The organism is Nonomuraea sp. NPDC005983 (assembly GCF_040614375.1).
Classification (GTDB): domain Bacteria; phylum Actinomycetota; class Actinomycetes; order Streptosporangiales; family Streptosporangiaceae; genus Nonomuraea.
In genome coordinates this window covers 1-55,860 of the sequence record NZ_JBEXUP010000035.1, presented here as the reverse complement: position 1 = coordinate 55,860, position 55,860 = coordinate 1, and the positions used below count along the sequence as shown (strand labels likewise).

The following is a 55,860-nucleotide window of genomic DNA, read 5'->3' as shown; positions in this document are numbered from 1 at the left end:
TCGAGATCGGGCAGCACGTTAGCCCGATCCCCCTGGTCAGGACCAGTTCCACCAGCCGCTGGTCCTCCAGCACGTTCACGCCGTGGTCGATCCGGTCGACGCCGATGTCCTCCAGAGCCTGGCGGATGTGCTCGGCGGAGTCGTCCTGGTCCACGTCGCAGTGCATGGTCAGCAGGTAGCCCTCCTGCCTGGCCCGCGCGTAGACGGCGGCGAACTTGGCGGGCGGGTTGCCCTTCTCGTCGGAGTCGAGGCCGACGCCGACGATCCACTCCCGGTACGGCAGCGACTCCAGCAGCGTCGCCATCGCGTACTCGGCCTGGAAGTCGCGCAGGAAGCACATGATCAGCTGCGCCCGTACTCCGAGCTGGCCGTAGCCGTCCATGAGCGCCCGGCGCAGGCCGCGGAGCACCAGGTCGAACGGGACGCCGCGCGACGTGTGCGCCTGCGGGTCGACGAAGATCTCCGCATACCGGACGTTCTGCGCCGCGGCCCGGCGCAGGTAGGCCATGCCCAGGTCGTAGAAGTCGGGCTCGGTGCGCAGCACCACCATGCCCTCGTAGTACACCTTCAGGAAGGACGGCAGGTCGTCGAACGCGTACGCGTCCCGCATCTGCGCCACGGACGCGTACGGCAGGGACAGCCCGTTGCGCAGGGCCAGCGCGAACTTCAGCTCCGGCTCCAGAGTGCCCTCGATGTGCACGTGCAACTCGCACTTGGGCAGCCCGGCGATGAACTCTTTCATGATCGTCCCTTCGCTGCGGCGGCGCGGGTCTACCCCACCAGGATCGCACGCCCGCCCGCGCGGGGACCGGCTACAGGGTGATCGCCAAGCCGATGGAGACGAGCAGCCCGTACGCCATCTGAAGCTTGCCCGTCTGCTGCAGCACGCCGATCAGCGCGGGCCCCACGGCGCCGCTCCGCACGGTCCGGACCGGCGCGATCGCCAGCGGCAGCGCCAGCACCGCGAGCACCGTCAGCCAGGCCAGCGGGATCATGGCCAGCGCCACCACGAACGGCACGACCAGGCAGACCGCGTACAGCGTGCGGGTGCGCTCGGCGCCCAGGACCACGGCCAGCGTGCGCTTGCCCGACTGCCCGTCGGTGCCCACGTCGCGCAGGTTGTTCACGACCAGCATCGAGCACGACAGCAGCCCGACGGGCACCGAAGCCACCAGCGCCGCCCACGAGAGCTGCTCAGTCTGCACGAACGCGGTGCCGACCACCGGCACCACGCCGAAGAACAGGAAAACGGCGGCCTCGCCGAGCCCGCGGTAGCCGTACGGGCGCTTGCCGCCGGTGTAGAACCAGGCGGCGGCGATCGCCGCCGCGCCCACCAGCAGAATCCACCACGCCTGGGTGGCCAGCACGAGCGTCAGCCCCAGCACCGCGGCCACCGCGAAGCAGCCCAGCGCGGCGGCCAGCACCTGCGGCGGCGTGGCCACCCGCGAGCCGACCAGACGCATCGGACCGACCCGCTGGTCGTCGGTGCCGCGAATGCCGTCGCTGTAGTCGTTGGCGTAGTTGACGCCGATCTGCAGCGACAGCGCCACGAGCAGCGCGACGATCGCGCGCCACCAGACGAACCCGCCCTCTCCGATCGCGACGCCGGTGCCGACCATGACGGGCACGACGGCGTTGGGCAGAGTACGGGGACGCGCGCCGGCAATCCACTGACCGGTGGTAGCCATGTGACTGATTCCTCTAGCTGATGTCCGTGGTGAGCCTGACCATCCGGATCGGACGCCCCATGTCGAGCACGCGCTCGGCCATGTCCTCGCCCCACCCGGCCGACTCCAGGAAGCCGAGCACCGCGTAGTTCTCGGCGAACACCCAGGTGACGATCTGGCGGAAGCCGTCCTCGCGCAGGTAGTCGACGGTCGCGTTGAGCAGGCGGCTGCCGTGGCCGCGCCGGACGAAGTCGGGGTCGACCAGCAGCGTCAGCATCTCCGCCACGACGGTCGGGTCGAGGTCGGGATCTTCGGCGGGGGCGTGCGACGCCAGCCCGACCACGCGTTCACCACCGCGCGGTGTGGCCAGGGCGGCGCTGCCGCCCGCGCCGAGGGCGGGAAAGCCCTCGGTGTCGAGGATGGTCTCCACCGCGACCAGCACCCGGTGACTGGGGGTGGGCGGGGAGGCGATCGCCTCGTCCCACTGGCGCAGCCACATCTTCTCGGCCGCCGGCCCTGTCATCTGCTCGAGTGGCCCCTCGGGGAGGAAATCCCGATAGCCATAGCGCCAGGCGCGGACCTGAGTGTTCGCAACCTGGAGCACATCCTCGCGCCGGGCCGCCCGGACGCCTACGTCTGCCATCTCGGCCCGCTCCTTCGCCTGCCGTCATGCCACAAGGCACGAGTTACACCGTATCGGTCTTTGAGCCTTGGGGATGACGCGAACCCTGCTTCCTCGCCCGGTAGGCACGCGTTTTGGGGCGCTTGGCGTACCCGCGCACGAACATCACGAGCGTGAATGGTTCCTGGACGACTCCGTGAACTCTCGCTGACAATTTTCCCATCCGCTGTCCCCGTCCGCCTTCCCGCCCGCCTTCCTCGTCCGCGTCACCGCGTGACCGCCGCCAGGGCCTGCGCCAGCCGTCGCACCCCCTCCATCAGCTCCGCCAGATGCGTGGCCGCCATGTGCGTGACCCGGATGCGGGGCCCCGGCGGCTCCGACGGGTAGTAGATCCGGCCGGGGCTGACCAGCACACCGCTTCGCTTGGCCTCCTCGACCAGGGCGTGCTCGTCCGTACCTGCCGGGAGCCGCAGCCACAGGTGCATGCCGCCCCTCGGCAGCAGGTGTGGCTCGACCTCGGGGATCCGCGCGGCCAGCGCGGCCGCCAGCGCGTCGCGGCGGGTGGCGATCTCGGCGTGGACGGCCTTCAGATGCCGTGCCCAGGCGGGCGACCCGACGAACTCGAGCGCCGTCTCCTGCAGCGGCCTGGCCACGAAGAACGACTCGACCAGCTGGCTGGCGCGTAGCCGGTGCGCCGCCGGCCCCCTCGCGATGACCGCCGCCACCCGCATGCTCGGCGAGAGGATCTTGGTGAGCGAGCCGATGTGGACGACCGTGCCGTGCGCGTCCATCGAGACCAGCGGCGCAGGCGCCTGCTCGGTCAGGTACCGGGCGAAGTCGTCCTCGACGACGAACGCGCCCGCCGCCGCGGCCACCTGGAGCACCTGCTCGCGGCGCTCCTTGGTGAGCGTCGCGCCGGTCGGGTTCTGCGAGGTCGGCTGGCAGAAGAAGACCCGAGCGCCGGTGACGGCGAACGCCTCGGCCAGCATGTCCGGGCGCACGCCGTCCCTGTCCATGGGGACGGCGTGCGGACGCAGCCCCGCCGCCCTGGCCGCCGCGAGCGCGCCCGGATAGGTGGGCGTCTCGACCAGCACGGGCGCGTTCGGGGCGGCCAGCGCCCTGAACGCGTGCGTCAGCGCCGCCTGCCCGCCGCTCACGATCAGCGTGTCGGATGCGGTCACGTCGCCGCCCGCCTGCCTGGCGAACCAGCGGCGCAGCTCGTCCACTCCGTTCAGCGGCGGCATCGCCCACGCGTCGGGCCGGCGCACCGCCCTGGCGCCCGCGGCGGCGAGCTGCTTGTCGGGCCTGAGCCCGGGAGGCAGGTACCCGCCGGTGAGCGGCACGACCCCCTCGGGCGGGCCGCTGAGCAGCGAGGTCACGACCGACTCGTCCACCACCCTGTCGCCCAGCGCGAGCGTCTGCCAGGACAGGTCGGCGGTGTCGTTGACCCTCGCCGGCTGCCGCGCCACGAACGCCCCGATCCCCGGCTTCGTGACCACCCTGCCCTCGGCGGCGAGCTGCCCGATGGCCCGCGAGACGGTCACCGGGCTGACGCCGTGCCGCCGCATGATCTCCCGGCTGGCCGGTAGGCGGTCCCCGGGCCGCAGCCCGGAGGCCTCCTCGCGCAGTATCGCGGCGATATGGGCGATACTGCTATCGTTTTCCATGAAGGACAACAATAGCGCTACTTATCGCGATTCAGTAGCGGTCCCCGCCGCCGCCACCGGGCCACTGGGTGCGGTGAACCCCCCGATACCCGCGCAGGACGCGAACCGCCCAAGTGCCGCGCAGGCCACGAATCCCCCCACAGCCGCGCAGGACGTGAACCGCCCGACACCCGCTCAGGCCGCGCACCTCCCGAGAGTTGCGCCGGCCGTGACCCCTCCTTCAGCAGGCGCCCGTGGGGGAACGGCCCGGGCGTTCATGGGTGTTCTGGCGTTCTCCGGATCCTTTCCCGCCACCGTCTACGCGATGCAGGGCTTCGACCCCTGGTTGGTGGCGATCGGCCGGGCGGTCATCGCCGGGGCGATAGCCCTGGCCTGTCTCAAGGCCGCCGAACTCCCCCTGCTGCCGCCACGACGCCACTGGCCCGCGTACGCCGCCATCTCCATGGGCGTGGTCTTCGGATTCCCCGTCTTCAGTGGCCTGGCCCTGGATCTCGGTGCGTCCACCGCCCACTCGGCTGTGGTGATCGGCCTGCTCCCGGCTGCCACGGCCGCGTGCGCCGTCCTGCGCGCGGGGGAGCGTCCGCGTCCCCTCTTCTGGGCCGGCTGTACGGCGGGTGCCGTCGCCATCACCGCCTTCACCTTCGCCCAGTCCGCCCAGGGCACCCCCACCTGGCCGGACCTGCTCCTGGTCGGCGCGCTGCTGTCGGCGGCGATCGGCTACACGGAGGGCGGCAGGCTCTCCAGGGAGACCCCGGGCTGGCAGGTCATCTCGTACGTTCTCGTCCTCTCCCTCCCGCTCACCCTCCCCGCGTCGACCGTCCTGGCGCTGACGACCCCGATCAATCCGACCCCCGCGTCCTTGGCAGGTTTCGGCTACGTGGGTGTGATCTCGATGTTCCTGGGCTTCGTCCCCTGGTACGCGGGCCTGGCCCGGGGCGGCATCGCCAGAGCGGGGCAGACTCAGCTCACCCAGCCCCTGCTCACCCTGCTCTGGGCCTGGTTCCTGATGGGGGAGCGATTCGGCCCGGCAACCGTGGCAGGCGCGTTGGCTGTCCTGGTATGTGTGGCTATCACCCAGCGCGCCCGTACTTGAAAGCCGTGACGCCACCACGCAGGATGAGGGGTGGAGGTGTCACATGGCGGACCTCACGATCCCCGAGGGCGGCTTCTGGCCTGCCCCCGAGATCCCGCAGCCGAACATTTACCCGATGGAATGGCGCGTCGAGACCGAGAAACTCGCGGCGATCTACGAAAAGTCCAAGCGCATGGTCTGGAACCCGGCAGACCTTCCCTGGGACGGCCTGAACCCCGAGGACTTCACCCGCGAACAGCGCCTGGGCATCATGTACTGGTTCGCCGTCCTGGCCAACTTCGACGCCTCCGGCCCCGCCGTCTTCGCCCGCGCCACCATTCAGGCCTTCGAGAAACACGAAGAGGACCCCGTCAGGAAGTGCTTCTTCTCGATCACCAGAGACGAGATGAACCACGAGGAATGCTGCCAGCGCACCATCGCCAGACTCTGGCCCGGCGGCCCCCTCGACTGGAAACCCGCCGACGACCTGGAGAAAGCCGCCCACAACAACATCGGCTGGCTCTACCACAACGGCGGACGCTACTGGACCGGCTACACCGCGGCCGTCGGCAAATACAGCCTGCCGGTGCTGTTCACCAGTTTCATGATGGGTGAGATGGCCGCGTCCACGCTGTTCAGGGGCATGGCCTCGGGCACGCAGCACCCTGTCTTCGCCGAGATGTTCCAACGGATAGGCCGCGACGAATCCCGCCACCTCCAGATCTGCATGACCATCCTGGAAAACGAATGGCCCGGCCTGACCGACGAAACCCGCACCCTGATCACCCGTCAGCTCAGAGCGGGTTTCGTCTTCCTGTCCATGATTCTCTGGGAGCCTCCGGAAGGGTTTTGGGAACTGCCGCCGTATTTCCTGCCCAACCATCGCGTCCTCATGGACCACGCCCGGCAGGCGGGCCTGGGGGTTCTTTCGTACGAGGAGCAGGCGGAGAACTGGCGGGTGGCGATGGCCCGCATCCGGGCGATCGTGGAACGCTGGGGAATCGCCTTTCCCGCCATTCCCGAACTGGACCTGGAAGGCGTCCCCGTCGATTTCATCGACCCCGAGGAGATCATCCCGGTGTTCTGACAGCGCGGGGCCCTCAAACCGCCACGCCCGGGGAACTACGTGCCCGGCGTCCGCCACCGCCGGCCTGCTCGACTTCTTCGGCCGCCGCGCGGAGTGCGGAGACTTCTGCCCAGCCGGCTGCTTGGTCGGCCCCTCTGACTGACCCTCCACCTTGTTGCCGGGTAGCCCTTCGGCCGTCGGCTCGGCGCGTGTCATGGAGGCGACGCTGCGAGAGTGGCGGCCCCACGAGTAACCGGAAGGCCGCGGTCGCGGGTGGTCACTGTTCCGGCCTCGCCGGGTCCACTGTTCTCGTACCGCTACGGGGCCTGGCTCGGCCAGAGTTCCCGTGCGGCTACATACGTGCCTCGGTAGGGCACGGTGAACACCCAGCCCTGCTCACGCAGGCGCGCGACCGCGCTCCGTGCGGTCACCTTGGCGACGCCGTGCTCTCGAATCAGCGTCTGCTCCGGCGGAATGCGCCGGTTGGGGCGTAGCTCTCCGCTGACGATCCGCGCGGCGATGTTCTCGGCGATCTCCTCGTACAGCGGTTTGGTGGTTCTCTGCCTGGGCACGCCCAACGCCCCGACGTAGGTACCCTCACCCCGGACCGTGTGGATCAATCCTCGTTCGCGCAGCTCCCTGGCCACCCTGCGCGCGGTAGTCCGTGCGATGCCGAACTCGGCCTCCAACGCCGCTTCGCTCGGCACGGCTGCACCGACCCGCAACCGCCCTTCATCGATGCGATCGTGAATGATCTGGGCTACCTGTACGTAGATCGGGACGGGCCCTTCGCGATCGATCACACGCCTAGTCTAGTCGTCTTCATACGACCAATACAGCGAGATCAATCCTGGGGCCACGACTCCTTCGGTGATACGTAGCTGCCGCGCTGCGGCACCGTGTAGATCCACCCCTGCTCGCGTAGCAGCGCCATGGCCCGACGTACGGTCTCCCGGGCCACCTCGTACTGCTGGAGCAAGGCTGTTTCGCCAGGTATCGGGCGTCGGGGGAGATACTGGCCCACTCTGATTTGCTCGGCGATGTCTACCGCAATCTGCTGATACATCGGCATCTTGCGGGGTTTCCGTGGCGCCGCGTCCGGCGCGCCGACGAAAGTGCCCTCACCCTGGACGGTGTAGATGAGCCCTTCCTCGCGCAACACGTGGATGGCGCGCCTGGCCGTGGTCCTGGCGACCCCGAACTCGCTCTGGATGTCGGCCTCGCTGGGCACGGGGTGCCCCGACGTGAGCCCCGAGACCCGTTGGCGGAGGATCTCGGCAATCTGCAGGTAGAGGTGTCTGTCTCCGTCGTAGTCGAGCACATACGCAAGATAGGCGAAGGGGTACGAGGGGCCTCATAACGGATCGTCTATAGAGGCGAGGCGTTCTCTCTAGACGATGTGATACAACTAGACGTATGATCCATGTCATGGCCGACGTACTTGTGGGACGTGGCTTCGACGACTGTTCGGGGTGCCATGTCATGGCGGCGCGGGACGACTGCGTTCGCATCGAGTGGGAACGGGCACGCCCTCGAGCTGATCGTGTGCGAGTGCTTGACCACACCTGCGACTGCCAGCCGGTCTTCTATGAGCTCTGTCTGGCGGGTGGATTGCGGTTCATTCGTAGAACCTCAAGATTGAAAGGCGAAATGTCCGTCCATGACTCGCCTTGGGATCGGGCGGGGGTGGTCAATGAAACGTGGCGGAGCTTGTTGAAAGGGGAGGCGCGGTGACTTGATGCTGATTGACTTTGTGTCCAAATCCTTTCCTCCGTCGCGTTCGATCGCCTCGCCATCAACATTCATTCATGAATGCTGCTTTGGGGATTTCGTTCTTTATGTCGGCCCAGTCTCGCATTTCAACCAGCTTGTCGAATCCGGCTGCTCAGGTTCCCGCCTTGTCGGAGGAGCCCCAGCAGACGATCCGGGAGCCGGGCCTCTGCATCCACCGTGATCTCAGCACGACGTACCTACGACCCCCCAGCGCGCTTTGCTGCCACGAACAGCCATGGGCGCGCTGGGGCACTGGCTCCAATCTGGAGCCGTGATCACGGATCGCGCGTAAGCCCACCGCGATCCGTTGCCTGGACAGGCACTGGTCCACGCCTGTCCCTCTCCCGGTAGGCGTCATCCCGCATCAGCTCGCCTACCGGGATCTCCCCCTCGCAGGCCCCAGGATGGGGACGCCGGAGAGGGCCTGCGAGGGGCCGGGCTCAGACTGTTTGAACGTATGCGAGGCCGGCTGTGACGTCGCTGACGTGACCGCTGCTTTCGCGGTGAGTCCGCTCGAGCGGAAGCCCGTCAGGCGGGCATCGTTGGAGCCCCGATCTCCGCCGCCCAGACCGGATTCGCGCGTAGGACGCTGCAGGCTCCGGAGGGCCGTCCGCCCAAGCGGACTCACCGGCATTGCCCCGGTATCGCCCGGCGTCGCAGTCGGCTGGGGGAGTGGGGCTGACGTGGTCCCGCACCTTCCGGGAAGCGCGGGACCACGTCGCTGCGAGCCGTTGGCCGCTGGAGAACCCACCGGCCTGCCCGCGGGAATAGAGTCTCACGGTCTTCCGCCTCACGACTCCCGTTCTGCGCTTTCAGCGGGATCACGTGGATTGGCGACAGTTGAGCCTTAGGCCCTGATGGTCGCGGCTAAATGGCCCGATTGTCTTGTTCGCGAAGGACGAATCATGGCTGGACGCGTCTCCACTCCGTGTCGGTGATGATCAGGTGGTCGAGGAAGCGCAGGCCGACGGTTTCGGCCGCCTGCGCGAGGCGGCCGGTCGCAGCCAGGTCGTCGTTGCTGGGAACGAGGGAACCGCTCGGGTGGTTGTGGGCGACGCCGAACGCCGTGCCATGCGAGGCGAGCACCGCCGTGATGACGTCCCGGATCGGGACCGTGGTGTGGTCGGAGCCGCCCTCGGTGAGGACCATGCGCCTGAGCACCGCGCCCCGGGTGTTGCACACCACGACGACCAGTCGCTCGCGGGAGTGGCCCCGAAGCAGGGGCGCCACAACCGCGGCCAGGTCGGCGGTGCTGGTGACCCTGGCCCGCTCGGGCTCCGCCTGCGCTCGGCGGACGAGATGGAACGCCGCGGCGACCCGCGCCGCCTTGGCAGGACCCACGCCTGGTACGGCGAGGAGCCGGTGCGGCTCGGAATGGGCGAGCCCATCGAGATCGCCGCAGTGCTCGATGACCTGGGCGGCCAGGTCCATCGCACTCGATCCGCGGAAACCCGAGCCGAGCAGCACGGCCAGCAGTTCCCGATCGGCCAGCGCTGCCGGGCCGCTGGACATCAGCCGCTCCCGTGGACGCTCGCGCCGGGGCAGGTCTTTGACTCGCATCCGCAACCTCCGCACCCGTTGTATCAGCGGGCACCGACAACCTGTGCTTGATCGTTTGGGCGACGATCCCTGGCTGGGGGGCGGCTGCTGGGGCGCGTCGGCCATGAGTTCGCGCAGGCGGGCGGCCAGGTTGCGGTCCACGTCGAAACGCAGGCCGTCACCGCCTGATCGCCGCCAGAGCCACAGTGGGACGTCCTGTGCGCTCCCATGAACAGCGGCCTGGCCCTCGGGCTCGACTGCGGACGTGCTTCGCTCTGCCGCCGCAGACGATCAGAGGCGCAGCACTGGTCTGGGACGTGGCAGTCCCGACAGCGGGCGTGGCCGTCTCGGTCGCGGGGGTGCTTGGTGGGGCTCCGGGCGTGACTGTCTCGGTCACAGGGGTGCCCGGTCGAGTACCGGGCGTGACCGTCTCCGTCACGGGGGTGCTTGGTGCGGCTCCGGGTGTCTGGGGCACAGGCGTTGTTGGTTGGGCTCCTGTGAACGGTCAGACGAGGAGGTTCGCCACCTGCGGGAACGACTCTGTCGCCCAACTGGCCGTCTGCCCAGGTCAGGGCTTTGAGAGGCCGGGTGGTGCTGGCGAAGCCCCGGAAGATGGGTGATTTCTGGCGAGGCTCCGGGCAGAGGCGCGGTGTCGCCCGGAGCCTTGGCGACGTCCCGGGATCAGACGGGCATGCTGTACATGATCCTGAAGCGGTCGCCGGGGATCACGATGTCGCTCGTCTCCACCGGACGATCGCCTGCCCAGTGGGTGCGTTCGACGTGCAGGACATGCACACCTGCCGCCATCTGGAGGGCATCGATCTCGGCCGGACGCGGGACCCGAGTGTGCACGCTCTCGACGATCTCTGTGATCTTGATGCCGTGCGCGTACATCCGGGCGACCAGGCTGCGCCGTTCCTCCTCCGTGTGCGCGGCGAACTCCAGGGACTCGTAGGAAGTGACGAGTTGGAGCGGTTTGCCGTCGCCGCGGAAGATGTAATGCGTTCTGGTCAGCGTGACCGTCTCGTCCACGCGCAGGCGCCTGGCGATGTCGGGGCCGGCCTCGGCGGGCTCGCTGTGCCAGTCCCACGTCACGCGCCGCCCCTGGGACTGCAGGTCGGCGGCGAGCGGGGCGGGGTGGTCGAGGAAACGCCAGCGGTGCAGCGGTGCGAGGATCGGCCGTTCCCTGACGTAGTGGCCCGACCCGACGCGGCCGACGATGAGCCCCTCGCCGGCGAGCACGCGGAGGGCGTGGCGGGCGGCGGTCTCGCCGACCTGGTACTTACGGGTCAGCTGCGCCCTTGACGGAATGGGCGCACCTGGGGGAAGGGTGCCGTCGTTGATCTGCCGCCGGATGTCTTCGACGACACGCAGGTAGACCGGATCTGAGGTGGCCACTAGTCCATCCCTGGGGGTTCGTGTGAGGCGTTGCCCCATGTTGCCGTATTCGGCAGGTAACCGACCGTCATCGATGACTGCTGGAGCCCCAACTTTGCAGTGGCGCAAAATTATCGGAGAAACCCTGTAACACCCATGTAAGGAGCACCGATTGTTCGGTAGAGGTCGTCGATGTGTGTACCCCCGAGCACATATCGGCGACCTCTTCCAATGCCCGCCGAACGCACCCACGCCGATGCCGGACACCTGGTCGGCGTGGCGACACGCCTCACGGTCTCGCCGTGAAACAGCCGCACCGACGCGCTGACGGGCCGTGCGACGTCCGCGTCGCAGCGCGCGGGTGAGCGCTGGCAGCTGACGATGCGCCACTGACCCTGGATGCACACGCATGCTGCGAGCGCAGCGTGCGGCGAAGGCGGGCGTGTTACGCGAGTACATGTGCCATGGGGACGTGCGTTGCGGGGGCTGCAATCCGTTGCGATGGTAAGCGCCCAGAAAGGGCAGCCTGTCGCGTGGGAGTCAAGCATCGACGTGGCCGCGCTCGACGTCATGAGGAGCAGGCCAAGAGCACGTCATGAGAAGCAGGTCGAGAGTACGGCCATCTGTTCGAGCGGCCAGGGTGCGGCTCCCGTCATTCGGACGGCTGGGGTCGGCTCCGGTCGTTCGACCGGCCGAGAATGTGGCGTCCGCCCGGACGGATGGGCGAGGGATGTTCGGCTGGGATGAGCGGGGGCGAGTCGCGTTCGCCGCTGCCGATCTGGGGCGCAGTCTTGGTTCGCGGCCCGATCGATCCGCCCGTGGCCCGGTGCCGGTGTTGGGCAGATGTGTCGTGAGATGGTGGGGGACGGTGTGACAAAGGGCGGCCCCAGGCTGGCGAAACGGGGTGGCGCCGTCCATTGGATTTGTGAATCCAGGTAGCGTTCGCACTATGGCATCGCCAACTGGAACCACTGACGCGCCCTTCGGCCGGATGTTGACCGCCATGGTCACGCCGTTCACCGCCGATGGTGCGGTCGATTACGCAGCTGTTCGGCGCCTGGCTGCCTACCTGGTGGACGAGCAGCGCAACGACGGCCTGATCGTCAGCGGGACGACCGGCGAGTCGCCCACCACCTCCGACGTGGAGAAAGAGCGGATCCTCAGCGTGGTCCTGGAGACGGTCGGCGATCGTGCCACCGTCGTGGCCGGTGCCGGTAGCAATGACACCCATCACAGTGTCGAACTCGCCAGGGCGGCGGCACGCGCGGGTGCGCACGGGCTGCTCGTGGTGACGCCTTACTACAGCAAGCCCCCGCAGGAGGGCCTGTACCAGCACTTCACCGCCGTGGCCGACGCGACGGGCCTGCCGGTGATGCTCTACGACATCCCGGGACGCGCCGGCGTGCCGATCGCGACCGAGACTCTGATCAGGCTGGCCCAGCACGAACGTATCGTGGCTGTGAAGGACGCCAAGGGCGACCTGTTCGCCGGTGGTCAGATGATGACGGTCACCGATCTCGCCCTCTACTCGGGTGACGATCTGCTCAATCTGCCGTGGCTGTCGATGGGCGCGGCCGGATTCGTGAGCGTCGTCGGGCATGTCGTGGGCGCCCACCTGGCTCGCATGATCGAGCTGTACCGCAATGGCGACGTCAGCCAAGCGCTGGCCGTGCATCGCCAGCTTGCGCCCGTGATCGAGGGGATCATGATGAGCGCGGGTGGCGCGATCATGGTGAAGGCGGCGCTGGACATGGTCGGGGTGCCGGTCGGCCCGGTGCGCCTGCCGCTCGTCGCCGCAACGGAGAGACAGATCGCCGAGCTGCGCACTTGCCTGGTGGCCGGCGGAGTGAAGTTGACAGATACATAGGAACGGGGAGGAACCGGGAGTTTTGAGAACACGATTTGACCATGGGGGCCGGGCATGAGCCATCCGCATCCCGAGCTTGGCCCCCCACCGCCGCTGCCTGAGGGCGGCCTGCGCATCGTCGCGCTGGGCGGGTTGGGGGAGATCGGCCGGAACATGGCTGTCTTCGAGTACGAGGGCCGCCTGCTGATCGTCGACTGCGGGGTGTTGTTCCCCGAGCCGGATCAGCCGGGTGTCGACCTGATCCTGCCAGACTTCGAATACATCAGGGGGCGGCTCGACGACGTCGAAGCCGTGGTCCTGACGCACGCCCACGAGGACCACATCGGGGCCGTGCCATACCTGCTGCGCGAGCGGCGCGACATCCCGCTTGTCGGGTCCAGGCTGACGCTGGCCCTGATCGAGGCCAAGCTCACCGAGCACAGGATGCAGCCGACCAAGATCGAGGTCGTCGAGGGAGAGAAGCACAGGTTCGGGCCGTTCGACTGCGAGTTCCTCGCCGTCAACCACTCGATCCCCGACGCGCTGGCGGTGGCCATCAGGACGCCCGCCGGCATCGTCCTGCACACCGGCGACTTCCGGATGGACCAGCTGCCGAGCGACGGCCGCCTCACGGACCTCGGCGGTTTCGCCAGGCTCGGGAGCGAGGGCGTCGACCTGCTGATGTCGGACTCGACCAACGCCGAGGTGCCCGGGTTCGTCACCAGCGAGAGGGAGATCGGCCCGGTCATCGACGAGGTGATCCGCACCTCCGAGCAGCGGGTCATCGTGGCCAGCTTCGCCTCGCACGTGCACCGGATCCAGCAGGTCATGGACGCCGCGGCCAAGCACGGCCGCAAGGTCGCCCTGGTCGGCCGGTCCATGGTGCGCAATATGGGCGTGGCCCGTGACCTCGGCTACCTCAAGGTGCCGCCGGAGCTGATCGTCGACTCGCGCGACATCGAGCAGTGGCCGCCGGAGAGCGTGGTGCTGATCTGCACCGGCTCTCAGGGCGAGCCGATGGCGGCGCTGTCGCGTATGGCCAACAGGGACCACCCGATCCGGATCGCCAGTGGTGACACCGTGCTGCTGGCCTCCTCGCTGGTGCCGGGCAACGAGACCGCCGTCAACAAGGTGATCAACGGCCTGACCCGCTGGGGCGCCCGCGTCGTGCACAAGGGCAACGCCAAGGTGCACGTCTCCGGGCACGCGGCCGCCGGCGAGCTGCTCTACGTGCTCAACCTGACACGTCCGTCGAACTTCATGCCGGTGCACGGCGAATGGCGGCACCTGCGGGCGCACGCCAAGCTCGCCGAGCTCACGGGCGTGCCCCACGACCACATCGTGATCGCCGAGGACGGCGTCGTGGTCGACCTGGTCGACGGCCGCGCCAGGATCGTCGGTGCGGTTCACGCCGGGTACGTCTACGTCGACGGCTCGTCGGTCGGTGAGATCACCGACACCTCGCTGAAGGACCGCAGGATCCTCGGCGACGAAGGATTCATCTCGGTGATCGTCGTGGTCGACTCCAACACCGGGAAGCTCACCGGAGGGCCGGAGATCCACGCGCGTGGTTCCGGCATCGACCCGGCCCAGTTCGACGAGTTCATTCCCCAGATCGAGAAGGCGCTCGAGGACAAGGCCGCCGATGGGGTCGTCGACATGCAGGAGATCCGCCGGGTGGTGCGCCGCACGGTCGGCCGCTGGGTGAGCGACACCTACCGCCGCCGCCCGATGATCATCCCAGTGGTGCTCGAGGTCTGAGTTCTCCGAGGGTACGACAGGTGCCGCCGCCTGTCGTACCACTCGAAACCAGGTGGCGGTCGTCACGCGCCGCCACCAGCGGGACACCATCACGAAGGCGGCCGTCATGTCAGGCGTCCCGTCGGCGGAGCAGCCACGTCCCCGCGAGAACGGGGAGCACTGCGTAGGCGGCCATCACGAGGGCCGCTGCGACCGGCGAAAGTAGCGAGCCGTACACGGTGTGGGTCAGATCGTCGCCGGTGATCTCGCGGGGAAGGCCGCCGATCATCACCGAACCGACGCGCTCGCTCCATGGCTCGGGCAGGTTGCCCACGACGATCGGGACCACGTACACCAGCCCGACGAGGACGACGATCGCGCCCGCGGCTGACCGCATGATGGCGCCCAGACCAAGCCCCAGCAGCGCGAAGACCACGACTGAGAGGCTGGTGGTGATCAACGTCGGCAGTCTGTCCATGACAGGTTTCGTGTACATGCCGGAGAAGCGGGCGCCGACCATCCAGCGGGAGACGAAGTACGTTCCGAACACGACCGCCGGACCTGTGATCAAAGCCAGGGCGCCCACGATCGCGGACTTCGCCGCGAGCACGGGCCAGCGCCTCGGCACGACGGTGAGGCTCGTCCGGATGAGGCCCGTCGTGAACTCCGACGTGATCGCCAGCACACCCAGGATGCCCATGCAGAGCTGCGGCACGATCACCACGACGTCCTCCAGCTCGGCGAGGGCGGCGCGCGGGCGCACGCCGGGCGCGGCGCGGTCGTACATGCCGGCGGCTGTCCACGCGAGTGCCATTCCCAGGAGGATCGCGGCGAGGCTGAGGCCCACGACGAGATGGCTGGAGCGGACGGAACGGATCTTCAGCCATTCCGAGGCGAGGATGCTCATGCGTCCCTCTTCCTGAGCAGGTGGAGCCCGACGGCGAGTGCTCCGACCGCGTACGCCACGAGGGCGATGGCCGCGGCCCAGGGGGGCAGGAAACCTTCACCGAGGCGCGTGGAGAGATGCCTGCCCGCGATCTGCGGCACGAGGTTGGGCAGCAGCAGTGCCGAGACCTGGGCGTTCCACGGCGAAGGCAGATAGTTGGCGATGCCGGGCAGCACGAACAGCAGCGCCACCACCGAGACCACGGCGGCGGCCGTTGACCGGGTGGCGAAGCCGAGGCCGAGACCTACCAGCGCCAGCACGGTCACCGACAGAGCCGAGGCGGCCAGCATCGGCAGGTCGTCGGCGAACGAGGCGTCGTTGAAGCCGAGCCGCCGGTCGCCGGCGATCAGCCGGCTGGAGGCGTAGGTCACGAGCAGGATGGCGGAGCCCGCCGCGAACGTCGTCATGGTGACGACCGCGGTCTTGGCCAGCAGCAGGGTGCTCCGCTTGGGAACGGCGACGAGACTGGCCCGGATCGTGCCGGTGGCGTGCTCAGACGTGATCGCCAGCACGCCGATCAGCGCCAGGCTGACCTGGGTCAACGGCAGGAAGCCCGCTTCGGGGGCCGCTGCCCGGAGCATGCCGCCGCGGTCCTCCGCGACTCCGCTGACGTAGAACGTCCACAACACGCCGGCGAGCACCATGGCGGCGGCGGCACCGATGGCGGTGCGGGTCGAGTTGACCGAGCGCAGCTTCAGCCACTCGGAGGACAGAACTTCTCTCACCGCGACGCTCCGTACTGCACGCTGCTCGCCGTGAGCGCCAGGTAGGCCTCCTCAAGGGACGTGTGGCGCGCGGTGAGCTCGTCGACGGTGGCCTCGGTGATCAGCTTGCCACGCCCCACGATGACGATGCGGTCGGCGGTCAGGGCCATCTCGCTCATCAGGTGGCTGGAGAGCAGGATCGTGCGCCCGTCGGCGGCCAACGAGCGCATCAGCTCGCGGATCCACCGCACCCCGTCGGGGTCGAGCCCGTTGACCGGTTCGTCGAACATCAGCACGCCGGGGTCGCCGAGCAGCGCGGCCGCAATGCCGAGCCGCTGCTTCATGCCCAGCGAGAACCCGCCCACCCGTTTACGCGCCACCCCGGCCAGCCCCACCTGCTCGAGCACCTCCGCCACGCGATGCGGGCCGATGTCGTTGGTGAGGGCCAGGCTGAGCAGGTGGTTGTAGGCGCTGCGGCCGGGGTGAACCGCGTTCGCGTCGAGCAGCGCGCCCACCTCTCGCATCGGGCGGCGTGACAATGCGTAGCGGCGCCCGTTGACCAGCGCCTCGCCCGAGGTCGGGGCGTCGAGGCCGAGGATCAGCCGCATCGTCGTGGACTTGCCGGCACCGTTGGGGCCGAGGAAGCCGGTCACATGGCCCGGTTCGACCCGGAAGGACAGCCCGTCTACGGCGAGAGTGTCGCCGTAGCGTTTCGTCAGGCGTCTGAGTTCGATCACGTCGTAAACGATGGGGCACGGCGGGGTTCTGGCACATCGGACCAGGGTCCGAACTGCAACATCAGACTCCGGGCTGACGTGCGGAACTCTGCTCATTGGCTACGGTTCAACGCGTGAACGAGACGCACCCCCTCTTCGCCAGGCGCCTGAGCCGCCACCAGCTGATCGCGTTGGACTTGGTGGCCGGGCTGGGCTTCTCGCTCGTTTTCCTCACGGCCACGGCGCAGGCCGACGGCCTGCCGCCCTGGGCGAGGCTGGCCTTTCCCCTCGGGCTGGGGTTGCCGCTGGCCCTGAGAAGACTGTGGCCGTTCCCGGTCTTCTGTTTCCTCCTGGCGCTGTCCATCGCGGCCGTCATGGCCGACCTGGTCAGTTTCGCCTACGTCTCGCCCGCGTACGCGCTCTATGTGGTCGCCCTGGCCGACGGCGCCCGCGGAACGTGGGTGCCGACCTCGGCGATCGCCGTGCTCACCCTGGTCACGGGGGTGGGGTTGGTCGCGGTGGGCGGGTCGCCGCGAGCGGGGGCGCCCGAGTGGATGTTCAGTCTGGACAAGCCGCTCATCGGCATCGCGGCGCTGGGCGGCGCCTGGACGGTGGGCCGCGCCGTGCGAGAACGCAGAATCTACGCCGCGCGTGATGCCGAGCGGCTGGCCGGGCAGGCGGTGACGGAGGAACGTCTGCGTATCGCGCGTGAGCTGCACGACGTGGTCACGCACAGCGTGGGTTTGATCGCGGTCAAAGCCGGCGTGGCCAACCACGTCATGAAGGCGAGGCCTGACGAGGCGCGCGACGCGCTGCGCGTGATCGAGACCGTGAGCAGGGGTGCGCTGGTGGAAATGCGCCACCTGCTCGGCGTGCTGCGTTCCGCCGAGGCGCCGGAGTTCAGCCCCACTCCGGGCATCGCCGACCTGCGTGCGCTGGCCGAACGGGCCAGTTTGGCGGGGGTGGAGGTGGAGCTCGATGTTCGCATTCAGGGCGTAAGGAGCGGGTGTGAGCCGGCCGACACCGGCGCTGGTGAGGAGTCGGCCGATCGAGACGGTGCTCGGCCGGGTGGTGCTCAGTGGGCTGACCGAACAGAGGGGGCATGGCGGGGTGATGCTCAGTGGGCTGACGCAGAGGGGGCACGATGGGGCGACGAAGTAGATGGAATGAGACTGCCGGACGGCGTGGAGTTGTCGGTCTACCGGATCGTCCAGGAGGCGCTCACGAACGTCGTCAAGCATGCGGCCCCTGCCCGTTGCAGGGCGTCGGTGGTCGCTGACGAGAGGGAGGTCCGGATCGAGGTGGTCGACGACGGGCCGGGGCGGCGTACGCTACCGGCCGACGGAGCAGGGCACGGGCTGATCGGGATGCGGGAGCGGGTCATGATGTACGGCGGGGCGTTCGAAGCCGGGCGCGTCCCGGGGCAGGGCTTCCGGGTCTCAGCCCGCCTGCCCTACGGGGACGCGCCGTGATCCGGGTACTGGTCGCCGACGATCAGGCGCTGCTCCGAGGAAGCTTCAAGGTCCTGGTCGACTCCGAGCCAGATCTGACCGTGGTGGGTGAGGCGGCGACGGGCGCGGAGGCCGTGTCCATTGCCTTGGAGGAGCGGCCCGATGTGGTGCTCATGGACGTACGCATGCCGGTCATGGACGGGATCGAGGCGACTCGGCTCATCGGCAACGCGTCCCGCGTTCTGATCGTGACCATGTTCGATCTGGATGCTTATGTCTATGACGCGCTTCGTGCGGGCGCCAGCGGCTTCCTGCTCAAGGACACCCCGCCTGCCGACCTGCTCGCAGCCATTCGGGTGGTCGCTGCGGGTGAGGCGCTGCTGGCGCCCAAGGTGACGCGGAGGCTGATCGAGGAGTTCGCGCGCACGCCTGTGCTGCCGCCGGTGAGAGGGCTCGACGGGGTGACGGAGAGGGAGTGCGAAGTGCTCACCCTGATCGCCCGCGGGCTGTCCAACGCAGAGATCGCCGCCCACCTTCAGCTGAGCCTGGCCACGATCAAGACGCACATCAGTCGCCTCCTGGCCAAGCTCGAGGCACGCGACCGGGCTCAACTCGTCATCGCGGCCTACGAGAGCGGTTTAGTCTCCGCAACTCGGTAGCCGTCACTTGTGCGTAGTTGTGGGGGTGTCGTGGTTCGGGGTGCCGTCTGCGCCGGTGGTCAGCGGGCCTGGTGGTTAACGTGTCGGGCGCGCCGGTGACGTACGCGCCCACATGAGGACCTGTGCAGCGATTTCGGCAGCGGCTCTGCCGCCGCCGGTGTCGAACGCCGCTGGGATCAGCGTGCGGCCCTGTGCGGCGTCCGCCAGCGCGTCCTCGATCCACTCCTGCGCGTAGCCGCGTGCCCGCAGCCGGTGTTCTCGCACGTCATCGGGGCAGTCCAGCAGCGCCCAATGGACCGGGCCGTCCCATCGCCTGCCCGCTGCCAGTTCGTCAGGGTCGGGGACGGGGCACAGGAGCAGCACCGGATGCCCCGCTCGGCGCACCATGGTCACGATGCGTCGCCACATGCGGTCGTAGGCCGGCCACACCGGCGCCGCGTCCGGTTCGGCGATGGGTACCCCGATCAGGGCGCCGTCCTCGAGCAGTTCGTCCATGTCCATCACGATCAGCCCGCCCGCCGCCCGCACCAGGTGCGGCAGCAGGGTGGTCTTGCCCGCGCCAGGTGCGCCCGCCAGGAGGCAGAGGGGCGCGGTTTCGTCGACGAGTCGATCTTGCATCTGATTGACCTTAGTGGCTGGTGGGTTGCGGTTTGTCGGACGGTCTGGCCGCGTCCCAGAGGTGGTCGAACTGTTGCACCCAGTACGCGTACCAGCGGTCGTTCTGTTCGCGGGTCAGGTTCAGATGCATGCGGGCGAAAGTGGACGTGTTATGGAACCCATGGATCTCGACGATTGCGCGGCCGTGTGAGGTCTCCGGGTCGATGAGTACGAGGCTGAATCCCGGGTTGTAGGGGAACAGCCGATAATTCAGCTCTCCCGGCGTTTTCCAGGTGGCTATGTGCGCCAGTCGTTCGAGCGTGATCGCCAGGGCGGCGGGGAGCGACTGAAGTTGGTGTTCCACCGATTCGTCGAGTTGGCGTGAGGCCAGTCTGATGGCTTCCGGCTCCTCGGGGTCCAGGGTGACGATGCGGACGGAGCCGCCTTTGTGGCGTAGCACTTGGGTGCGCAGCGTCTCGCAGGTTTCGGGGGAGAGGAGGTTCACGGCGGATGGGGCGAACACGCGGACGTCGCGGGCGTTGGCGAACACCACTGTGGCCGGAAGGGTGTCGAAGGCGGAGCGGTCGCGGATGAGGTCGCTTGGGGAGGTGCGGCGCTGCTCCGGGAGGGTGAGGCGGTAGACGAGGAGGCCGACGGCCGCGAACAGGGCGGACCATTTGAGCTGGTCGGGCACGATGTCGTTGATTATCGAGACGACGGCGAAACAGATGACCACCAGGGCGACCACGTAGGCTTCGACGTTTCTGCGTGCCAGTAAGTCCGCTTTCACCTGCCGCAGCAATGCCATACTGCCCCCTTGTCTCCGACTGGTCGTACCTTCATTGTCAGTCGTTGGCCCGGTGTGAGCGGGGGTTCGGTAACTTTTCCTCTCGTGAGCGATGTAAAGGTAATCTTCCGAAAGTACGGCGGGGCGCTGCACTGGAACCATCTGGGGAGAATCCTCGGCGAGGACGAGTACGGCGTCTGGGTCGCGGTGCCGATGGGCACGCTCGCCAGGAAGGGTGAGGAGCCGCCCGTCGCCTGGGACTATCCGAGCAGCATGCTGTTCCCGCGTGACGCCTGGTGGACCGCGTCCTTCAACGGGCCGCAGCACCGCACGGAGATCTACATCGACGTCACCACCGTGCCCGAGTGGCGTGATGGCGAGGTGACCATGGTGGATCTCGACCTCGACGTGATCAAGATGCGTGATGGGCGGTTGATCCTGGACGATGAGGACGAGTTCGCCGAGCATCAGGTGTCGCTGGGGTATCCGGCCGAGGTGATCGAGCGGGCCGAGGAGACGGCCCGCTGGCTGCTCCGGGCGGTGGAGCAGCGGCAGGAACCCTTCGGGGGCGCGCACGTCCGCTGGCTGTCCCAGGTCGTGTGACTGAGGCACGCCCCGGAAGGTCAGCGAGAAAGGCGGAGCGCCTCCGTCAGCGCGGACAGCCGCCGGGGGGAGGCCAGGCCCGCGTGGTACAGGTGGAACTCGGCGGCGCCTGCTTTGGCGTAGGTCCTCAGGAGGTCGGCGAGGGCCGCCGGGTCGGCGGGGCGCGGGGGCAGAGCCAGGACGTACGCTCCGACGCGCTGCCCTGGCGTGCAGAGGTCTCTCAGCTGTGTCAGGCGGGCGCTGTCGGAGGACGGGTCGCCCCAGCAGTTGCCCACCAGCACGTCCGCCCCGGGCTCGCCTTCGGGGAGGGCGGCGAACGAGCTGGCCGCCCACGGGTCGGGGTTGGCGTGCAGGGTGATGGGCACGGTCGGTGCGACCTCGCGGGCCGTGGAGATCAGGCGGCGACGGAGGGCGGCGGACAGTTCCACGCGAACGGCCTGCACCTCGTCGGTGACCGGGCCGAGGGCCTGGGCCATGGACGCGGTCGCGGGGTCGTCGACGGCGGCGCGGACCCGGTCCCGGGTTCCGGCCGGGTAGCGGTCGGCGCAGGTCGTACAGAAGCAGAGGGTGAGCAGGTCGCCGTGGACGGACGACCAGTCGGCGCCGGCGGTCTTCTCGTGCATGCTCTGGTGCCCGAAGCCCATCGGCCCGCAGGCTTCCAGGATCAGCCCGTCGGGGTCGCCGACGGTCAGGATCTCGCGGACCATTCGCTCGCAGTACTCGACCACGTCGGCATGGGCGGGGCAGAGGGCGTGCGGGTACGGGTCGCCGAAGGCGTTGCGGACGACGACCTCGGAATGCGCGGCGCCGAGCTGGGAGTTGTGGGTCAGTACGGTCCACGCCTGCACCCGCAGGCCCGCCGCCTTGAGGGCGTCCCGTGCGCGGAGGTAGGCGTCGGGCGCGGTCCAGGTGGGCGACGCGGGCACGAGGCGACCCCATGCCTCGGGACGTACCGGCAGGTAGAAGGCCGAGTGGGGGACGTCCAGGACGCGATGAGAGGGGTGATGCGGCGTGGCAGCGCGGGTGGAGTGGTAGCCGGCCGCCAGGGCGACGGCCTCGACGCCCAGTGCGGCCAGGCGCTCGGGGGCCGAGGGGTCGCCGACGACGTCCCAGGGGTAGACGTAGGCCACGTTCACCAGCGGGGTCTCCTGACCGAGAAGGAAGGGTCGACGCGTCGCATGTAGGTGGTGTCGTCGCGGGAGGTGACTCCGCACTTCAGGTACTGCTCGTGCATCACGGCGAGGGCGTCGCGGTCGAGTTCGACACCCAGTCCGGGCGCCGAGGGCACCACCACGGCGCCGTCGGCGAAGCGCAGCGCGCCGGGCGCGACCACGTCCTGGCCGTTCTGCCAGGGGGTGTGCGTGTCGCAGGCGTAGGTGAGGTTCGGGGTGGCGGCGGCCAGGTGGGTCATCGCGGCGAGGCTGATGCCGAGGTGGGAGTTGGAGTGCATGGACAGTTCGATGCCGAAGGTGGCACAGAGGGCCGCGACGTGCGAGGAACGTACCAGACCGCCCCAGTAGTGGTGGTCGAGCAGCAGCACGCCGATCGCCCGCTGGGCGATGGCAGGGGGGAGGTGTTCGGGGGTCACGACGCACATGTTGGTGGCGAGCGGCATCGAGACCTCGGCGGCGACCTGCGCCATGCCGGAGATGGACGGTGTGGGGTCCTCGAGGTACTGCAGGGCTCCGTCGAGCGTTCGGCCCACCCGGATCGAGGTCTCCACGCTCCAGGCGGCGTTCGGGTCGAGCCGGAGCGGCACGCCGGGGAACGCCTCGCTCAGCGCCAGGATCGCCTCGACCTCCTGCTCAGGAGGGTAGACGCCGCCCTTGAGCTTGATCGAGGTGAAGCCGTACTCCTTGATGAGCAGCGACGCCTGCGCGACCAGCCCGGCCGGGTCGAGGGCCGCGCCGAACCGGTCGGGCTCGGCGCCGGGGTGACCTGCCCATTTGTAGAAAAGATAGGCACTGTACGGTACGGCTTGACGGACCCGGCCGCCGAGAAGGTCCACCACGGGCACTCCGGCTGCCTTGCCGCGAATGTCCAGGCAAGCCACCTCGAAGGGGGAGAACACCCGGTCGATGCTCTTCTCCTGGGTCGCCACGCCGGTCAGCCCGTGCAGGTCGCTGACCACGTCGCCGACGATCGCGGTGATCCTGGCGTACATCTCGTTCGTCGCGTGCACGTCGAGGCCGAGGAGGGCTTGGGCGCACTCGCGGACCTTGTTGAGGTGGTCCAGGTCGCCGTAGGTCTCGCCGAGGCCGGTCAGGCCCTCATCGGTGATCACCTCGATGATCGTGCGCAGTGCCCAGGGCTCGTGCACCCCGGCGGCGTTCAACAGGGGCGGATCTCGGAAGGCGACAGGGGTGACGAGGATCTGGCGGATGACCATATGACTGCCGTTCATATATGTGAACAAGTGCCAGGTTTGTAGACAGATTGTCGCAACTGTAAGAATCGAGCTGAGAAAGTGTCAAGACTCCGAAGGGCCATTCGATGATCTACGGACACGACCCCAGGACGGGCGAGACCATTGGCGCCGCCCTGAACGAAACGGACAGCGCCGGGGTCGACATGATCGTTTCCGCGGCCGCCGCCGCGGGTGTCGGCTGGCGGGCGACCCCGGCGGCCGAGCGGGCGCTCGCACTCGAGGCCGTCGCCGACGCGCTCACCGCGCACACGGACGAGCTGTGGGAGCTCGCCGACCGCGAGACCGCCCTCGGCGAGGTACGCCTGCGCGGCGAGGTGGCCCGGACGGCGGGGCAGTTCCGGCTCTTCGCCCAGGTGATCAGGGACGGCGGCTACCTCGACGCGATCATCGACCACGCCGACCCCTCGGCCACCCCGCCGAGGCCGGACGTGCGCCGGATGAAGCACCCGCTGCCGGGCGTGGTGGCCGTCTTCGCGGCGAGCAACTTCCCCTTCGCGTTCTCGGTGGCGGGGGGCGACACCGCCTCGGCGCTGGCGGCGGGCTGCCCCGTCGTGGTCAAGGCCCACCCGGGGCACCCGAACACCTCCGAGCGGGTCGCGCGCATCGTCCGCGACGCTCTGCCCTACCCCGACCTGCTCGGGCTGGTGCAGGGCCTGCAGGCGGGCGCCGACCTGGTGCAGCATCCCGCGGTGGTGGCGGCGGGCTTCACCGGGTCCGTCGCCGGCGGCAAGGCGATCAAGGGGCTGATCGACCAGCGCGAGGTGCCGATCCCGTTCTTCGGCGAGCTGGGCAGCGTCAACCCGGTGGTCGTGCTGCCGTCCGCGCCCAAGGCGCAGGTGGCGACCGGGTTCGCCGCCTCCCTCACGCTGGGGGTCGGCCAGTTCTGCACCAACCCGGGCCTGATGTTCGTCCCGGAGGACGACGAGCTGCGCAAGGCGCTGGCCGCCGCCGTCGAGCAGACCACGGGCGGTCCGATGCTGGACGAGCGGATCAGGGACGGATACGTCGGCGGCGTCGAGCGGCTCGGCGAGCTGTCGCTGCTGGCCGAGGGCAGGCCGGGTGAGGGCAGCTGGGCGGTCACGCCGAAGGTGTTCACCGCGGATCTCGCGACGTTCTCCGACAAGCTGCCGCGTATCGCCGAGGAGTGCTTCGGTCCGGCGTCCGTTGTCGTGACCTATCAGAAGGTGTCCGACCTGCGGCCCGTCCTGGAGCGGCTGGAAGGGTCGCTGACGGCGACCGTCCACGCCACCGACGCCGACGAGGCGAGCGAGGTCGCCGAGGTGCTCGGCCGGAAGGCCGGCAGGCTCATCTGGAACGGATGGCCCACCGGAGTGGCCGTGTGCTGGGCGATGCACCACGGCGGGCCGTGGCCCGCTTCGACCGCGGCCGCGCACACCTCCGTCGGCGCGACGGCGATCGACCGGTGGCTCGCGCCGACCGCGTACCAGGACTGGCCCGCCGAGCTGCTGCCTGAGGAGCTCGGCGAGGAGAACCCGCTCGGTGTCCCGCGCCGCGTCGACGGCGTGCTGCAAAGCTAGAAGGTTGCCGCCGCGGCCTGCTGAGCGGGCCGCGGCGCCTCCTGCCGACGTGGACGCCGTCAGGCTCCGGCCAGTTCCAGGCCCGTCGCGAGAATGGCCGCCAGCTCCGCCAGGTGCTCGGGTGACGGGTCCACCAGCGGTGCCCTGACCCCGCCCACGTCCAGGCCGCGCAGCCGCACTCCCGCCTTGACCAGCGACACCGCGTAACCGGGGACGCGGTCGCGCAGGTCCACCAGCGGCAGGTAGAAGCCGGTCAGCAGGCGCTGCACCAGCACCTCGTCGCCGCCCGTCACCGCCTTGTGGAAGGCCAGCGCGATCTCCGGCGCGAACGCGAACACGGCGCTGGAGTACAGAGTGACGCCGAGCCCACGGTAGGCGGGGACGGTGAGTTCGGCCGTGGGCAGCCCGTTGAAGAAGGTGAACTCGCGCTCGCTCTCCCGCCGCACCGTGAGAATGATGCGCTGGAGCAGGTCGAGGTCACCGAGGCCGTCCTTGAAGCCGATCACGTTCGGCACCGTGGCCAGCTCGGCGACGGCGGCGGGGGAGAAGCGGGCGGTGCCGCGCTGGTAGATGATCACGGGCAGGCCGCCGGCCGCCGCCACGTCGCGGACGTACCGCACCAGCCCCTCGGGCGGGGCGCTGACGAGGTACGGCGGCATGAGGAGCAGCCCGTCGGCGCCCTGCTCGGCCGCGGCGCGGGCGATCGCCCTGGCCGCGGGGAGCGTGCCGCCCGCGCCCGAGAAGACGGGAACCCTGCCGCCGGTGGCCGCCACCGAGGTGGCCACGACCCGGGTGTACTCGTCGAGGTCGAGTGCGTTGAACTCGCCCGTGCCGCACGCGGTGAACACTCCTCCCGCCCCGGCCGCGACCCCTCGGGCGACGTGCTCGGCCAGTACCTGTTCCGCTAGGTCGCCATCGTCCCCGAAGGGGGTCACCGGAAAGAAGAGAACACCATCTAGCCGCATACGTCGTCCTTTCGAGGGTGTGCTAGCGGATGCCCTCCCGGCGAAGAGTGGCAGCCAGCTTTCGGGTGTGCCTGATGATCGCCTCGGTGATCCTCTCGACCTCGGCGGGTGGCAGGCTCGCCGGCATGGAGCAGCTGATCGCGTCCGTGGCCGGGATGCGGTAGTCGACCGCGACCGCCACGCAGGCCACGCCGGGCGTGCCCTGCTCGCGCTCGTAGGCCCAGCCCCTGGTGCGGACCTGGTCGAGTTCTCCGATGAGTTCGGCCACGTCGGTGATCGTGTGGTCGGTGAGCCCGGGCAGCGGGTCGGGCAGCAGGGCGGCCACCTCGTCGTCGGTGAGCTGGGCGAGCAGCACCTGGCCCAGGGCGGTGACATGGGCCGGCAGCCGCCTGCCCACCCTGGGGATGACGTGGTGCGCCTCCCGCGACTCTCTCGTGGCCAGGTAGAGGACGTGCGCCTCGTCGCGCCGGGCGAAGTGCGCGGTCTGCCCGATCTCCGCGCGCAGGTCCTCCAGCGTCTCCTGGGCGAGCGGCAGGGCGGGGTCCTTGTCCAGGTAGGCGGTGCCGGTGAGCAGGGCGTGCGGGCCGATGCCGAACGCCGACCTCGCCGAGTCGGTCTCCACCCAGTTCAGCTCGACCAGCGTGCGCATGAGGGCGTGCAGGCTGCTGCGCGGGAACCCGGTGCGCTGCTGGAGCTCTGACAGGGTCAGGGTCTCGTGGGAGGCCGCCAGGGCCTCCAGGATACGGACCGTGCGCTCCGCTGACTTGACCAGCTGGGGCTCCATACTCATCCCATCTCGACGGCGGCTCGAAAATGTCAGGATATGGGATACCGTCCAGATACATGGACACTAGCCTTTGATGGCGCCGCTGGTGAGCCCGCGCATGAACTGCCGCTGGAACGCCAGGAACGCGATGATCGAGGGCAGCAGCGCCAGCAGCGACGCCGCGAGGAGCACGCCGATCCCGACCTCCTCGTCCGAGCGGAGCGAGCGCAGCGCGATGGGCAGCGTCCACATGCTCGACTCCGGCGCGACGATCAGGGGCAGCAGGTACTGGTCCCAGATCATGGTGAAGCCGAAGACACCGATCACGCCGAGCGCGGGACGGCAGAGCGGCAGGATGATCGTGAAGAACGTCCGCATCTCGCCCGCGCCGTCGATGCGCGCGGCCTCTTCCAGCTCGACCGGCACCTCCTTCATGAACTCGGTCATGACCAGGATGGAGAAGCCCCAGGCGCCGACGGGCAGGATCATCCCGGCGTACGTGCCGATCAGGTTGAGGTGGAGCAGCGGCATGTCGGCCAGGACGAGCGAGAGCGGGATCGCGATGATCTCCTCGGGCAGCATCATCGTGGCCAGCATGAGCAGCATGACGATCGTCATGCCCCGGAACTTCTTGCGAGCCAGCGAGTACGCGGCGAAGACGCTGACCAGCATCTGCAGGAGCAGCCCGAACCCCACCACCACGAACGAGTTCAGCAGGTAGAGGTAGACGTTCTTCTCCTTGGCCTGGATGAAGTTCTCCAGGGTGAAGTCGTCCGGCCAGAGGGTGAACGACGTCGGGTCGAGCGTCTTGCTGAAGGCGCTGACGAGGAGGCCGACCAGCGGGCCGGTGAAGACCAGCACCATCACGCCGTAGACGACGACCTTGGCGGTGATCGCGATCGGCCCCCTGCGGGACTCCAGGCCCAGGGCGCTGTCGAATCTCATATTCGCTGCCTCCTGCGCATGATCTGCGTGAGCAAGGTGAGCACCAGGGTGACCGCGAACAGCACGATCCCGCCCGCGGAGGCGACGCCCAGCTCGTTCTTCTGGAAGCCGAGCTTGTAGATCAGCGTCATGAGCACCTCGGACGAGCCGTTGGGCCCGCCGTTGGTGAGGACGTACACCTCGACGAAGACCCGCAGGCCGCGGATGGCGGCCAGGGTGAACAGGATCCAGAACACCGGGCGCAGCGCGGGCAGCGTGATGTGGCGCAGCCGGTGCCAGGTCGAGGCCCCGTCGACCGCGGCCGCCTCGTAGAGGGTCCTGTCGACGCCCACCAGCCCGGCCAGGAAGATCATCATGTCGTACGGCGTGCCGCGCCAGATGCTCATCAGCATGATCGACCCCAGCGAGGAGTGCTCGCTGGCCAGGAACGGCTGCGGATCGACGGCGAACCAGCCGAGGACGCTGTTGAGCAAGCCGGTGTCGGCCGGGTGGAACATGATCCGCCACACCTCGGCCACCGCCGCCATGGTGGTGACGACGGGCAGGAACGCCGCGGTCCTGACGAACCAGAGGTACTTGGCCGGGCCCTCGATGAGCAGTGCGAACCCGAGGCCGAGCACGAGCGAGCCCGCCGTGGTGCCGACGGCGAGCACGACGCTGTGCCACATGGCGGAGGCGAAGTCGCTGTCGGTGACGATCGTCCGGTAGTTGCCCAGGCCGACCCATTCGTCCCCGAGGAACGTCTGGACCTTGAAGAAGCTCTTCCACAGGCCCACGAACATGGGGATGAACTTGAAGTACAGGAACAGCAGCAAGGCCGGCGCCAGGAACAGCCAGGCGATCAGCGTCCCCCGCCGCCGCACCTTCTTGGGGCGGCGGCGGGGGGTCACCGAGCTGCTCCGCGCCGGAGTCAGTGTCGGAGTCACGACGCCTTCTGGCTCTGCAGTTCCTGGGTGAGCTTGGTGTTCAGGGTGTCCATGGCGGACTTGACGTCAGCGGAGCAGTCGGCCCACACGGCGTTGATGGAGTCGGCAGAGTCCTGCCTGATCGGGGCCCAGTTCGGTACCGGAGGCGCGTAGACGGCGTTGGCGTAGGACTCCTGGAAGACCTTCCACCGCGGGTCCTGGCGCTCGGCGGCCATGTCCACGGTGGTGTTGACCGGCAGGCGGACGATGGCGCCGTTGGCGTCCTTGTTCATGCCGATCCGCTGGCCGTCGGCGGAGATCGCGAACTCGGCGAACTTCTTCTGCGCGTCCTGCTGGTCGGAGCCGGCCATCAGGTAGACGTTCTCGCCCTCGCCGAGGGTGCCGGGGCCGCCGGACGGCCCCTTGGGCACCGGGTCGACCTCGAGCTTGTCGGTCCCGATGCTCTTGACGAACCGGGCGAGCACGTACGGGCCGACCAGGTAGATGCCGCCCTGGCCCTTCTCGAACACCTCGTGGGTGACGGTCGTGTCGTTGCTGACCGCGCCCGGGTTGACCGTCTTGGCCTTGCAGAACTGGTCCTGCAGGAACGTGACCGCCTCCACGGTCCTGGGGTCGTTCATCGTGGCGCTGAACTTGCCGCCGCCGTTGGCCTTGATGAAGTCGCCGCCGTTGGCGTAGATCAGCGAGGACGCGTACCAGGAGGCGTAGCCGCGCTTGGTGCCGGCCGGGATCACGAAACCGGCGGTGTCCTTCTGGCCGTCGCCGTCGGGGTCCTTCTCGGTGAAGGCCTGCGCCAGTTTGGCCAGGTCGTCCCAGGTCTTGGGCGGTTCCATGCCGACCTTCTCCCGCCAGTCCTTGCGGACGATCAGGGCGAAGGCCTGGGCGGAGAAGGGGGCGGCGTAGTACTTGCCGTCGCCGCCCTGCGCGGCCTTCCACGCCGTTTCGGCGAGTTTGTCGCCGCCCGCGAGCGCCGCCTTGTCAACCTCGCGCAGCCAGCCCTGGCTGTGCATGTTGCTGAGTTGGGCGGTGTCGTTGATGACGATGTCGGGAAGTTTCTTCTGTGCCGCCTGCTGTTGCAGCTTGGTCTCGAAGTCGTCGAAGAGCGCGACGACCTTTGTCTTGACCCCGCTGGCCTTGGTGAATGCGTCGGCCAGTTTCACGGCCGTTTTGGCGGAGTCGGAGTCGGGCGCCTGCCTGATCCAGATCTCCAGCGCGTTGTCAGAACTCGATCCCCCGGAGCCGCAGCCTGTCAGCGTTACGGCCAGGGTCGTGGCGATGGCGACCCCCAGCAGCTGGCGTGACATCAGACCGCCTCCCGTTCACATACGTGGACATATGCCGTGGATGTGGAACTCGTTCAGGTGAACGTAACGACGAGGGCCTATCACGGTCAATATTCAAGGATGTGAATTTCGATCGGACTTGTGTACATGTTGAGCCATGCGCATTCTGATGACCGGCGCGGCCGGAAAGGTCGGCACGCTCCTCCGTCCCCGCCTCGCCCGAGAAGGCCGCATCCTGCGCCTTTCTGACATACAGCCGCTCGAAGCCGGCCCCGGCGAGGAGATGGTGACGGCCGACCTCAACGACGAGGAGGCCATGGCCACGGCCATGAAGGGCGTGGACGCGGTGATCCACCTGGGCGGGCAGAGTCGCGAGCACCCGTGGGCGGACATCGTCCAGGCCAACATCAACGGCCTGCACGTCCTGATGGAGGCGGCCCGCCGGGAGGGGGTCGGGCAGCTCGTGCTGATGGGCAGCCACCACGCGGCGGGCTTCCACACCAGGCCCGCCTCCGGCGAGGACCTGGCCGACTACGCCTTCCCGCGTCCCGACACCTTCTACGGCGTGAGCAAGGTCGTGATGGAGGCCATGGGCAGCCTGTACCACGACCGGTTCGGCATGAACGTGACCGTGGTCAGGCTCGGCACCTGCAACGAGGGCTCGGGCGACACACGCGGGCTGGCGACCTGGATCTCGCCCGACGACCTGACCCGCCTGCTGGAGGCCGCGCTGGCGGCGCCCGGCTACCACGTCGTCTGGGGTGTCTCCGACAACGCCCGCCGCTGGTGGTCGCTGGACGAGGCCAGGGCCATCGGCTACGTCTCGCAGGACGACTCGGAGCCCCAGGCCGCGGCCCTGATCGCCGAGCAGGGCGAGCCCGACCTGAGTGAGCCGCTGCACCACCGGGCGGGCGGCGTCTTCACGCTCAAGGAGCTGGGAGGTGCCTGGTAGCAGTCAGTGCAACCGGTTGTAGTCAGTGCAGAATTTTAGATCAGGGCTGGTTGTGTGGATACGGCGGTGAGCTGGGAAAATGAAGATCGCGATATATCGGTAACGTCTGTATAGCGCATGCAAAGGGTTGACGAAACTTTTGCCGCACCTATAGGAAGGCGCTATCCGATCCCGCCGTGCCGGTTAGGCCGTGGAATGAGGGATGCATGCTTCCCGATTCAATCTCCGTGACTCCGGTCCGCCCATCCGTGACTCGGGAGAGAAGTTGAGCACCAGGTACGCCTTCGTCGGACTCGGCCACCGCGCTCAGATGTACGTCGACGCCCTGCTGGGCGGCTGGCGGGACACCGGGACGATCGTCGGCCTCTGCGACACCAACCAGACCCGTATGGACTACTACGCCGAGCGCATCGGCGGCGAGGTGCCGTGCTTCCACCCCGACGAGTTCGGCAAGCTGCTGGAGTCGGCCGACGCGGTCGTGGTCTGCACGGTGGACGCGACGCACGCCCGCTACGTCTGCGCCGCCCTCGACGCGGGCCTCGACGTCATCGTGGAGAAGCCGCTCACCGTGGACGCCGAAGGCTGCGCGGCCATCGCCGCCGCCGCCGAGCGCAACCCGGGCAAGCTGGTGGTGACCTTCAACTACCGCTACTCGCCGCGCAACTCGGCGGTGAAGCGGCTGATCAGCGCGGGCGAGATCGGCCAGGTCACCTCGGTCCACTTCGAGTGGGCGCTCGACACGATCCACGGCGCCGACTACTTCCGCCGCTGGCACCGCGACCGGGCCCGCTCGGGCGGGCTGCTCGTGCACAAGTCCACCCATCACTTCGACCTGGTCAACTGGTGGCTCGGCGCGGCGCCCGAACTCGTCTTCGCCCAGACCGACCTGCGCTTCTACGGCCAGGCCCTGCCCAGGGGCCCGCGTCCCGTACGGGGCCAGGGCGCGCCCGGCCTGGGCACCGACCCCTTCATCCTGGACATCTCCGCCGATCCGCGGCTCAAGCGCCTCTACCTGGACGCCGAGCACGAGGACGGCTACCTTCGCGACCAGGACGTCTTCGGGCCGGGCGTGACGATCGACGACAACATGTCGGTCCTGGTCCGCTACGCGAACCGGGCCATGCTCACCTACTCGCTCACCGCGCACGCCCCCTCCGAGGGGTACCGCGTCGTCTTCAACGGCACGGCCGGGCGGATCGAGCTGGAGGTCTGCGAGCGGGCCTGGACACCGCCGCACGCCGCGATCGACCCGAGCGCAGCCGCCAGGAAGCACGCGGCGGGAGCCTGGGAGCGGCTCACCCTGCACCGGCACTGGCAGGAGCGCGAGGAGATCCCGATAGAGCAGGGGGAGGGCGGGCACGGCGGCGGCGACCGGCTGCTGCTGAACGACGTCTTCCGAGGGCCGGGCGACGACCCGCTCGGCCGCCCGGCCGGGTACCGCGACGGCATCCGCAGTGTGCTCGTCGGGGTCGCGGCCACCCGCTCGGCCGCCTCGGGCCGCGCCGTCCGCCTGGCCGACGACGGCACCCGCCTCGCCGATGCCTGAGCTGCGCGTCCGCCGACGTCGGTTCCGTCTCCACCGAGGCGACCGCGCCGCGCTCCTCGGCCCCGGCCACGGCCGGCGCGGTGGCGACGGGCGTGCGCGAACGATCTCCGGCGTGCCGAGCCCTTCGAGATCTTCGGGCGCGACCGGCTGGACGTCGCAGACGCCCGCCAGCTCCACCACGTGGCTGAGCCGGCGCAGCCGGTTCAGGTACTGGGAGCCGTAACCGTGCGCTTCGCCAGTACGACACGCATGTTCACCTCCAGCGGAGCCCGAGGCCCCGGTGCTCGCCGACGTGCACTTCCCCGCCGCTGACCCGCACCGGGTACGGCTCGGCCAGCAGCCCGAGCGCGGCGAACGAGGCGTCCTCGACCTCCTCGGCCATGCACGACAGCGGCAGCGCGAGCGCCAGCTGCGACGACAGGTCGGGCAGCAGGTGCGGGTAGACCGGCACGTCGAAGGCGCGGGCCAGCTCGGCGATCCGCAGGAACGGGGTGATCCCGCCCACCCTGACCACGTTGGGCTGGACGATGTCGCAGGCCCCGGCCGTCAGCAGGTCGCGGAAGCCGTAGACGGTGTAGACGTTCTCGCCCACCGCGATGGGCACGTCCACGGAGCGGCGCAGCTCGACGTGGGCGGCGACGTCGTCGGCGGGCAGCGGCTCCTCCAGCCAGTGCAGCCCGTACGGGGCCAGCGCCGCCACGGCGCGGCGGGCGCGGTGCAGGTCCCAGCGCTGGTTGGCGTCGACCATCAGGAGCGTGTCAGGCCCGATCACCTCGCGGACCGCGGCCACCCGCTCGACGTCCTCGCGCAGGTCCGGCCTGCCGACCTTCATCTTGACCGCCGGGTAGCCCGCGGCCTTCCACCGCTCGGCCTGGGCGACCAGCTCCTCCAGCGAGTAGTGCAGGTTCACGCCGCTGCCGTACACCGGGACGGTGTCCCTGCGCCTGCCCAGCACCTCGACCAGGCCGCGCTCGCCGCAGCGCAGGTCCCATAGCGCCAGGTCCAGCCCTGCCAGCGCGACCGTGGTGACGCCGCCGGGGCCGGCCTCGCGCAGGTGCCGCCAGAGCCGGTCCCACACCACCTCGGGGTGCGGGTCCAGGCCGACGGCGGCCTCGCGGATGTCGTGCTCCAGCAGGGCCTGCACGGCCCGCGCCCCGATCTGGGGCGTCCAGGAGAAGCCGGTGCCGGTGCGGCCGTCGTCCAGCGTGACCTCGACGACCAGGACGTGGTTGGCGGGCACGTCGGGCCCCCACGGGCGGGGCAGCGCGGCCGTGTGAGCGCTCACCCGGAGGTCACGAATCATGGGAACCCGCCAGCGAGCGGCCGTGCCTGATGAGCGCGTCCAGCTCGGCCACGTGCTCCGGGATGGCGTCGACCAGCGGTGGCCGCAGTCCGAGCCCGCGGCTGACATGCTCGGCCAGCACGTCCTCGGCCAGGCCCCCGGCCTTGTCGAACGGGGTGATGGGGGAGAAGAGGACTCCGGTGAGATTCATCAGATCTCCAGTTCGGTACGCCAGCTGCGTTTGGGCGTCCAGCCGAGCATCCGCTGGGCCTTGGCCGAGGTGAAGGCGGGGGAGGTGCCGGTGAGGTTCGAGGCGGTCGCGGCGGTTTCCGGGATGACCTGGGGGAGCAGCTCGGCCAGCGGCCGGCGGGCCAGCGCGTCGGCGGCGCCCGCGAAGAACACCTCGCCGCCGGGCAGCTCGGGGAGCCGTTGGAGGAGGACCGCGATCAGGTCGGAGGCGTCTCTGGCGTCGATGTAGTTGAACAGCGAGACACCGGCGATCTCCGGCCGGTCCAGCCGTTCCGCGATGGTGTGCCCCGACTGGGTCGGCGCGCCCGCCCACTCCTCGGGAGCCACCACGAAGCACGGCCGCACCGCCGCGAACCGGGTGGCGGTGGCTCCGCGCGCGAACGCCGCCATCGTCTGCTCGGCCACGAGCTTGGACAGGCTGTAGGCGTTCCACGGCGCGGCCGGGTGCTCCTCGTCGATCGGCAGGTAGCTGGGGGTCCAGCCGTCGGGCGCGCCGTAGCCGATGACGGTGGGGCTGCTGGCCACCACCACTCCGCCGACGCCGGTGTTGCCCGCCGCCTCGCACACGTTGAAGGCGAGCTGCGTGTTGGTGCGGAAGGTCACGCCGTCGGTGCGGCTGAACGGGGTCGCGATCGCCGCCAGGTGGACCACGGCATCGGGACGGAAGCGCGCCATGACGTCGTAGGCCTCGCCCAGGTCCGTCAGATCGGCGGGCAGCGCCACCGCGGCCTCGGCGGGGGTGCCCGGCACGACGTCGATGCCGATCACCTCGTGGCCGGCGTGCGCCAGCGCGGTGACCACGCTGCGCCCGAGCCTGCCGGCGCTTCCCGTCACCAATGTTCGTGTCATCGGATGTTCATCTCCCGGAGGGTCGGATGCAGCAACCGGTTGCAGGAAGTATCCCGACAGTGCTCAGGGAGAGTCAAGCGGGCCGCCGTCTCGTCCCGGACCCCCTCTACGCACAGGGAACGCGGATCCGCGATGATGGAGGGAGGTCCCGCCGACGGCGGGGAAAGGTTTGACAGCAATACAAACGATTGCACTAAAGTACAGTCAGATGGTCGGAGGAGGCCCAGCGTGGCGGTGACGATTCGCGACGTGGCGGCGGCGTCTGGAGTGCATGTCTCCACGGTGTCGCGCGCGTTCTCCGCGCCCCATCTCGTCAACCCGGAGACCCGCACCCGCGTGCTCGCCGTCGCCGAGGACCTCGGCTACCGGCCCAACCGCGCCGCGCGGGCGCTCACCACGGGCCGCACGCAGAACATCGGCCTCATCGTGGCCGACATCGCCAACCCCTTCTTCCCGCCGCTCATCAAGGCGGCCCAGGCCCAGGCCAGGCTCCGCGACTACCACGTGTTCGTGGCCGACACCGACGAGGACCCGCAGGTCGAGGAGGACCTGATCCAGACCCTCAGCAAGCAGGTCGACGGCGTGCTGCTGTGCTCACCCCGCCTGACGAACAGGACGATCGAGCGGCTGAGCAAGGAGGTCCCGTTCGTCGTGGTGAACCGCCGGGTGAAGGGGATGCCGACCGTGCTCATGGACGCCGGCAGGGGGGCCAGGCTCGCGGTGGAGCACCTCATCGGGCTCGGCCACCGCCGGATCGCGCTGGTGACCGGCCCGAGCGGGTCGTGGACCAGCAAGGAGATGCAGGAGGCGGCGGCCGCGATGGCCGAGGTCGACGTCGTCTTCCTCGGCCCCAACCCGCCGACCGAGCGGGGCGGCCTGGCCGCGGCCACCGACGTGATCGCCTCCGGGGTGACGGGCGTGCTCGCCTACAACGACCTGGTGGCCATCGGCGTCATCGAGGGGCTCGTGGAGCGGGGCGTGTCGGTGCCCGGCCACGTCAGCGTGATCGGCGTCGACGACATCGTGTCGGGGCAGCTGAGCCGTCCGAAGCTGACCACCATCGCCATGCCGACCGCGGCCGCCGGGCGCATCGCCGTCGACATGCTGCTCCAGTCGGTCGACTCCGGGGCCACCACCGGCGTCACCATGCTCGAGACCAGCCTGATCGTCCGCGAGTCCACCGGAAGGGCGCATACATGATCTTCGGAACGCTGCCGTCGGGGGAGACCGTCGAGCGGGTGGAGCTGGCGTCGGGGCCTCTGCGCGCGTCCGTCCTCAGCTACGGCGCCGTCCTGCAGTCGCTGGAGGTGTCGGGCGTCGACGTGGTGCTCGGGCTGCCCACCCTCGACGACTACCTGACCCGCAGCCGGTACTTCGGCGCGGTCGTCGGCAGGTACGGCAACCGCATCGCGGGCGGCCGCTTCACCCTCGACGGCGTCGAGTACCGGCTGCCCGTCAACAACGCCCCCAACAGCCTGCACGGCGGTGTCCAGGGCTTCGACAAGAAGGTCTGGACGATCACCGGCCGCACCGCCGACTCCGTGACACTCACCCTGGTCAGCCCCGACGGCGACCAGGGTTACCCGGGCACGCTGACCGCGTCCGTCACCTACACGCTGACCGGCGACGCGATCCGCCTGGACTACGCGGCCGAGACCGACGCGCCGACCGTCGTCAACCTGACCAACCACTCCTACTTCAACCTCGCGGGCGGCGGCGACGTGCTCAGTCACGTGGTCGAGATCGCCGCGGAGCGCTATCTGCCCGTCGACGACGGCAAGATCCCCACCGGGGAGGCGGCCCCGGTCAAGGGCACCCCGTTCGACTTCACCTCGCCGCACGCCGTCGGCGCCAGGGCCGGGGGCGCCTACGACCACTGTTACGTCCTCGACGGCGGCGTCCGCGTCACCGAGCCCGGGTCCGGCCTGGTCATGGAGGTCACCACCACGGAGCCGGGCGTGCAGTTCTACGCGGGCGGCATGCTCGACGGCGAGGCCACCCCGTACGGCCCGCACGCCGGGCTCTGCCTGGAGACCCAGCACTTCCCCGACTCGCCCAACCAGCCCCACTTCCCCAGTACCGTGCTCAGGCCGGGCGAGCGGCGCACCTCCAGCACCACCTATCGCTTCACCGGCCATCGCTTCACCGGCTGATCGCCCGGCGAGCCTCCATGCGTTCGGGGGTGCCTCCGCCGTACCTTTGGCATCATGGCCACCCGTCCGCCGAAAAGCGCATCAAAGGGGCCGGCGAAGCGGTCGGCCTCGTCCCGCTCGACCCCCGCCAAGCGCGCTACCGCATCGCAGGGGCGAACGTCGCAGGGACGATCGGGGGCCAGCAGGTCCGCGTCGGCGCGTAAGTCGAACATGACCCACCCGGACCCGATCACCTGGGTCTTCACGATGATCGGCAAGCTGGTCGTCGGGCTGTGGATGCTGCTCGCCAACGGCATCGGCAGCACCGCCCGCGCGCTGGGCAAGAACGCCCGCGAGCTCGACCCCGCGCACCGGCGCGACGGGGTGGGGCTGGCGGTGCTCGCGGGTGCGATCGTGGTCGCCGCGATGACCTGGCGCGACGCCAGATCCGGGGTCTCACAGGTGGTCAACACCGTCGTGCACGGCGTGTTCGGCTCGCTGGCATGGGCGCTGCCGCTGCTGCTCGGCCTGCTCGCCTGGCGCTACCTGCGCCACCCCGACCAGAACGCCGACACCGGGCGGATGGTGATCGGCTGGAGCGCGCTGCTCGTCGGCGTGCTCGGCGTCATCCACGTCGCCAACGACACGCCCTACCCGGCGGGTGGCGGCAACAACACCATGGACAGGGTGTCGCAGGCGGGCGGCATCGTCGGGTTCGTCGTGTCGGCGCCGCCGATGAGCATCCTGCCGCCGTGGATCACGATCCCGCTGCTGCTGATCCTGTCCGGGTTCGGCGTGCTGGTGATCACGGCCACGCCCGTCCACCGGATCCCCGAACGGCTGGCCGAGCTCAGGCACATGCTGTTCGAGCGGCACGCCCCCGCCGCCGAGCCCCGGGCGCAGCCGAAGAAGCGGGTCAGGGGCAAGAAGTCGGAGGAGGGCGGCGACTCCGTCAAGCCGTACGACACGCCGGTCATCTCGGAGGACGAGAAGGAGAAGCGGGAGCACTCGCCGGAGATCGTGCCGGGGCTGGTCGACGGCGAGGAGGAGCCCGCGGTCCCGGCCCCCGCCAAGAGGCCGGAGCCGCCCGAGCCGACGCCCGCGCCGCGCAAGGTCGAGCAGCTCGTGCTGTCGCCGCAGGCCGGGCCCTACCATCTGCCGGACCTGCAGTTCCTCAAGCCGGGAACGGCGCCCAAGCCGCAGACCAAGGCCAACACCACCGTGGTCAACGCGCTGACGAGCGTGCTGGAGCAGTTCACGATCGACGCCCAGGTGATCGGGTTCACGCGCGGGCCGACCGTGACGCGGTACGAGATCGAGCTGGGGCCCGCGGTGAAGGTGGAGAAGGTCACCGCCCTCACCAAGAACATCGCCTACGCCGTCAAATCCGCAGATGTCAGGATTTTGTCGCCTATTCCTGGCAAGTCGGCGATCGGGGTGGAGATCCCGAACGCGGACAAGGACCTGGTCGCGCTCGGCGACGTGCTCAGGGCCCAGGTGGCCCAGGCCGACCAGCACCCGATGATCGTGGGGCTGGGCAAGGACGTCGAGGGCCGCACGATCGTGGCCAACCTGGCCAAGATGCCGCACCTGCTGATCGCGGGCGCCACCGGCGCCGGCAAGTCGGTCTGCGTCAACGGCCTGATCACCTCGATCCTCATGCGGTCCACGCCCGACGAGGTGCGCATGGTCCTGGTCGACCCCAAACGTGTGGAGCTGTCGGTCTACGAGGGCATCCCTCACCTGATCACGCCCATCATCACCAACCCCAAGAAGGCCGCGGAGGCCCTCGAATGGGTGGTGGGCGAGATGGACCGCCGCTACGACGACCTCGCGGCCAGCGGCTTCCGCCACGTGGACGAGTTCAACAAGGCCGTGCGGGCGGGCAAGCTCCAGCCCCCGCCCGGCAGCGAGCGGGTCTACCGGCCCTACCCGTACCTGCTGGTGATCGTCGATGAGCTGGCCGACCTGATGATGGTCGCCCCGCGCGACGTCGAGGACTCCATCGTCCGCATCACCCAGCTCGCCCGCGCCGCGGGCATCCACCTCGTCATCGCCACCCAGCGGCCCAGCGTGGACGTCGTCACCGGCCTGATCAAGGCCAACGTGCCGTCCAGGCTGGCGTTCGCGGTCTCCTCGCTCACCGACTCCCGGGTCATCCTCGACCAGCCCGGTGCCGACAAGCTGGTCGGCCAGGGCGACGCGCTGTTCCTGCCGATGGGCGCCAGCAAGCCCATCCGCATCCAGAACGCGTTCGTCTCGGAGAAGGAGATCACCGAGATCGTCACGCACTGCAAGGCGCAGATGCAGGCCGAGTACCGCGACGACGTGGCCGCCGCACCCGTCAAGCGGGAGATCGACGAGGACATCGGCGACGACCTCGACCTGGTCATCCAGGCGGCCGAGCTGATCGTGACGACCCAGTTCGGCTCGACCTCGATGCTCCAGCGCAAGCTCCGCGTCGGCTTCGCCAAGGCCGGGCGGCTGATGGACCTGCTGGAGAGCCGGAACGTGGTCGGCCCGAGCGAGGGTTCCAAGGCGCGCGAGGTGCTGGTGAAACCCGATGATCTGCCCGGATTGCTGGCCGACTTGCGTGGCGAATGACCCCGATGCATCCCCGCCAGATGATTACTGATTGAATATGGAGTATTACGCATCGTCGGGGGGCGGGAGGCGTTGGTCATGCCAGAACAGAGCATCGGGGCCACGCTGGCGGAAGCCAGGCAGAACGCGGGGATGACGGTCGCGCAGCTCAGCGAGATCACCCGGATCCGCGAGGCGATCATCTACGCGATCGAGCGCGAGGACTACACCCAGTGCGAGGACGACTTCTACCGGCGGGGGCACGTCAAGGCCCTCGCCAAGGCCGTCGGTCTGGATCCCGAGGCCACTGTTCACCAGTACGACCAGGAGCACGGCGGCGGGCCCCCGCCGATCAGGGCCGCGGCGGTGTTCCAGGCCGACCGCAAGATCAGGCTGCGCGAGAAGCGCGGGCCCAACTGGACTCTCGCGCTCGGCGTCGCGCTGGCCATCGTGGTGGTGTTCGGCGTGGTCAGGGTGATGGGCGGGCCTGACGAGGTCCAGACGGCCGACACCAAGCCGATCCCCGGGGGCCAGAAGGTGCCGCCCGCGCCCGTCAGCAAGCCGAAGGCCAAGCCGAAGGCGCCTGCCGGGGTGCTGGTGCTCAAGGTCAAGGCCAAGCGGACGTCGTACCTCGACATCCAGGACGCCGAGGGCCACAAGCTCTTCTCCGGGATGCTGCAGGCGGGCCAGACCTCTACGTGGCGATCCACGTCGGCGGTGAATATGCTCATCGGCGACGCGAGTGCCATATCGCTGCAGGTCAACGGTAAGAACGTGGGCAAGCTAGGCGACCGTGGCGAGACCGTTCGCCGCTCGTTCCGGCCTTCGGCGCCACATCCTGGGTAGGCCGTGCATAGGGAGTGGCCAACTCCCGATACCGTAGTGTTCACCATGTCATCCCGCCGAACCGCATCGCTGATCACCCTGGGCTGCGCGCGCAACGAGGTCGACTCCGAGGAGCTGGCCGCGCGACTTGAGGCTGCCGGCTGGCAGCTTGCTGACGACGACCCCGACGTCGTCGTCGTCAACACGTGTGGCTTCATCGACTCGGCGAAGAAAGACTCCATCGACACGCTGCTGGCCGCGGCCGACTCCGGGGCCAAGGTGGTCGCCGCGGGTTGCATGGCCGAGCGCTACGGCAACGAACTCGCCGAGGCGCTGCCAGAGGCCAGTGCGGTCATCTCCTTCGACGACTACGCCGAGATCGGCGGGCGCCTCGACGACGTGCTCGCGGGGCGGCCGCTCAAGCCGCACACGCCGCGCGACCGCCGCACCCTGCTACCCATCTCGCCGGTGGAGCGTGCCAGCGCGGCCAGGTCCGCCATCCCCGGCCACGGCGACCTGCCCGAGGGGCTGGCGCCCGCCAGCGGCCCGCGCGTGCTGCGCAAGCGGCTCGACGAGAGCCCGGTGGCCTCGCTCAAGCTGGCCTCAGGGTGCGACCGGCGCTGCACGTTCTGCGCCATCCCGGCCTTCCGCGGCGCCTACGTCTCGCGGCAGCCGGCCGAGCTGCTGGCCGAGGCCGACTGGCTGGCCCACCGCGGGGTCCGCGAGCTGGTCCTGGTGAGCGAGAACTCCACCTCCTACGGCAAGGATCTCGGCGACCTGCGGGCGCTGGAGAAGCTGCTGCCGCAGCTCGCCGCCGTCGAGGGCATCGACCGCGTCCGGGTGAGCTACCTGCAGCCCGCCGAGCTGCGGCCGGGCCTGATCGACGTGATCGCGGGCACCGAGGGCATCGCGCCCTACTTCGACCTGTCGTTCCAGCACGCCAGCGGCTCGGTGCTGCGCCGGATGCGCCGTTTCGGCGACCCCGAGCGCTTCCTCGGGCTGCTCGAGACCGTCCGCGAGCGCGCCCCTGAGGCGGGTGTGCGCTCCAACTTCATCGTCGGCTTCCCCGGCGAGACCGACGAGGAGTTCGGCGAGCTGGTCGGCTTCCTGGAGCGGGCCAGGCTCGACGTGATCGGCGTGTTCGGCTACTCCGACGAGGACGGCACCGAGGCGGCCGGCTTCGACGGCAAGCTCGGCCAGGAGGTCATCGACGAGCGGGTGCGCATCCTGACCGAGCTGGCGGAGGAGCTGACCGCGCAGCGCGCCGAGGAGCGCATCGGCACCGAAGTCGACGTGCTCATCGACGACGACCTCGGCGACGGCGGCTACGAGGGCAGGGCCGCCCATCAGGGGCCCGAGGTCGACGGGTCCGTCACAGTCCAGGGCATCGGCCTGGTCAGAGGGCAGATCGTGCGTGCGGTGGTGGTCGACGCCGAGGGGGTTGACCTGATCGCGCGCATCAAGGCCGGTCCATGACCAAGGACGAGCGCCGGGTGGTGAGCCCGTGGAACATCGCCAACGTCCTCACGGTCATCCGGTTGGCGCTCGTCCCGTTCTTCGTCTTCTGCCTCTTCCTGCCCGGCACCGGCTGGCGTCTGGCCGCGCTGGGGGTGTTCGCGGTGGCCTCGTTCACCGACCACCTCGACGGCGAGCTGGCCAGGCGGTACGGGCTGATCACCGACTTCGGGAAGATCGCGGACCCGATCGCCGACAAGGCGCTGACCGGCGCGGCGCTGGTGTGCCTGTCGATCCTGGACGAGCTGCCGTGGTGGGTCACGGCCGTGATCCTGGGCCGTGAGCTGGGCATCACGCTGCTCAGGTTGATGCTGATCAGGCGGGCCGTGATCCCGGCCAGCTACGGCGGGAAGGTCAAGACGGTCCTGCAGATCGCCGCGATCGTCCTGTACATCGTTCCCTGGGTCCCTGACGTGGTCCGCTGGGTGGTGATGGGCGCGGCCGTGGTCGTCACCGTCGTCACGGGCGGCGACTACGTGGTTCGCGCGATCAAGTTGCGCAGGGTGGCCAGGCGAGCACGCGGGGAGTGATTCATGGTCGGGGCGGCGGAGGTGCTCTCCCTGCTGGTGCGGCAGGCCGCGACGGTGGCCGTCGCCGAGTCGCTGACCGGCGGGCTCCTCGGGGCCAGGTTCACGTCGGTCTCCGGCGCGTCCAAGGCGTTCAGGGGCGGGGTGATCTCCTACGCCACCGATCTGAAGCACGCGCTGCTGGACGTCCCCGAGGATCTGCTGCGGCGTGAGGGGGCCGTGCACCCAGATGTGGCGGCGGCGATGGCCAGCGGGGTCGCACGGCTCTGTGAGGCCACGTACGGGCTCGCGGTGACCGGGGTCGCGGGGCCCGAGCCGCAGGACGGCAAGCCCGTGGGAACCGTCCATCTGGCCGTCAGCGGGCCTGGCGGGCAGATCTGGCGGAAACAGCTGAGCCTTGAGGGGTCGCGTGAACGTATCCGGGTAGAGACGGTGGACGAGGCGGTTGATCTCCTAGCAGGTGTGCTCAAGTCGAACACGAGGGAACATTCCGGGTGATTACTGTGTTACGTCCCCAGCGAACAAGCGATGCACGGTCTGACGCGGTGTCGGTGGATACGGGTACGGTGGAGCTGTGAGTGAGGTCCGTGAGCCATCCGCAAGCAGTCAGCGCCCGGCAGGCGGGCCTACTGAGTCACGTAACGAACCACGAGCGGCAGGCCAGGGGCTGCGAGCCCCGGTGATGACGGCGAGGAGTATGTACGAAGCGAAGAAGAAGGATGGGCGGCACGATCCGATCGCGCGAGGCGTGGTGAAAGCATCCGCGCCGGGGAGGGAGCGACAGATGATTCTGCTGCGTCAGCTGCTCGGCGATGTGCTGAGGCGGTTGCGAGTGCGGCAGGGACGCACACTTCGTGAGGTGTCCACGCTAGCCCGTGTCTCGCTCGGCTACCTGTCCGAGGTCGAGCGCGGTCAGAAGGAGGCGTCCTCCGAGCTGCTCTCGTCGATCTGTGGCGCTCTCGGGGTGCCGCTGTCGCAGGTGCTGCGTGAGGTCTCCGACCAGTTCGCGCTGGCCGAACTCCAGGCCGCGCCCGTGCTCGCCGACGTCCCCGAACACGAGCGGCTGCCCCTTGCCGAGTCGGTTTCCGGGTCGATCTCCGACTCGGTGTTCCCCGAAGTCAAGGACATGGTGGCTGCCTAACCAGGCTGGCAGCCGCCGCACCACAGGATCAGCCGTTCCTGTGACTGCGCCCCCATCTCCCCACGGCTGATGCGCGTGCCGCATCTGCGACAGGGCCTGCCCGCCCTGCCGTAGACCCACGTCTGGTTCGCCGGACGGCGGTCGCCTGTGGTCACCGTGCCCGCATGGCTCTTGTTCGCCTCCAGCAGCCGGTGCGCCAGCGTGACGAGCGCGCCCAGATCCTCGACGTCCCCCACCCGCCGCCACGGCCAGACGCCGCGCAGGAAGAGCGTCTCGGCTCGGTAGATCGTGCCGATCCCGGCCAGGTTGCGCTGGTCGAGCAGGGCCTCCCCGATCGTCTGGTCAGGCGCCTGGCGCAGCCGCCGCACGGCCTCGTCCGGATCCCAGTCAGGGCCCAGCAGGTCGGGCCCCAGATGCCCCACCAACTGCTGCTCCTCTGACGTCGCCACCACGTCCACCATCCCGAGCCTGACGCCCACGGCCTGCCACTGCCGGCAGGCCAGGATCAGCCGCACCTGGTCGCCGGGCGGTGGCCGCCGCCCGGCCGGCATGATCCGCCAGCTTCCGTCCATGCGTAGGTGCGTGTGCACGGTCACCCCGCCCTCGACCCTGGTGAGCAGGTGCTTGCCACGCGACACGGTCGTCAGGACCTCGCGCCCGCTCAGGTCGGTCGTGGCGTAGCGGGGGACGCGGAAGTCCGAGCGGGTCAGAACCTGGCCGTCCAGGGCCCCGCGCAGCCTCGCGGCCGTGCGGTGGACGGCGTCTCCCTCGGGCATGCCACCCAGTCTAGGAAGCGGTGTCCACCCACGCGTCGACCCACGCGTCGACCAGGGACGTCAGCTGGTCGAGGGCCTCCTCCGCCCTCGCGCGGCCGCCGGTGACGGGCACGTCGATCTGCCGGCGCAGGGCGCTGGTCGCGGGGCGTCGCCGGGTCAGTCCCAGGCGGCGGGGTCAGCGGCGAGTTGGCGGACGCGTTCGGGAAGCGAGCCGCTGGCCACCTGTTCGAGCGTGACCTCTTCCAGGATCGCCCGCTCGGTGGCCCGCAGCGCGATCCACACCTGCTGCAGGGACTCGGCGGGCCCCCGGTAGCCGACGTGTTCGGGCCGCTCGCCGCGGACGTTGGCCAGCGGGCCGTCGACCGCCCTGATCACGTCGGCGAGCGAGATCTCCCCGGCGGGCCTGGCCAGCACGTATCCCCCCTCGGGGCCGCGCTGGCCGCGTACGAGACCGGCCCGGCGCATCTGGAGCAGGATGTTCTCCAGGTACTTGGGCGGCATGTCCTGCTCCTTGGCGAGTTCGCCCACGGTGGTCGGGCCGGCACCTGCTGCGGCGAGTTCGGCGGCGGCACGGAGGGCGTAGTCGACACGAGCGGATAGGCGCATGTTGTCGATTATCCCTCCTGGTCAACACTGGTTAGTCGCGAGGTCGCCCGAACCGGCCGCCGGTCCGCGGTCTCCGGGTGCGTGAACAGCGTCCTCATCGACCGGGGGAAGCCACCCGGCTCCGAGATGATCATGAGATGTCCTCGTGTTCACCTGCGCTGATGAGCGCGGGTCAGAGCGCTAAACTTCCAACAACCTTTTCGATATGACGGTGGGATTCAGCGTGGAGCGACGCCCTGGTGTGCCCAGACTGCTCAGGGAGATCAACGACCGGGCCGCACTGGAGTTGCTCCTGGCCACCGGGCCCATGACCCGGGGCCAGATCGGCGACCTGACCGGGCTGTCCAAGGTCACCGCCTCGCAGACGCTGGCCAGGCTCGAGGAGCGCGGGCTGGTCGAGGTCGTCGGCGCGCAGGCCGGCGGGCGCGGCCCGAACGCGGCCCTCTACTCCGTGATCCCGTCCAGCGGGTATGTGGCGGGCCTGGAGGTGGGGCCCGAGCTGATCTCCACGGTGGTCGCCGACATCCACGGGCGCACGATCGCCGAGGTGAGCGTCGAACCCAACGGCCACGACGACCCGGTCGCGGTCGTCCACGGCGCGATCGTGAAGGCGTGCCGCAGCGCCAGGGTCGGCCTCGGCAAGCTGCGCGGCGTGGTCATCGGCACCCCCGGCGTGGTCGACCCGCGCAGCGGCGACGTGCGGTTCTCCTTCGACCTGCCCGGCTGGCACGAGGGCATCCACGAGGCGCTGGCGGGCGATCTCAAGCGCGAGGTGACGATCGAGAACGACGTGAACCTGGCCGCCATCGCCGAGCGCGCCGACGGGGCCGCCAAGGGGCTCGACGACTTCGTGCTGCTGTGGTCCAGCCGCGGCCTGGGCATGGCCGTGGTGCTCGGCGGCAAGCTGCACCGGGGGCGCTCGGGCAGCGCGGGCGAGATCGGCTACCTGCCCGTGCCCGGCGTTCCCTTGCCCGAAGACATCCGCACCCTGCCGGGGCGGCTGCCGTCGCTGGCGGGCGGCCTGCAGTCGCTGGTCAGCGCCGAGGCGGTGGCCGAGCTGGCGAGGGGGTACGGCTTCGCGGCCGAGAGCGCCGGGGAGTGCGTGCGGGTCGCGGTGGCGGCGGGAGCTGGGGGCGAGCCACTGCTGGACGAGATCGCCCACCGGCTGGCGCTGGGCGTCGCCTCGGTGTGCGTGATCCTCGACCCCGGCCTGGTGGTGCTGGGCGGGGAGGTGGGCCACGCGGGCGGCGACGCGCTGACGTCCCGGGTCGAGGAGGCCGTGGCCCGGATCTGCCCGGTCCGTCCCACGGTCGTCACGACCGCGGTCAGCGCCCCGAACCCGGTGCTGCGCGGCGCCGTCCTCGCCGCGCTGGAGCAGGCCAGGGAGGAACTTCTCAGGCAGTGAGAAGTTCGACGGCGGCCTGGGCGTTGGCCCTGGCCGCGCCGTACGTGGCGATGTAGGCGGCGCTGCCGGGACGCCACACGGGCAGCCCCATCTCGATGACCGTGGTGTCCGGACGCGCTGCCACCAGGGCCGAGACCAGGGCGCGCCCGGCCTCGTGCCGGTGCGCGTCCTTGACCACCACGACCAGCGACCGGTCCCTGGCCTTGGCCAGCAGGCCGGGCACGTCCGCGCCGGTGGGCTCGACCCGGAGGATCTCAGCGTCGGGCAGCCAGGGGCCGACCCCCCACGGCACGTCGCCGACGGCGATCGTCGGCGGTGTGTCCACCTCGATCACCACCGGCTCCACCAGCGGCGCCGGCGCTCCGGTGAGCCGGACGGCGCGGCGCGCGGCGTGCAGGCCGACCCCGTTCTGCTCGGCGGCGGTCCCGCCCGGCGCGCCGAACCACGCGCGCAGCGCCTCCAGCCTGGACGCGGCCTCCTCCAGCCGGGACAGCGGCAGGCGCCCGTCCCGCACCGCGGTCACGATCTCCGCGATGATGTGCCGCACGTCGTCGTAGGTCGGCTGCGGGCCCAGGCAGATCAGGTCGGTCCCGGCGGCCAGCGACAGCACGGCGCCCCCGGCGAGCCCCACGCCCTCGCTGATGGCGTGCATGTCGAGGGCGTCGCTGACCACCACGCCCTCGTAGCCGAGCTCGCCCTTGAGCAGCCCGGTCAGCGCCGCGCCGGACAGCGTGGCGGGCGTGTCGCCGGTCAGCGCGGGCACCGACACGTGCGCCGTCATGATCGACCTGGCTCCCGCCGCGATGGCGGCCCGAAACGGCGCCAACTCGCGCGAGCGCAGGACGTCCAGGGAGACGTCCACGACCGGGATGGCCAGGTGCGAGTCGACGCGGGTGGCCCCGTGACCGGGGAAGTGCTTGACGCAGGCGGCCACGTTCACCGACTGCAGGCCTGTCACCGCGGCGACCGTGTGCCTGGCGACCAGGTCCGGCTCGTCGCCGAACGACCTGGTGCCGATCACCGGGTTGTCGGCCTCGGTGTTGACGTCGGCGTCCGGCGCCATGTCCAGGTTGACGCCGCACGCGGCCAGCTCCGAGCCGATCGCCCGGTACACCCGGCGGGTCAGCTCGACGTCGTCCACCGCGCCGAGCGCGGCGTTGCCCGGGTACGGGCTGCCGACGTGGTAGGCCAGCCGCGTGACGTCGCCGCCCTCCTCGTCCAGCGAGACGACGGGCTCGCCCGCGCTCCTCAGCGAGGACGTGAGGGACCGCAACCGGTCCGGGTCGGCGACGTTGAACCCGAAGAGCGTCACGCCTCCCAGGCCCTGTTCCAGCTCGCGCAGCACCCACGCGGGCGCCTCGGTTCCCTGGAAGGCGACGAGCAGCGTGCCGGCCGCGAGGCGGCGCAGCCCCCGATCACTCTGACTCATGGCTCCTCATGTGACGTGCGTTCTCAGCCCTTCACGGCCCCGGCCACCAGGCCGGAGACCATGCGGCGCTGTACCAGCAGGAAGAAGATGACGACCGGGAGGGTCATCAGCGTGGAGCTGGCCATGATCGCGCCCCAGTCCGTGCCGCGCTGCCCGAAGAAGTACTGCAGGGCCACGGGCATGGTGTAACCGGACGAGTCGCTCATCAGGACCAGTGCGAAGATCAGCTCGTTCCAGGCGGTGATGAAGGAGAAGATGCTGGTCGCCACCAGGCCGGGCGCGACCAGCGGGAACAGCACCTTCCAGAACGTGGCGAAGCGCCCGGCGCCGTCGATCCACGCCGCCTCCTCCAGCGACCTCGGCACGGCGGCGACGAACGTGCGCAGCATCCAGATGCCGAACGGCAGCGTGAGGCCGACGTTGACGACGATCAGGCCGAGCAGCTGGTCGTACAGGCCGAGCCGCTTGACGCTGAGGAACAGCGGGATGAGCAGCGCCTCCGACGGGATCATCTGCACGATGAGCAGCAGGATCAGGAACGTGTTGCGCCCCTTGAACCTGAAGCGGGCCACCGCGGTGGCCGCCAGCAGCGAGAACACCGCTCCGACGAGCACCGTGCCGAGCGCCACGATCGCGCTGTTGCGCATGTACAGCCAGATCGAGTGCCCCGCCACGCCCTCGGTCAGCACCCGTTGCAGGTGCTCGAAGGTGAAGTGTGTGGGGAACGGGACGAAGCTGGTGGTGAAGATCTGGTCGTTGGCCTTGAAGGAGGTGGCGACCATCCAGTAGACGGGGAAGATCGCGAACAGGAACACCAGGACGCCTGCCGCGTTCAGCGCGATCCTGCCCAGCCGCCTGCGCGCGAGCGGGCTCATCACATGTCCTCCTGCTTGACCAGCTGCCGGACGTACACCGCGGTGACGACGAGCAGGATCACCGTCAGCACCATGGCGATGGCCGCGCCGGAGCCCATCTTGGGCGGCGGGCGGAACGCCTCGGCGTAGGAGTAAAGCGACAGGTTGAACGCCTCACGGTTGGCCGGGCCGCCCATGAGCACGTACAGCTGGCTGAAGACCTTGAAGTCCCAGATGATCGACAGCACGGTCAGCACGGCGAACACGGGCTTGAGCAGCGGGAAGGTGATCTTCCTGAACGTCCGCCAGGCGGACGCGCCGTCGACCTTGGCCGCCTCGTACAGCTCGGACGGAATGCCTCTCACACCCGCCAGGACGGACACCGCGATGAACGGGAAGCCGGCCCAGACGACCGTGATGATCAGCACCATGTAGATCGACCAGGCGTCGTTCAGCCACGGCTCACCGGTCCAGTCGGCCCGGCCGAAGAGCAGGTTCGACAGCCAGTCAGGCAGCAGGTTCAGCGCCCAGTTGACGATGCCCGCCTCGGCGTCGAACAGCCACTTCCAGATGATGCCCTGCGCGACCGGCGGCACCGCCCAGGCGAACATGATGCCGACGACCACGAACGCGGACATCTTCCTGCCCAGCTTGTTGAGCAGCAGTCCCACCGCGGTGCCGACGACCAGCGTCAGCGTCACCGCGACGACGGCGAAGACGACCGTGTTGCGCAGCGCGGACCAGAAGACCTCGTTGCTGAGGATCCGGTCGAAGTTCTCCCAGCCGACCCAGGTGGCCGGCTTCTTACCGCTGATCTGGACGAGCCCCACCTTCTGGAAGGCCATGACGGCCACCTGCACCAGCGGGTAGAGCAGGAGCGCGCCGATCACCAGCAGGCCGGGGACCAGCAGCACGTACGGGATGGACCAGTTCGGCAGCCCGCGGGCCTTGGCAGCCGGGCCGCCTCGGCGCCGCCCCGGGGTGGAGGAGCGGCCTCCACGCCGGGGGAGCGTTGACGTGTTCGTCATGAGGCTCAGGACGCGTTGAGGATGTCTTCGAGCTCCTTGTCGGCCTTGGCCAGGGCGTCGTCAGCCGACGACTTGCCCTCGATGACCGAGCGCGCCGCGTTCTGCAGCACCGCCTTGGTCTCGTTGGCCTCCGTCCACTGCGGGTCGGCGGGGAAGGCCTTGGCCTTGGCGAAGGCGGCCGCGAACGGGGCCTGCACCGGGTCGCTGGCGAGGGCCGCCAGAGCGTCGGGGTATACGGGCAGCAGGCCGCCCTCGGCGGCGTACTTGTCGCCCCACTCCTTGCCGGAGGCCAGCTTCACGAACTCCTTGGCCGCGTCCTTCTCCTTGGCGCTGCCCCACACGGCGATGTCGTTGCCGCCGAGGAAGGCCTGCGCCTGGCCGCCGTCCTTGGACGGGAGCGGGAAGAAGGCCAGCTTGTCGCCCTTGAGCTTGCCCTTGCTCTCCTCGTCGATGGCCGCCAGGTCCCACGACGCGGTGAGGTACATGCCGACCTTGTTGTTGGAGAAGCGGGTGCGGATGTCGATGGTGTTCTGGGTCAGCCGCGACTTGCTCGACAGGCCGTCGGTGACCAGCGAGGTGTACTGGGCGAAGCCGGCCTTGAAGGCGGGGTCGGTCAGCTTGCCGACCCACTTGTCGCCCTCCTTGACGGCGTAGTCGCCGCCCGCGGTCCAGGCCAGCGCGCCGAGCAGGTGGTTGGCGTCGGAGCCGCCGTTGAAGGCGAAGCCGTCGACGTCCTTGCCCTTCTTGGCCTGGATCTTCTTGGCCGCGGCGATGAGCTCGTCCCAGGTCTTCGGGACGTCGATCTTGAGCTCCTTGAACCAGTCGGCGCGGTAGAGCACCGCGCGGGTGCCGCCGCCCCACGGCACGGCGTAGGTCTCGCCGTCGATCGTCTCCAGGCCCATCAGGTTCTTGGGGATCTGGGTCTGGTCGCCCGCCGACACGATGTCGCTGATCGGCTCCAGGGCCTCCTGGCTCTGCCAGAGGGGCACCTGGTCGTTGCCGATCTCGGTGACGTCAGGGCCGGTGCCGCCCGCGGCGGCGGCCGTGAACTTGTCGTTCACCTGCGGCCACGGGATCCACTCGACCTTCACCTTGGCACCGGTCTGCTTCTCGAACTCGGCCACCAACTGGTCGGTGTACGCCTGCGCCTTGGGGTTGCTGTCGCCGAGGCGCCAGAAGGTCAGCTGCTTGCCCGCGTACTTGGGGCCGCTGGCCGAAGCGGAGGCCGCCGCGCTCGGCGACGACGCCGCGGGTGTCTCCGACGAGCCACACGCGGCCACGCCCAGAGCCAGAGCGGCCGTGGTGACCGTAGTGGCAGTGATCTTCGCGATCTTCACAGGTTCTCCCTTCCCGGGTGCCGGCCCACGGTCCCGCACCAGGCTGATCGTCAAGCCGAACGACTGCTGATAAACTAACAAGAAACTTTCTTAAAAGAAACGGACCGTTAGCCGATCGTGACGGAGGCGCCCTCGATGAGCCGAAGCCCGGGAACCCCCCGGCTCCTACGCCGGTTGAACGACCGCTCGGCACTCGAACTCCTCCTGGAGGACGGCCCGCTGACCAGGGCCGAGCTGGGAGAGCGGACCGGGCTCTCCAAGGTGACCGCGGGCCAGCTGCTGGCCCGCCTGGAGGAGCGAGGGCTGGTGGAGGTCGCCGGAGAGCGTGCGGGCGGCCGGGGCCCGCACGCCGCGCTCTACGCGGTGGTGCCCTCCAGCGCCTACGTCGCGGGGCTGGATGTGCTGCCCGAGAGCCTGACCGTGGGCGTGGCGGACATCACCGGCACGATGGTGACCGAGGTGACGGTCAACCTGTCCGACGGGCGCGAACCGGTCGCGGCGGTGCACTCAGCGGTGCGGCGGGCGTGCGAGTCGGCCGGCATCGACCGGTCGCGGCTGCGCTCGTTCGTCATCGGCACCAGGGGCGTGGTCGATCCGGCCAGCGGCGACGTGCGGTTCTCCTACGACCTGCCGGCCTGGCACTTCGGCGTGCTCGCCAGCCTCCGCGAGACGCTGGGCGTGCCGGTGACGATCGAGAACGACGTCAACCTGGTCGCGCTGGCCGAGAGCCGGCACGGCGCGGCGGTGGGGGTGGAGGACTTCGTGGTGCTCTGGGCGGGCGTGGGGCAGGGGGTCGGCGTGATGCTCGGCGGCCGGCTGCACCGGGGCACCAGCGGGGGAGCAGGCGAGATCGGCTGGCTGCCGGTGCCGGGCGAGCCGCTGCCCGCCGACGTCTCCCAGCCGCAGTCGGGCTCGTTCCAGCGTCTGGTCGGTCACGAGGCGCTGAGCGGGATCGCCGCCGCGCACGGGGTGCCCGGCGAGACGGTCGCCGATCAGGTGCGCACCGGCGGCGAGGCGTACCTGGACGAGATCGCGGGACGGCTGGCGCTGGGGGCCGCCGCCGTGACCGTCGTCCTCGACCCGGGGCTGATCGTGCTCAGCGGCGACATCGGCAGGGCGGGCGGGCCGCGGCTGGCGGCCAAGGTGGAGGAGGCCGTGGCCCGTGTCTGCCCGAGCCGTCCCACCGTCGTCGTGACCGGCGTGGCGGGCAACCCCATCCTGCGCGGCGCTCTCGTCGCGGCCCTGGACCAGGCCCGCGAGCAGGTCTTCTCCGACACGGTGTGATCGCGCGACATTCCGGGCTCTCCGGTACGGCGTGCGGCGTGCTCCGTGACCCATGAGCGCGGAGGGAGCCCGTGGTGTGTGAGAATTTCTGCCCATGTGGCAAGCGTCGAGCGACATCGTGCTGATCTCCGACCCGCGGGTGGCCGCGATTCCCGTGCGAGAGTGTGGGGAGCCGCTGGCCGACGTGCGCGGGCGGCTGCGGGTGGACTCCCGGATGGCCGACCGCGAGGGCGCGTACGCGCACCTGCGCGCGGGCCTGCTGGCCCGGCTGGAGCGGGCCGAGGGGCTGCTGCCCGACGGCTATCACCTGCTGGTCGTCGAGGGCTACCGGCCGATCGCGACCCAGCGCCGGATCTTCGAGGAGTACCGGACGGAGCTGCAAGCGACATTCCCCGAAATGTCGCCCGACGAGTCATATATCGCGGCCAGCCGTTACGTGTCCCCGGTCGAGGTCGCCCCCCACACCGCCGGAGCCGCCGTCGACCTGACCCTCTGCGCCCCCGACGGCACCGAGTACGACATGGGCACGCAGGTCAACGACAACCCCGAGGAGAGCGACGGCGCCTGCTACACCGCCGCGCCCAACATCTCCGCCGAGGCGCGCGAGAACCGCAAGATCCTCGCCGCCGCCCTCGAACCCGCCGGCCTGGCCAACTACCCCACCGAGTGGTGGCACTGGTCCTACGGCGACCGCTACTGGGCGCTCGCCACGGGGGCGCCCGCCGCACTGTACGGCCCCACCGAGCTGCCCTAGCCTCCGACGACCCTGGTGCCGCAGAGCCGGTCGTAAGGGGTCCGGCCAGAGCTCAGGAAGAGCGTGAGCCCGTACAGGCCGAGCAGCCCGTAGACGGCGACGGTCAGCGCCACGTCGCGCGGGCCGAACCCGCCCTTCGGCCAGGCGAGCTGGTCCCAGACCATGGTGTGGGCCACCTCCCACGGCAGGAGCACCTTGAACGCCGTCCGGGCGAGCGCCGTCGGCCTGCTCGGGCGGGCGCCCGAGAGGGTCTCCACCTTGAGGCCGAGCAGGCGCTTGCCGGGCGTCGCCTGCCGCGCGGACCACTCCCGCGAGGCCAGCCAGACCGTGGCGGGAACGGAGAGGAACGCCGCCGCGATCACCTGGGCGAGAATCCTGCTCCCGAGGCCGTCGACGGCGGGGATGACCGTGATGCCCGCGAGGTAGAGCGGCACAAAGACCGCCGCCACCACGCCCGCGTAGGCCATGACCAGGCCATAGTCGATCAGTGTGGCCGCCACTCTGCGCAGGGCCTTGGCCATGCTCGTCTCCAGGGTCGGGGGTCGCTGAAGGTACCGTACCGGCGCACATCGACTCTGCCCCGATCGGGGGTGATTGTGCGGAAATAGGGGCATATAACACGCGTGACTCCTCTTATCGGGATCGAGGAGGAGTACCTCGTCGTCGATCCCTGGACGCGCCACGTGGTTCCCCGGGCGGCAGAGGTGTTGGCCGCCGCGACAGACGTCCTCGATGTGACTCACGAGATCACCCGTTTCCAGGTGGAGGCACGCAGCGTGCCATCGGCCGACCTGAACGAGCTGGGAGTGCGGCTGCGCGCCACCCGCAAGGAGGTGGCCACGGCGGCCCGCTCGTGCGGGCTGGCCGTGGTCGCCAGCGGTATCCCCGTGCTCGGCGACGTCGTGCCCGCCCCGCTCAGTGACGATGCCCGATACGAGCAGGGCCGGGTCCTCTACCGGGCCTTACAGGACGAGATCAGCATCTGTGCCCTGCACGTCCACGTCGACGTGCCCGACGAGGAGCACGCCGTCTACGTGGGCAACCATCTGCGGCCCTGGCTGCCCACGCTGATCGCGCTGGCCGCCAACTCGCCGTTCTTCGTCGGCCGCGACACCGGGTACGCGTCCTGGCGGGTGATCTCCTGGGGGCGCTGGCCGGTCTCCGGCGCTCCTCCGTTCTTCCCGACGTTCGCCGACTACGAGCAGGCGCTGCACGCGCTGTCGCGCTCCGGCGCGCTGATGGATCCGAAGACCGTCTTCTGGGACACCCGTCCGTCGCCCACCCTGCCGACGGTCGAGGTGCGGGTGGCCGACGTCCCGCTGGACGTCAGCGACAGCCTCACCATCATCGGGCTGATCCGCGGCCTGGTGGTGACCGCGCTCGCCGACGTGGCCCGCGGCGACCGCGGCCAGCCGTACCCGTCGGAGGTGTTGCGCGCCGCCTACTGGCGCGCGGCCAGGGACGGCCTTCTCGGCGACGGCCTGGACGTCCGGGAGGGCACCCTGGTGCCCGCGCCCGTGATGGCCAGACGCCTGCTCGCCCACGTACGACAGGCCCTGGACGACTCCGGCGACCTGGCCTTCGTCGAGGAGGGCATGGACCGGCTGCTCAGGCGCGGCTCCGGCGCGGTACGCCAGCGCCAGGCGCACGCCCGCACCGGTCACCTGGCCGCCGTCGTCGACGACCTGATCGAGGCCACCGTCGCCTGAACGCGGGGGGCGGCTGTCACCGCAGCGCGAGCACCGCGGCGACGCCCAGCCCGAACGCCACCACCACGCCGCGCAGGACGGCGGGCGACATCAGCCGCGCCAGGCGGGTGCCGAGGAAGCCACCCACCAGGCTGGCGGGCGCCACCACCGCCACCGCCTCCCACCGCACCGGCCCGAACAGCGAGAACGCCACCACCGACACGCTGCTGACGACCAGCGACAGCGCGGCCCTGACGGCGTTGACCCGGTGCAGGTTATCGTGCAGGAACATTCCCAGCACGGCCAGCAGCAGCACGCCCATGCCGCCGTTGAAGTACGCGCCGTAACAGCCGCCGAGGAACGCCCCGGCGTGCACCCACCTGCTGGTCGGACGGTCGTCGTCGCCGCCGAAACGTCTGCGCAGCCACGGCTGGGCCAGCAGCGCCAGGCTGGCGAACGCCACCAGCCACGGCACCAGCGAGTCGAACAGCTTGCCCGGCGTGAGCAGCAGCAGCGCGCTGCCCACGATCGCGCCCAGCATGGCCGTGACCGACAGCAGCACCGTCCTTCGCCGCTGCCCGCGCAGCTCGGCCCGGTAGCCGAGGACGCCGCCGAGGTAGCCGGGCCACAGCGCCACGGCGTTCGTCACGGAGGCGGAGATGCTCGGCTGGCCGAGCGCCAGCAGCGCGGGGAAGGAGATCAGGGTGCCGCCGCCCGCCAGCGCGTTGACCGCGCCGGCGAGCAGCCCCGCCCCTGCCAGGAAGGCGATCTCGTTGAGCGGGCTCATCGGCCGACCGCGTAGCCCTGCGCGCCGCGCGGGTTGGCGGCGGCCTTCAGGAAGCCGCCGTCACGGGCGACCGCGCTGAGCCTGCCGAGCGTCCACGGACCCTGCACCTCCACCTGATGGCCGCGCCGCCGCAGCTCGGCCACGACCGCCGGATCCACCCGGTCCTCCACGTGCAGCACCCCCGGGCGGGAGCCGCGCGGGAAGAACGAGCTGGGGAAGTGCTCGGAGTGGAACATCGGCGCGTCGATGGCCTCCTGGAGGTTCAGGCCGCCGTGGACGAGTGCGAGGAAGAGGTTCACGCTCCACTGGTCCTGCTGGTCGCCGCCGGGGGTGCCGAACGCCAGCCACGGCCTGCCGTCCCTGAGCGCGAACGACGGCGACAGCGTGGTGCGCGGCCGGGCGCCGGGACGCAGCGAGGCGGGCAGCCCCTCCTGGAGCCAGAACATCTGCGCCCGCGTGCCCAGGCAGAAGCCCAGCTCGGGAATGGTGGGGGAGCTCTGCAGCCAGCCGCCGCTCGGGGTGGCCGACACCATATCGTTTTTCGATCTGCCCTGGCGGTTTGACAGACCGCCCACGATGCAAGTAACTAGTTAGTTGCAAACGTGGCGATTTCAGGGAGAGATCATGA

53 protein-coding genes and 1 pseudogene (1 of these 54 only partly in view) are annotated in these 55,860 nt (G+C 69.8%); 22 read left to right on the top strand and 32 right to left on the bottom strand.

Features of this window, described 5'->3' with window-relative positions; translation table 11 throughout:
- From ABZ297_RS17985 to ABZ297_RS17970, 4 genes are all read right to left on the bottom strand, one after another.
- On the bottom strand, nt 1–742 hold the 5' portion of the coding sequence (locus tag ABZ297_RS17985; protein WP_355346797.1) for an adenosine deaminase. Its footprint begins 260 nt before the window's first position; the window shows 742 of its 1,002 coding nt (coding positions 1–742); it begins with the start codon at nt 740–742; its stop codon lies off the left edge, out of view.
- A 70-nt stretch (nt 743–812) separates the two neighbouring features.
- Nucleotides 813–1,688: a 1,4-dihydroxy-2-naphthoate polyprenyltransferase gene (locus ABZ297_RS17980; protein ID WP_355346794.1), complete on the bottom strand. Its 876-nt coding sequence runs from the start codon at nt 1,686–1,688 to the stop codon at nt 813–815.
- A gap of 13 nt (nt 1,689–1,701) precedes the next feature.
- Entirely contained in the window at nt 1,702–2,310 is a 609-nt protein-coding gene (locus ABZ297_RS17975) for a GNAT family N-acetyltransferase (protein ID WP_355346791.1), read from the bottom strand.
- A 245-nt stretch (nt 2,311–2,555) separates the two neighbouring features.
- Nucleotides 2,556–3,956, bottom strand: a complete 1,401-nt coding sequence (locus ABZ297_RS17970) for a PLP-dependent aminotransferase family protein (protein ID WP_355346788.1) — start codon at nt 3,954–3,956, stop codon at nt 2,556–2,558.
- A 256-nt stretch (nt 3,957–4,212) separates the two neighbouring features.
- Here ABZ297_RS17970 and ABZ297_RS17965 point away from each other — a divergent pair, with 256 nt between their 5' ends.
- Entirely contained in the window at nt 4,213–5,049 is an 837-nt protein-coding gene (locus ABZ297_RS17965; RefSeq protein ID WP_355346785.1) for a DMT family transporter, read from the top strand.
- A 43-nt stretch (nt 5,050–5,092) separates the two neighbouring features.
- On the top strand, nt 5,093–6,115 hold the full coding sequence (locus ABZ297_RS17960) for a hypothetical protein (protein ID WP_350805411.1): 1,023 nt from the start codon (nt 5,093–5,095) through the stop codon (nt 6,113–6,115).
- A gap of 296 nt (nt 6,116–6,411) precedes the next feature.
- Here ABZ297_RS17960 and ABZ297_RS17955 read toward each other — a convergent pair whose 3' ends face one another.
- From ABZ297_RS17955 to ABZ297_RS17940, 4 genes are all read right to left on the bottom strand, one after another.
- Nucleotides 6,412–6,897, bottom strand: a complete 486-nt coding sequence (locus tag ABZ297_RS17955; protein ID WP_355346781.1) for a GntR family transcriptional regulator — start codon at nt 6,895–6,897, stop codon at nt 6,412–6,414.
- A 41-nt stretch (nt 6,898–6,938) separates the two neighbouring features.
- Nucleotides 6,939–7,415 carry a GntR family transcriptional regulator gene (locus ABZ297_RS17950; RefSeq protein ID WP_355346778.1) on the bottom strand — a complete coding sequence of 159 codons (477 nt, stop codon included), beginning with the start codon at nt 7,413–7,415 and terminating at the stop codon, nt 6,939–6,941.
- Nucleotides 7,416–8,770: 1,355 nt separating this feature from the next.
- Nucleotides 8,771–9,427, bottom strand: a complete 657-nt coding sequence (gene radC, locus ABZ297_RS17945) for a DNA repair protein RadC (RefSeq protein WP_355346775.1) — start codon at nt 9,425–9,427, stop codon at nt 8,771–8,773.
- Between the two features lie 660 nt (nt 9,428–10,087).
- A complete protein-coding gene (locus tag ABZ297_RS17940) occupies nt 10,088–10,804 on the bottom strand; it encodes a GntR family transcriptional regulator (RefSeq protein WP_355346772.1) in 717 nt (238 codons plus the stop codon).
- 928 nt (nt 10,805–11,732) lie between these two features.
- Between ABZ297_RS17940 and dapA the strand changes: the two genes are divergently transcribed.
- Both dapA and ABZ297_RS17930 read left to right on the top strand, forming a co-directional pair.
- Entirely contained in the window at nt 11,733–12,650 is a 918-nt protein-coding gene (dapA, locus tag ABZ297_RS17935) for a 4-hydroxy-tetrahydrodipicolinate synthase (protein WP_355346769.1), read from the top strand.
- 54 nt (nt 12,651–12,704) lie between these two features.
- Complete coding sequence (locus ABZ297_RS17930; protein ID WP_355346766.1) at nt 12,705–14,390, top strand: ribonuclease J; 1,686 nt, start codon at nt 12,705–12,707, stop codon at nt 14,388–14,390.
- Nucleotides 14,391–14,499: 109 nt separating this feature from the next.
- Here ABZ297_RS17930 and ABZ297_RS17925 read toward each other — a convergent pair whose 3' ends face one another.
- From ABZ297_RS17925 to ABZ297_RS17915, 3 genes are read right to left on the bottom strand one after another with little or no spacing between them, the layout of a single operon-like run.
- The gene (locus tag ABZ297_RS17925; protein WP_355346763.1) at nt 14,500–15,276 is read right to left on the bottom strand and encodes an ABC transporter permease; all 777 of its coding nucleotides are present in this window, start codon (nt 15,274–15,276) and stop codon (nt 14,500–14,502) included.
- Nucleotides 15,273–16,040 (bottom strand): ABC transporter permease, encoded by a 768-nt coding sequence (locus ABZ297_RS17920; protein ID WP_355346760.1) that lies wholly within the window; start codon nt 16,038–16,040, stop codon nt 15,273–15,275. The genes ABZ297_RS17925 and ABZ297_RS17920 overlap by 4 nt, the downstream gene beginning before the upstream one ends.
- On the bottom strand, nt 16,037–16,756 hold the full coding sequence (locus ABZ297_RS17915) for an ATP-binding cassette domain-containing protein (RefSeq protein WP_355346757.1): 720 nt from the start codon (nt 16,754–16,756) through the stop codon (nt 16,037–16,039). The genes ABZ297_RS17920 and ABZ297_RS17915 overlap by 4 nt, the downstream gene beginning before the upstream one ends.
- A gap of 113 nt (nt 16,757–16,869) precedes the next feature.
- On the opposite strand from ABZ297_RS17915, the gene ABZ297_RS17910 reads away from it, so the two are divergent.
- A complete protein-coding gene (locus ABZ297_RS17910; RefSeq protein ID WP_355346754.1) occupies nt 16,870–18,207 on the top strand; it encodes a histidine kinase in 1,338 nt (445 codons plus the stop codon).
- Nucleotides 18,204–18,845, top strand: coding sequence for a response regulator transcription factor (locus ABZ297_RS17905; RefSeq protein ID WP_355346751.1), 642 nt, complete (start codon nt 18,204–18,206; stop codon nt 18,843–18,845). Before ABZ297_RS17910 ends, ABZ297_RS17905 begins: the two co-directional genes overlap by 4 nt.
- A gap of 75 nt (nt 18,846–18,920) precedes the next feature.
- On the opposite strand, the gene ABZ297_RS17900 is transcribed toward ABZ297_RS17905, so the two are convergent.
- Both ABZ297_RS17900 and ABZ297_RS17895 read right to left on the bottom strand, forming a co-directional pair.
- Nucleotides 18,921–19,463, bottom strand: a complete 543-nt coding sequence (locus tag ABZ297_RS17900; RefSeq protein WP_355346748.1) for an AAA family ATPase — start codon at nt 19,461–19,463, stop codon at nt 18,921–18,923.
- A gap of 10 nt (nt 19,464–19,473) precedes the next feature.
- Nucleotides 19,474–20,250, bottom strand: coding sequence for a hypothetical protein (locus ABZ297_RS17895; RefSeq protein ID WP_355346745.1), 777 nt, complete (start codon nt 20,248–20,250; stop codon nt 19,474–19,476).
- 84 nt (nt 20,251–20,334) lie between these two features.
- Between ABZ297_RS17895 and ABZ297_RS17890 the strand changes: the two genes are divergently transcribed.
- Nucleotides 20,335–20,832, top strand: coding sequence for a DUF402 domain-containing protein (locus tag ABZ297_RS17890; RefSeq protein WP_355346742.1), 498 nt, complete (start codon nt 20,335–20,337; stop codon nt 20,830–20,832).
- A gap of 20 nt (nt 20,833–20,852) precedes the next feature.
- Here ABZ297_RS17890 and ABZ297_RS17885 read toward each other — a convergent pair whose 3' ends face one another.
- The gene (locus ABZ297_RS17885; protein ID WP_355346739.1) at nt 20,853–21,968 is read right to left on the bottom strand and encodes a hypothetical protein; all 1,116 of its coding nucleotides are present in this window, start codon (nt 21,966–21,968) and stop codon (nt 20,853–20,855) included.
- Nucleotides 21,965–23,236, bottom strand: coding sequence for a glucarate dehydratase family protein (locus ABZ297_RS17880; RefSeq protein ID WP_355346736.1), 1,272 nt, complete (start codon nt 23,234–23,236; stop codon nt 21,965–21,967). Before ABZ297_RS17880 ends, ABZ297_RS17885 begins: the two co-directional genes overlap by 4 nt.
- An 89-nt stretch (nt 23,237–23,325) precedes the next feature.
- Between ABZ297_RS17880 and ABZ297_RS17875 the strand changes: the two genes are divergently transcribed.
- Nucleotides 23,326–24,798: an aldehyde dehydrogenase (NADP(+)) gene (locus tag ABZ297_RS17875; protein ID WP_355346733.1), complete on the top strand. Its 1,473-nt coding sequence runs from the start codon at nt 23,326–23,328 to the stop codon at nt 24,796–24,798.
- A 59-nt stretch (nt 24,799–24,857) separates the two neighbouring features.
- Here ABZ297_RS17875 and ABZ297_RS17870 read toward each other — a convergent pair whose 3' ends face one another.
- The 5 genes from ABZ297_RS17870 to ABZ297_RS17850 are packed head-to-tail and all read right to left on the bottom strand — an operon-like array spanning nt 24,858 to nt 29,704.
- Nucleotides 24,858–25,817 carry a 5-dehydro-4-deoxyglucarate dehydratase gene (locus ABZ297_RS17870; RefSeq protein ID WP_355346829.1) on the bottom strand — a complete coding sequence of 320 codons (960 nt, stop codon included), beginning with the start codon at nt 25,815–25,817 and terminating at the stop codon, nt 24,858–24,860.
- Complete coding sequence (locus tag ABZ297_RS17865) at nt 25,786–26,553, bottom strand: IclR family transcriptional regulator (RefSeq protein ID WP_355346730.1); 768 nt, start codon at nt 26,551–26,553, stop codon at nt 25,786–25,788. The genes ABZ297_RS17870 and ABZ297_RS17865 overlap by 32 nt, the downstream gene beginning before the upstream one ends.
- Nucleotides 26,554–26,613: 60 nt before the next feature.
- Nucleotides 26,614–27,474 (bottom strand): carbohydrate ABC transporter permease, encoded by an 861-nt coding sequence (locus tag ABZ297_RS17860; RefSeq protein ID WP_355346727.1) that lies wholly within the window; start codon nt 27,472–27,474, stop codon nt 26,614–26,616.
- Nucleotides 27,471–28,400 (bottom strand): sugar ABC transporter permease, encoded by a 930-nt coding sequence (locus ABZ297_RS17855; RefSeq protein WP_355346724.1) that lies wholly within the window; start codon nt 28,398–28,400, stop codon nt 27,471–27,473. Before ABZ297_RS17855 ends, ABZ297_RS17860 begins: the two co-directional genes overlap by 4 nt.
- A complete protein-coding gene (locus ABZ297_RS17850; RefSeq protein ID WP_355346721.1) occupies nt 28,397–29,704 on the bottom strand; it encodes a sugar ABC transporter substrate-binding protein in 1,308 nt (435 codons plus the stop codon). Before ABZ297_RS17850 ends, ABZ297_RS17855 begins: the two co-directional genes overlap by 4 nt.
- Before the next feature lie 136 nt (nt 29,705–29,840).
- Between ABZ297_RS17850 and ABZ297_RS17845 the strand changes: the two genes are divergently transcribed.
- Nucleotides 29,841–30,635, top strand: coding sequence for an NAD(P)-dependent oxidoreductase (locus ABZ297_RS17845; protein ID WP_355346718.1), 795 nt, complete (start codon nt 29,841–29,843; stop codon nt 30,633–30,635).
- Nucleotides 30,636–30,900: 265 nt separating this feature from the next.
- On the top strand, nt 30,901–32,181 hold the full coding sequence (locus tag ABZ297_RS17840) for a Gfo/Idh/MocA family oxidoreductase (RefSeq protein ID WP_355346715.1): 1,281 nt from the start codon (nt 30,901–30,903) through the stop codon (nt 32,179–32,181).
- 253 nt (nt 32,182–32,434) lie between these two features.
- Here the strand turns inward: ABZ297_RS17840 and ABZ297_RS17835 are convergent, their stop codons facing one another.
- From ABZ297_RS17835 to ABZ297_RS17825, 3 genes are read right to left on the bottom strand one after another with little or no spacing between them, the layout of a single operon-like run.
- Nucleotides 32,435–33,484 (bottom strand): mandelate racemase/muconate lactonizing enzyme family protein, encoded by a 1,050-nt coding sequence (locus ABZ297_RS17835; protein ID WP_355346712.1) that lies wholly within the window; start codon nt 33,482–33,484, stop codon nt 32,435–32,437.
- Nucleotides 33,474–33,674 carry a hypothetical protein gene (locus tag ABZ297_RS17830; RefSeq protein ID WP_355346709.1) on the bottom strand — a complete coding sequence of 67 codons (201 nt, stop codon included), beginning with the start codon at nt 33,672–33,674 and terminating at the stop codon, nt 33,474–33,476. The genes ABZ297_RS17835 and ABZ297_RS17830 overlap by 11 nt, the downstream gene beginning before the upstream one ends.
- A complete protein-coding gene (locus ABZ297_RS17825) occupies nt 33,674–34,561 on the bottom strand; it encodes an NAD(P)-dependent oxidoreductase (protein ID WP_355346706.1) in 888 nt (295 codons plus the stop codon). Before ABZ297_RS17825 ends, ABZ297_RS17830 begins: the two co-directional genes overlap by 1 nt.
- Nucleotides 34,562–34,789: 228 nt before the next feature.
- Between ABZ297_RS17825 and ABZ297_RS17820 the strand changes: the two genes are divergently transcribed.
- From ABZ297_RS17820 to ABZ297_RS17785, 8 genes are all read left to right on the top strand, one after another.
- Nucleotides 34,790–35,761, top strand: a complete 972-nt coding sequence (locus ABZ297_RS17820; protein WP_355346703.1) for a LacI family DNA-binding transcriptional regulator — start codon at nt 34,790–34,792, stop codon at nt 35,759–35,761.
- On the top strand, nt 35,758–36,714 hold the full coding sequence (locus tag ABZ297_RS17815; protein WP_355346700.1) for an aldose epimerase family protein: 957 nt from the start codon (nt 35,758–35,760) through the stop codon (nt 36,712–36,714). The genes ABZ297_RS17820 and ABZ297_RS17815 overlap by 4 nt, the downstream gene beginning before the upstream one ends.
- Nucleotides 36,715–36,768: 54 nt before the next feature.
- Nucleotides 36,769–39,297 (top strand): DNA translocase FtsK, encoded by a 2,529-nt coding sequence (locus tag ABZ297_RS17810; RefSeq protein WP_355346697.1) that lies wholly within the window; start codon nt 36,769–36,771, stop codon nt 39,295–39,297.
- Between the two features lie 78 nt (nt 39,298–39,375).
- Nucleotides 39,376–40,122, top strand: coding sequence for a helix-turn-helix domain-containing protein (locus tag ABZ297_RS17805; RefSeq protein ID WP_355346694.1), 747 nt, complete (start codon nt 39,376–39,378; stop codon nt 40,120–40,122).
- Between the two features lie 45 nt (nt 40,123–40,167).
- Nucleotides 40,168–41,577, top strand: coding sequence for a 30S ribosomal protein S12 methylthiotransferase RimO (gene rimO / locus ABZ297_RS17800; protein ID WP_355346691.1), 1,410 nt, complete (start codon nt 40,168–40,170; stop codon nt 41,575–41,577).
- The gene (gene pgsA / locus ABZ297_RS17795; RefSeq protein WP_355346688.1) at nt 41,574–42,146 is read left to right on the top strand and encodes a CDP-diacylglycerol--glycerol-3-phosphate 3-phosphatidyltransferase; all 573 of its coding nucleotides are present in this window, start codon (nt 41,574–41,576) and stop codon (nt 42,144–42,146) included. The genes rimO and pgsA overlap by 4 nt, the downstream gene beginning before the upstream one ends.
- A gap of 3 nt (nt 42,147–42,149) precedes the next feature.
- Nucleotides 42,150–42,641 (top strand): nicotinamide-nucleotide amidohydrolase family protein, encoded by a 492-nt coding sequence (locus ABZ297_RS17790; RefSeq protein WP_355346685.1) that lies wholly within the window; start codon nt 42,150–42,152, stop codon nt 42,639–42,641.
- Nucleotides 42,642–42,927: 286 nt separating this feature from the next.
- Complete coding sequence (locus ABZ297_RS17785) at nt 42,928–43,284, top strand: helix-turn-helix transcriptional regulator (RefSeq protein ID WP_355346682.1); 357 nt, start codon at nt 42,928–42,930, stop codon at nt 43,282–43,284.
- On the opposite strand, the gene ABZ297_RS17780 is transcribed toward ABZ297_RS17785, so the two are convergent.
- Both ABZ297_RS17780 and ABZ297_RS17775 read right to left on the bottom strand, forming a co-directional pair.
- Complete coding sequence (locus ABZ297_RS17780; protein ID WP_355346679.1) at nt 43,281–44,060, bottom strand: DNA-formamidopyrimidine glycosylase family protein; 780 nt, start codon at nt 44,058–44,060, stop codon at nt 43,281–43,283. The genes ABZ297_RS17785 and ABZ297_RS17780 overlap by 4 nt on opposite strands.
- Before the next feature lie 156 nt (nt 44,061–44,216).
- Nucleotides 44,217–44,666: an Rrf2 family transcriptional regulator gene (locus tag ABZ297_RS17775; RefSeq protein ID WP_355346676.1), complete on the bottom strand. Its 450-nt coding sequence runs from the start codon at nt 44,664–44,666 to the stop codon at nt 44,217–44,219.
- A 223-nt stretch (nt 44,667–44,889) separates the two neighbouring features.
- Here ABZ297_RS17775 and ABZ297_RS17770 point away from each other — a divergent pair, with 223 nt between their 5' ends.
- Nucleotides 44,890–46,071, top strand: a complete 1,182-nt coding sequence (locus tag ABZ297_RS17770; protein ID WP_355346826.1) for an ROK family transcriptional regulator — start codon at nt 44,890–44,892, stop codon at nt 46,069–46,071.
- On the opposite strand, the gene ABZ297_RS17765 is transcribed toward ABZ297_RS17770, so the two are convergent.
- The 4 genes from ABZ297_RS17765 to ABZ297_RS17750 are packed head-to-tail and all read right to left on the bottom strand — an operon-like array spanning nt 46,061 to nt 50,719.
- On the bottom strand, nt 46,061–47,500 hold the full coding sequence (locus ABZ297_RS17765; RefSeq protein ID WP_355346673.1) for a glycoside hydrolase family 3 protein: 1,440 nt from the start codon (nt 47,498–47,500) through the stop codon (nt 46,061–46,063). The genes ABZ297_RS17770 and ABZ297_RS17765 overlap by 11 nt on opposite strands.
- 23 nt (nt 47,501–47,523) lie before the next feature.
- On the bottom strand, nt 47,524–48,375 hold the full coding sequence (locus ABZ297_RS17760; protein WP_355346670.1) for a carbohydrate ABC transporter permease: 852 nt from the start codon (nt 48,373–48,375) through the stop codon (nt 47,524–47,526).
- Nucleotides 48,375–49,382, bottom strand: coding sequence for a sugar ABC transporter permease (locus tag ABZ297_RS17755; protein WP_355346667.1), 1,008 nt, complete (start codon nt 49,380–49,382; stop codon nt 48,375–48,377). Before ABZ297_RS17755 ends, ABZ297_RS17760 begins: the two co-directional genes overlap by 1 nt.
- Nucleotides 49,383–49,387: 5 nt before the next feature.
- Nucleotides 49,388–50,719 (bottom strand): extracellular solute-binding protein, encoded by a 1,332-nt coding sequence (locus ABZ297_RS17750; protein ID WP_355346664.1) that lies wholly within the window; start codon nt 50,717–50,719, stop codon nt 49,388–49,390.
- Between the two features lie 135 nt (nt 50,720–50,854).
- On the opposite strand from ABZ297_RS17750, the gene ABZ297_RS17745 reads away from it, so the two are divergent.
- Both ABZ297_RS17745 and ABZ297_RS17740 read left to right on the top strand, forming a co-directional pair.
- A complete protein-coding gene (locus ABZ297_RS17745) occupies nt 50,855–52,003 on the top strand; it encodes an ROK family transcriptional regulator (RefSeq protein ID WP_355346661.1) in 1,149 nt (382 codons plus the stop codon).
- 94 nt (nt 52,004–52,097) lie between these two features.
- Nucleotides 52,098–52,757, top strand: a complete 660-nt coding sequence (locus ABZ297_RS17740; protein ID WP_355346659.1) for a M15 family metallopeptidase — start codon at nt 52,098–52,100, stop codon at nt 52,755–52,757.
- On the opposite strand, the gene ABZ297_RS17735 is transcribed toward ABZ297_RS17740, so the two are convergent.
- Complete coding sequence (locus tag ABZ297_RS17735) at nt 52,754–53,278, bottom strand: RDD family protein (protein WP_355346656.1); 525 nt, start codon at nt 53,276–53,278, stop codon at nt 52,754–52,756. The genes ABZ297_RS17740 and ABZ297_RS17735 overlap by 4 nt on opposite strands.
- Before the next feature lie 102 nt (nt 53,279–53,380).
- Between ABZ297_RS17735 and ABZ297_RS17730 the strand changes: the two genes are divergently transcribed.
- The gene (locus tag ABZ297_RS17730) at nt 53,381–54,466 is read left to right on the top strand and encodes a glutamate--cysteine ligase (RefSeq protein WP_355346653.1); all 1,086 of its coding nucleotides are present in this window, start codon (nt 53,381–53,383) and stop codon (nt 54,464–54,466) included.
- Nucleotides 54,467–54,482: 16 nt separating this feature from the next.
- Here the strand turns inward: ABZ297_RS17730 and ABZ297_RS17725 are convergent, their stop codons facing one another.
- Both ABZ297_RS17725 and ABZ297_RS17720 read right to left on the bottom strand, forming a co-directional pair.
- Nucleotides 54,483–55,232, bottom strand: a complete 750-nt coding sequence (locus tag ABZ297_RS17725) for a sulfite exporter TauE/SafE family protein (protein ID WP_355346650.1) — start codon at nt 55,230–55,232, stop codon at nt 54,483–54,485.
- Nucleotides 55,229–55,768: pseudogene (locus ABZ297_RS17720) on the bottom strand (gamma-glutamyltransferase); the annotation flags it as partial. The pseudogene ABZ297_RS17720 and the gene ABZ297_RS17725, both read right to left, overlap by 4 nt.
- Nucleotides 55,769–55,860: the final 92 nt, after the last annotated feature.

Bases quoted from the DNA above. Each gene is read 5' to 3' on its own strand.
- ABZ297_RS17980 (WP_355346794.1), bottom strand. From the start codon at position 1,688: ATGGCTACCACCGGTCAGTGGATTGCCGGCGCGCGTCCCCGTACTCTG.
- ABZ297_RS17975 (WP_355346791.1), bottom strand. From the start codon at position 2,310: ATGGCAGACGTAGGCGTCCGGGCGGCCCGGCGCGAGGATGTGCTCCAG.
- ABZ297_RS17970 (WP_355346788.1), bottom strand. From the start codon at position 3,956: ATGGAAAACGATAGCAGTATCGCCCATATCGCCGCGATACTGCGCGAG.
- ABZ297_RS17965 (WP_355346785.1), top strand. From the start codon at position 4,213: ATGGGTGTTCTGGCGTTCTCCGGATCCTTTCCCGCCACCGTCTACGCG.
- ABZ297_RS17960 (WP_350805411.1), top strand. From the start codon at position 5,093: ATGGCGGACCTCACGATCCCCGAGGGCGGCTTCTGGCCTGCCCCCGAG.
- radC (WP_355346775.1), bottom strand. From the start codon at position 9,427: ATGCGAGTCAAAGACCTGCCCCGGCGCGAGCGTCCACGGGAGCGGCTG.
- dapA (WP_355346769.1), top strand. From the start codon at position 11,733: ATGGCATCGCCAACTGGAACCACTGACGCGCCCTTCGGCCGGATGTTG.
- ABZ297_RS17930 (WP_355346766.1), top strand. From the start codon at position 12,705: ATGAGCCATCCGCATCCCGAGCTTGGCCCCCCACCGCCGCTGCCTGAG.
- ABZ297_RS17925 (WP_355346763.1), bottom strand. From the start codon at position 15,276: ATGAGCATCCTCGCCTCGGAATGGCTGAAGATCCGTTCCGTCCGCTCC.
- ABZ297_RS17900 (WP_355346748.1), bottom strand. From the start codon at position 19,463: ATGCAAGATCGACTCGTCGACGAAACCGCGCCCCTCTGCCTCCTGGCG.
- ABZ297_RS17895 (WP_355346745.1), bottom strand. From the start codon at position 20,250: ATGGCATTGCTGCGGCAGGTGAAAGCGGACTTACTGGCACGCAGAAAC.
- ABZ297_RS17880 (WP_355346736.1), bottom strand. From the start codon at position 23,236: ATGAACGGCAGTCATATGGTCATCCGCCAGATCCTCGTCACCCCTGTC.
- ABZ297_RS17875 (WP_355346733.1), top strand. From the start codon at position 23,326: ATGATCTACGGACACGACCCCAGGACGGGCGAGACCATTGGCGCCGCC.
- ABZ297_RS17865 (WP_355346730.1), bottom strand. From the start codon at position 26,553: ATGAGTATGGAGCCCCAGCTGGTCAAGTCAGCGGAGCGCACGGTCCGT.
- ABZ297_RS17860 (WP_355346727.1), bottom strand. From the start codon at position 27,474: ATGAGATTCGACAGCGCCCTGGGCCTGGAGTCCCGCAGGGGGCCGATC.
- ABZ297_RS17850 (WP_355346721.1), bottom strand. From the start codon at position 29,704: ATGTCACGCCAGCTGCTGGGGGTCGCCATCGCCACGACCCTGGCCGTA.
- ABZ297_RS17845 (WP_355346718.1), top strand. From the start codon at position 29,841: ATGCGCATTCTGATGACCGGCGCGGCCGGAAAGGTCGGCACGCTCCTC.
- ABZ297_RS17835 (WP_355346712.1), bottom strand. From the start codon at position 33,484: ATGATTCGTGACCTCCGGGTGAGCGCTCACACGGCCGCGCTGCCCCGC.
- ABZ297_RS17830 (WP_355346709.1), bottom strand. From the start codon at position 33,674: ATGAATCTCACCGGAGTCCTCTTCTCCCCCATCACCCCGTTCGACAAG.
- ABZ297_RS17825 (WP_355346706.1), bottom strand. From the start codon at position 34,561: ATGACACGAACATTGGTGACGGGAAGCGCCGGCAGGCTCGGGCGCAGC.
- ABZ297_RS17815 (WP_355346700.1), top strand. From the start codon at position 35,758: ATGATCTTCGGAACGCTGCCGTCGGGGGAGACCGTCGAGCGGGTGGAG.
- ABZ297_RS17810 (WP_355346697.1), top strand. From the start codon at position 36,769: ATGGCCACCCGTCCGCCGAAAAGCGCATCAAAGGGGCCGGCGAAGCGG.
- ABZ297_RS17805 (WP_355346694.1), top strand. From the start codon at position 39,376: ATGCCAGAACAGAGCATCGGGGCCACGCTGGCGGAAGCCAGGCAGAAC.
- rimO (WP_355346691.1), top strand. From the start codon at position 40,168: ATGTCATCCCGCCGAACCGCATCGCTGATCACCCTGGGCTGCGCGCGC.
- pgsA (WP_355346688.1), top strand. From the start codon at position 41,574: ATGACCAAGGACGAGCGCCGGGTGGTGAGCCCGTGGAACATCGCCAAC.
- ABZ297_RS17790 (WP_355346685.1), top strand. From the start codon at position 42,150: ATGGTCGGGGCGGCGGAGGTGCTCTCCCTGCTGGTGCGGCAGGCCGCG.
- ABZ297_RS17785 (WP_355346682.1), top strand. From the start codon at position 42,928: ATGATTCTGCTGCGTCAGCTGCTCGGCGATGTGCTGAGGCGGTTGCGA.
- ABZ297_RS17780 (WP_355346679.1), bottom strand. From the start codon at position 44,060: ATGCCCGAGGGAGACGCCGTCCACCGCACGGCCGCGAGGCTGCGCGGG.
- ABZ297_RS17775 (WP_355346676.1), bottom strand. From the start codon at position 44,666: ATGCGCCTATCCGCTCGTGTCGACTACGCCCTCCGTGCCGCCGCCGAA.
- ABZ297_RS17765 (WP_355346673.1), bottom strand. From the start codon at position 47,500: ATGAGTCAGAGTGATCGGGGGCTGCGCCGCCTCGCGGCCGGCACGCTG.
- ABZ297_RS17760 (WP_355346670.1), bottom strand. From the start codon at position 48,375: ATGAGCCCGCTCGCGCGCAGGCGGCTGGGCAGGATCGCGCTGAACGCG.
- ABZ297_RS17755 (WP_355346667.1), bottom strand. From the start codon at position 49,382: ATGACGAACACGTCAACGCTCCCCCGGCGTGGAGGCCGCTCCTCCACC.
- ABZ297_RS17745 (WP_355346661.1), top strand. From the start codon at position 50,855: ATGAGCCGAAGCCCGGGAACCCCCCGGCTCCTACGCCGGTTGAACGAC.
- ABZ297_RS17740 (WP_355346659.1), top strand. From the start codon at position 52,098: ATGTGGCAAGCGTCGAGCGACATCGTGCTGATCTCCGACCCGCGGGTG.
- ABZ297_RS17735 (WP_355346656.1), bottom strand. From the start codon at position 53,278: ATGGCCAAGGCCCTGCGCAGAGTGGCGGCCACACTGATCGACTATGGC.
- ABZ297_RS17725 (WP_355346650.1), bottom strand. From the start codon at position 55,232: ATGAGCCCGCTCAACGAGATCGCCTTCCTGGCAGGGGCGGGGCTGCTC.